Annotated in this window: 50 protein-coding genes and 4 tRNA genes (2 of these 54 only partly in view); 32 read left to right on the forward strand and 22 right to left on the reverse strand. The window is 71.8% G+C overall.

Translation table 11 applies throughout. The features are described from left to right. From IF67_RS0124950 to IF67_RS0125005, 12 genes are all read left to right on the forward strand, one after another. Positions 1-811, forward strand: the 3' portion of a protein-coding gene (locus tag IF67_RS0124950) for a polyamine aminopropyltransferase (protein WP_030989225.1). Its footprint begins 911 nt before the window's first position; 811 of the gene's 1,722 nt are visible here — the last part of the coding sequence; its start codon lies beyond the left edge, outside the window; the stop codon is at positions 809-811. A gap of 157 nt (positions 812-968) precedes the next feature. Beyond that, positions 969-1,904 (forward strand): SRPBCC domain-containing protein, encoded by a 936-nt coding sequence (locus IF67_RS0124955; protein WP_030989227.1) that lies wholly within the window; start codon positions 969-971, stop codon positions 1,902-1,904. 99 nt (positions 1,905-2,003) lie between these two features. After that, positions 2,004-2,867 (forward strand): aldose epimerase, encoded by an 864-nt coding sequence (locus IF67_RS0124960; protein WP_030989229.1) that lies wholly within the window; start codon positions 2,004-2,006, stop codon positions 2,865-2,867. 10 nt (positions 2,868-2,877) lie between these two features. Beyond that, a complete protein-coding gene (pyrE, locus tag IF67_RS0124965; RefSeq protein ID WP_030989231.1) occupies positions 2,878-3,420 on the forward strand; it encodes an orotate phosphoribosyltransferase in 543 nt (180 codons plus the stop codon). Between the two features lie 238 nt (positions 3,421-3,658). Further along, on the forward strand, positions 3,659-4,681 hold the full coding sequence (fbaA, locus tag IF67_RS0124970; protein WP_030989237.1) for a class II fructose-bisphosphate aldolase: 1,023 nt from the start codon (positions 3,659-3,661) through the stop codon (positions 4,679-4,681). Between the two features lie 204 nt (positions 4,682-4,885). Then, positions 4,886-6,451 carry an MFS transporter gene (locus IF67_RS0124975; protein ID WP_037839813.1) on the forward strand — a complete coding sequence of 522 codons (1,566 nt, stop codon included), beginning with the start codon at positions 4,886-4,888 and terminating at the stop codon, positions 6,449-6,451. A gap of 171 nt (positions 6,452-6,622) precedes the next feature. After that, positions 6,623-7,036 carry a DUF3151 domain-containing protein gene (locus IF67_RS0124980; protein ID WP_030989242.1) on the forward strand — a complete coding sequence of 138 codons (414 nt, stop codon included), beginning with the start codon at positions 6,623-6,625 and terminating at the stop codon, positions 7,034-7,036. 231 nt (positions 7,037-7,267) lie between these two features. Then, positions 7,268-8,176, forward strand: a complete 909-nt coding sequence (locus IF67_RS0124985) for a tryptophan 2,3-dioxygenase family protein (protein ID WP_030989243.1) — start codon at positions 7,268-7,270, stop codon at positions 8,174-8,176. Next, the gene (gene kynU, locus IF67_RS0124990) at positions 8,169-9,515 is read left to right on the forward strand and encodes a kynureninase (protein WP_030989245.1); all 1,347 of its coding nucleotides are present in this window, start codon (positions 8,169-8,171) and stop codon (positions 9,513-9,515) included. Before IF67_RS0124985 ends, kynU begins: the two co-directional genes overlap by 8 nt. After that, the gene (locus IF67_RS0124995; protein ID WP_030989246.1) at positions 9,512-10,285 is read left to right on the forward strand and encodes an alpha/beta hydrolase; all 774 of its coding nucleotides are present in this window, start codon (positions 9,512-9,514) and stop codon (positions 10,283-10,285) included. Before kynU ends, IF67_RS0124995 begins: the two co-directional genes overlap by 4 nt. 122 nt (positions 10,286-10,407) lie before the next feature. Continuing rightward, entirely contained in the window at positions 10,408-11,730 is a 1,323-nt protein-coding gene (locus IF67_RS0125000) for a sensor histidine kinase (RefSeq protein ID WP_078889623.1), read from the forward strand. Further along, positions 11,727-12,383, forward strand: a complete 657-nt coding sequence (locus IF67_RS0125005) for a response regulator (protein WP_030989251.1) — start codon at positions 11,727-11,729, stop codon at positions 12,381-12,383. The genes IF67_RS0125000 and IF67_RS0125005 overlap by 4 nt, the downstream gene beginning before the upstream one ends. 66 nt (positions 12,384-12,449) lie before the next feature. Here the strand turns inward: IF67_RS0125005 and IF67_RS0125010 are convergent, their stop codons facing one another. From IF67_RS0125010 to IF67_RS0125020, 3 genes are all read right to left on the reverse strand, one after another. Continuing rightward, positions 12,450-12,914 (reverse strand): hypothetical protein, encoded by a 465-nt coding sequence (locus tag IF67_RS0125010; protein WP_030989253.1) that lies wholly within the window; start codon positions 12,912-12,914, stop codon positions 12,450-12,452. 280 nt (positions 12,915-13,194) lie between these two features. Further along, positions 13,195-14,835 carry an ABC transporter permease gene (locus tag IF67_RS0125015; RefSeq protein ID WP_030989259.1) on the reverse strand — a complete coding sequence of 547 codons (1,641 nt, stop codon included), beginning with the start codon at positions 14,833-14,835 and terminating at the stop codon, positions 13,195-13,197. After that, positions 14,832-15,779, reverse strand: coding sequence for an ABC transporter ATP-binding protein (locus IF67_RS0125020; RefSeq protein ID WP_030989261.1), 948 nt, complete (start codon positions 15,777-15,779; stop codon positions 14,832-14,834). The genes IF67_RS0125015 and IF67_RS0125020 overlap by 4 nt, the downstream gene beginning before the upstream one ends. 94 nt (positions 15,780-15,873) lie before the next feature. Between IF67_RS0125020 and IF67_RS0125025 the strand changes: the two genes are divergently transcribed. Then, complete coding sequence (locus IF67_RS0125025; protein WP_030989262.1) at positions 15,874-16,452, forward strand: GbsR/MarR family transcriptional regulator; 579 nt, start codon at positions 15,874-15,876, stop codon at positions 16,450-16,452. A gap of 15 nt (positions 16,453-16,467) precedes the next feature. Here the strand turns inward: IF67_RS0125025 and IF67_RS0125030 are convergent, their stop codons facing one another. Continuing rightward, positions 16,468-17,442, reverse strand: coding sequence for an acylglycerol kinase family protein (locus IF67_RS0125030; RefSeq protein ID WP_234341314.1), 975 nt, complete (start codon positions 17,440-17,442; stop codon positions 16,468-16,470). A gap of 206 nt (positions 17,443-17,648) precedes the next feature. On the opposite strand from IF67_RS0125030, the gene IF67_RS0125035 reads away from it, so the two are divergent. After that, positions 17,649-18,935: an adenylosuccinate synthase gene (locus tag IF67_RS0125035; RefSeq protein WP_030989269.1), complete on the forward strand. Its 1,287-nt coding sequence runs from the start codon at positions 17,649-17,651 to the stop codon at positions 18,933-18,935. A gap of 60 nt (positions 18,936-18,995) precedes the next feature. Here IF67_RS0125035 and IF67_RS44365 read toward each other — a convergent pair whose 3' ends face one another. The 4 genes from IF67_RS44365 to IF67_RS0125055 form a co-directional block, all read right to left on the reverse strand. Further along, a complete protein-coding gene (locus tag IF67_RS44365; RefSeq protein WP_030989270.1) occupies positions 18,996-20,810 on the reverse strand; it encodes a serine/threonine-protein kinase in 1,815 nt (604 codons plus the stop codon). A gap of 300 nt (positions 20,811-21,110) precedes the next feature. Continuing rightward, positions 21,111-22,733 (reverse strand): serine/threonine-protein kinase, encoded by a 1,623-nt coding sequence (locus IF67_RS0125045; RefSeq protein WP_030989271.1) that lies wholly within the window; start codon positions 22,731-22,733, stop codon positions 21,111-21,113. Positions 22,734-22,935: 202 nt separating this feature from the next. Next, complete coding sequence (locus tag IF67_RS0125050; protein ID WP_030989272.1) at positions 22,936-23,439, reverse strand: MarR family winged helix-turn-helix transcriptional regulator; 504 nt, start codon at positions 23,437-23,439, stop codon at positions 22,936-22,938. Continuing rightward, on the reverse strand, positions 23,436-24,104 hold the full coding sequence (locus IF67_RS0125055; RefSeq protein WP_030989274.1) for a DJ-1/PfpI family protein: 669 nt from the start codon (positions 24,102-24,104) through the stop codon (positions 23,436-23,438). The genes IF67_RS0125050 and IF67_RS0125055 overlap by 4 nt, the downstream gene beginning before the upstream one ends. A 385-nt stretch (positions 24,105-24,489) precedes the next feature. Here IF67_RS0125055 and IF67_RS0125060 point away from each other — a divergent pair, with 385 nt between their 5' ends. The 4 genes from IF67_RS0125060 to IF67_RS0125075 all read left to right on the forward strand — a co-directional run bounded on the left by IF67_RS0125060 (position 24,490) and on the right by IF67_RS0125075 (position 28,508). Then, entirely contained in the window at positions 24,490-25,284 is a 795-nt protein-coding gene (locus tag IF67_RS0125060; RefSeq protein ID WP_030989275.1) for a VTC domain-containing protein, read from the forward strand. Between the two features lie 257 nt (positions 25,285-25,541). Then, on the forward strand, positions 25,542-26,921 hold the full coding sequence (locus IF67_RS0125065) for an aspartate aminotransferase family protein (RefSeq protein ID WP_420708714.1): 1,380 nt from the start codon (positions 25,542-25,544) through the stop codon (positions 26,919-26,921). A 163-nt stretch (positions 26,922-27,084) separates the two neighbouring features. Next, positions 27,085-27,762 (forward strand): GntR family transcriptional regulator, encoded by a 678-nt coding sequence (locus IF67_RS0125070; protein WP_030989281.1) that lies wholly within the window; start codon positions 27,085-27,087, stop codon positions 27,760-27,762. A gap of 95 nt (positions 27,763-27,857) precedes the next feature. Continuing rightward, the gene (locus IF67_RS0125075) at positions 27,858-28,508 is read left to right on the forward strand and encodes a hypothetical protein (RefSeq protein ID WP_030989283.1); all 651 of its coding nucleotides are present in this window, start codon (positions 27,858-27,860) and stop codon (positions 28,506-28,508) included. A 234-nt stretch (positions 28,509-28,742) separates the two neighbouring features. Here IF67_RS0125075 and IF67_RS0125080 read toward each other — a convergent pair whose 3' ends face one another. Then, positions 28,743-29,507, reverse strand: coding sequence for an SLATT domain-containing protein (locus IF67_RS0125080; protein ID WP_030989284.1), 765 nt, complete (start codon positions 29,505-29,507; stop codon positions 28,743-28,745). A 294-nt stretch (positions 29,508-29,801) separates the two neighbouring features. Between IF67_RS0125080 and purD the strand changes: the two genes are divergently transcribed. The 4 genes from purD to IF67_RS0125100 all read left to right on the forward strand — a co-directional run bounded on the left by purD (position 29,802) and on the right by IF67_RS0125100 (position 36,358). Further along, entirely contained in the window at positions 29,802-31,076 is a 1,275-nt protein-coding gene (purD, locus tag IF67_RS0125085) for a phosphoribosylamine--glycine ligase (protein ID WP_030989286.1), read from the forward strand. Between the two features lie 480 nt (positions 31,077-31,556). After that, entirely contained in the window at positions 31,557-33,425 is a 1,869-nt protein-coding gene (locus IF67_RS0125090; protein ID WP_234341316.1) for a hypothetical protein, read from the forward strand. A 246-nt stretch (positions 33,426-33,671) separates the two neighbouring features. Then, the gene (locus IF67_RS0125095) at positions 33,672-35,153 is read left to right on the forward strand and encodes a N,N-dimethylformamidase beta subunit family domain-containing protein (protein WP_030989292.1); all 1,482 of its coding nucleotides are present in this window, start codon (positions 33,672-33,674) and stop codon (positions 35,151-35,153) included. Between the two features lie 305 nt (positions 35,154-35,458). After that, positions 35,459-36,358 carry a phosphoribosylaminoimidazolesuccinocarboxamide synthase gene (locus tag IF67_RS0125100; protein WP_030989294.1) on the forward strand — a complete coding sequence of 300 codons (900 nt, stop codon included), beginning with the start codon at positions 35,459-35,461 and terminating at the stop codon, positions 36,356-36,358. Positions 36,359-36,487: 129 nt separating this feature from the next. On the opposite strand, the gene IF67_RS0125105 is transcribed toward IF67_RS0125100, so the two are convergent. The 8 genes from IF67_RS0125105 to IF67_RS0125140 form a co-directional block, all read right to left on the reverse strand. Then, positions 36,488-36,560, reverse strand: a tRNA-Gly gene (locus IF67_RS0125105). 53 nt (positions 36,561-36,613) lie between these two features. Then, the gene (locus tag IF67_RS0125110) at positions 36,614-37,219 is read right to left on the reverse strand and encodes a response regulator transcription factor (RefSeq protein WP_030989295.1); all 606 of its coding nucleotides are present in this window, start codon (positions 37,217-37,219) and stop codon (positions 36,614-36,616) included. An 84-nt stretch (positions 37,220-37,303) separates the two neighbouring features. Beyond that, complete coding sequence (locus tag IF67_RS0125115) at positions 37,304-38,641, reverse strand: sensor histidine kinase (protein ID WP_234341318.1); 1,338 nt, start codon at positions 38,639-38,641, stop codon at positions 37,304-37,306. Continuing rightward, a complete protein-coding gene (locus tag IF67_RS0125120; protein ID WP_324608895.1) occupies positions 38,614-39,381 on the reverse strand; it encodes an ABC transporter permease in 768 nt (255 codons plus the stop codon). Before IF67_RS0125120 ends, IF67_RS0125115 begins: the two co-directional genes overlap by 28 nt. 47 nt (positions 39,382-39,428) lie before the next feature. Next, on the reverse strand, positions 39,429-40,505 hold the full coding sequence (locus IF67_RS0125125; RefSeq protein WP_030989300.1) for an ABC transporter ATP-binding protein: 1,077 nt from the start codon (positions 40,503-40,505) through the stop codon (positions 39,429-39,431). Between the two features lie 177 nt (positions 40,506-40,682). Then, positions 40,683-40,755: transfer RNA gene (locus IF67_RS0125130), tRNA-Gly, on the reverse strand. A 73-nt stretch (positions 40,756-40,828) separates the two neighbouring features. Further along, positions 40,829-40,900, reverse strand: a tRNA-Gly gene (locus tag IF67_RS0125135). Between the two features lie 119 nt (positions 40,901-41,019). Beyond that, on the reverse strand, positions 41,020-41,340 hold the full coding sequence (locus IF67_RS0125140) for a histone-like nucleoid-structuring protein Lsr2 (RefSeq protein ID WP_030086195.1): 321 nt from the start codon (positions 41,338-41,340) through the stop codon (positions 41,020-41,022). 300 nt (positions 41,341-41,640) lie between these two features. Here IF67_RS0125140 and purS point away from each other — a divergent pair, with 300 nt between their 5' ends. The 8 genes from purS to purM all read left to right on the forward strand — a co-directional run bounded on the left by purS (position 41,641) and on the right by purM (position 50,684). Then, on the forward strand, positions 41,641-41,886 hold the full coding sequence (purS, locus tag IF67_RS0125145; RefSeq protein WP_030086196.1) for a phosphoribosylformylglycinamidine synthase subunit PurS: 246 nt from the start codon (positions 41,641-41,643) through the stop codon (positions 41,884-41,886). Next, positions 41,883-42,563, forward strand: coding sequence for a phosphoribosylformylglycinamidine synthase subunit PurQ (gene purQ, locus IF67_RS0125150; RefSeq protein WP_030086197.1), 681 nt, complete (start codon positions 41,883-41,885; stop codon positions 42,561-42,563). Before purS ends, purQ begins: the two co-directional genes overlap by 4 nt. Positions 42,564-42,654: 91 nt before the next feature. Continuing rightward, positions 42,655-44,904 (forward strand): phosphoribosylformylglycinamidine synthase subunit PurL, encoded by a 2,250-nt coding sequence (gene purL / locus IF67_RS0125155; RefSeq protein WP_030989301.1) that lies wholly within the window; start codon positions 42,655-42,657, stop codon positions 44,902-44,904. Positions 44,905-45,059: 155 nt separating this feature from the next. After that, positions 45,060-45,572 carry a helix-turn-helix domain-containing protein gene (locus IF67_RS0125160; RefSeq protein WP_030989303.1) on the forward strand — a complete coding sequence of 171 codons (513 nt, stop codon included), beginning with the start codon at positions 45,060-45,062 and terminating at the stop codon, positions 45,570-45,572. 36 nt (positions 45,573-45,608) lie between these two features. After that, the gene (locus IF67_RS0125165) at positions 45,609-46,445 is read left to right on the forward strand and encodes a M23 family metallopeptidase (protein ID WP_030989304.1); all 837 of its coding nucleotides are present in this window, start codon (positions 45,609-45,611) and stop codon (positions 46,443-46,445) included. 205 nt (positions 46,446-46,650) lie between these two features. Then, positions 46,651-47,448: a maleylpyruvate isomerase family mycothiol-dependent enzyme gene (locus IF67_RS0125170; protein WP_030989306.1), complete on the forward strand. Its 798-nt coding sequence runs from the start codon at positions 46,651-46,653 to the stop codon at positions 47,446-47,448. Between the two features lie 573 nt (positions 47,449-48,021). Then, positions 48,022-49,581, forward strand: coding sequence for an amidophosphoribosyltransferase (purF, locus tag IF67_RS0125175; RefSeq protein ID WP_030989308.1), 1,560 nt, complete (start codon positions 48,022-48,024; stop codon positions 49,579-49,581). A 35-nt stretch (positions 49,582-49,616) separates the two neighbouring features. After that, a complete protein-coding gene (gene purM / locus IF67_RS0125180) occupies positions 49,617-50,684 on the forward strand; it encodes a phosphoribosylformylglycinamidine cyclo-ligase (RefSeq protein WP_030989310.1) in 1,068 nt (355 codons plus the stop codon). A gap of 234 nt (positions 50,685-50,918) precedes the next feature. Here the strand turns inward: purM and IF67_RS0125185 are convergent, their stop codons facing one another. Together IF67_RS0125185 and IF67_RS0125190 are read right to left on the reverse strand one after the other, a co-directional pair. Continuing rightward, positions 50,919-51,170, reverse strand: a complete 252-nt coding sequence (locus IF67_RS0125185) for a DUF3073 domain-containing protein (protein WP_030989312.1) — start codon at positions 51,168-51,170, stop codon at positions 50,919-50,921. Between the two features lie 318 nt (positions 51,171-51,488). Beyond that, positions 51,489-52,607: a Leu/Phe/Val dehydrogenase gene (locus IF67_RS0125190; protein ID WP_030989313.1), complete on the reverse strand. Its 1,119-nt coding sequence runs from the start codon at positions 52,605-52,607 to the stop codon at positions 51,489-51,491. A gap of 196 nt (positions 52,608-52,803) precedes the next feature. On the opposite strand from IF67_RS0125190, the gene IF67_RS0125195 reads away from it, so the two are divergent. Next, positions 52,804-53,640 carry a hypothetical protein gene (locus IF67_RS0125195; protein ID WP_030989314.1) on the forward strand — a complete coding sequence of 279 codons (837 nt, stop codon included), beginning with the start codon at positions 52,804-52,806 and terminating at the stop codon, positions 53,638-53,640. A 513-nt stretch (positions 53,641-54,153) separates the two neighbouring features. Next, complete coding sequence (bldC, locus tag IF67_RS0125200) at positions 54,154-54,360, forward strand: developmental transcriptional regulator BldC (protein WP_003949541.1); 207 nt, start codon at positions 54,154-54,156, stop codon at positions 54,358-54,360. Between the two features lie 530 nt (positions 54,361-54,890). Here the strand turns inward: bldC and IF67_RS42005 are convergent. The 3 genes from IF67_RS42005 to hrpA all read right to left on the reverse strand — a co-directional run. Continuing rightward, positions 54,891-55,124, reverse strand: coding sequence for a DUF6274 family protein (locus IF67_RS42005; RefSeq protein WP_078889617.1), 234 nt, complete (start codon positions 55,122-55,124; stop codon positions 54,891-54,893). Positions 55,125-55,455: 331 nt separating this feature from the next. After that, positions 55,456-55,530 (reverse strand) — tRNA-Asp (locus tag IF67_RS0125205). Positions 55,531-55,624: 94 nt separating this feature from the next. After that, positions 55,625-57,671, reverse strand: the 3' portion of a protein-coding gene (gene hrpA / locus IF67_RS0125210) for an ATP-dependent RNA helicase HrpA (RefSeq protein WP_051818570.1). Its footprint extends 2,078 nt past the window's final position; only the last 2,047 of its 4,125 coding nucleotides appear in the window; the start codon falls outside the window, past its right edge; its stop codon occupies positions 55,625-55,627.

The raw sequence follows: 57,671 nt of genomic DNA on the forward strand, positions 1-57,671 counted from the left end.
CAGCGCGGAGAACGAGTTCCGCTATCACGAAGCGCTGGTGCATCCGGCGATGGCGGGCGGTCCGCATCGCCGGGTGCTGGTCCTCGGCGGCGGCGACGGCCTCGCGGTGCGCGAGATCCTCCACCACCGCTCGGTCCGCTCGGTGACCGTCGTCGAACTCGACCCCGGTGTCCTGCGGCTGGCGCGCACCGATCCCGGTCTCTCCCGTCTGAACCACCGCTCGCTCGGCGATCCGCGGGTGCATGTGGTGACGGCGGATGCCTTCGACTGGCTGCGGCAGCAGGGCCTGCGCGGGCGGCGGCCGGCGCCGTACGACGTCATCGTCTCCGACCTCCCCGACCCCGGGATCGCCGCGTGCACCAAGCTCTACTCACAGGAGTTCTACGGCCTCGCGGCGCGGCTGCTGGCCCCTGACGGGCGGCTGGTGGTGCATGCCGGGCCGCCGGTCGAGCGGGCACGCCTGTACTGGACGGTGGAGTCGACCCTCCGGTCGGTGGGCCTGGCGACCGTGCCGTACCGCCTGTCCGGCCGGTCCGCGGGGTTCTCGGGCGGCCCGGACCGCACGGTGGACGCCGCCCCGCCGGTGGACGCGGAGGTGCCCGCCGCCGCCAGGCCGGCGGCGGGCCGGGACCGGTACTGGGGGTTTGTGCTGGCCGCGCGGCATCCGCCGCGGTTCGGTCTGGCGCCCGATGCGCCGCCGCCGGCGGGCCTGAGCCGCGAGGAGTTGCAGGCGGGCCGGCGCGGGGAGGCCCGGGACCGGATGCCCGGCCTGCCGGCGTCGACGCTGATGCGTCCGCGGTATCTCGACTGAGCGAACGGGGCGGCCCCGGGCAGGTCCGGGTCCGGTCGGGCGGACGCCGAGTGGGGTGCGCGGCGGGGCGGAGGGTGTGCGGGGACCGGTGCGGCCGCGCAGAAATATCTGTGTGGGCAGGCACGGGGTGCGGGGGCGCTGGGTAGGCTCCCATGTCATGGAGCATGAGGTGTACGTTCCGTTTCCCGTCGGGACCGTGCGGCAGGCGCTCAGTGAGCCGGAGCGGGTGGCGCGCTGTGTCCCAGGAGTCCAGCTCGACGCCGACGCGGCCCCGCGATCCCCGGTGGGCCGGCTGCGGCTGCGTATCGGAAGCTCCACCATCACCTATCGCGGCACGCTGACGGTCGGCGGCGCCGCGGACGACAGACCCGGCGACGCCGACGCCGCTGACGGCGGGGCCGCCACGGTGACCGTGGAGGCGAAGGGCACCGAGACACGGGGCGACGGGTCGGTCGCGCTGACCCTGGCCGTACGGCTCTCCCCGGCCGCCGAGCCCGGCCCCGGTACGACGCTGACCTGCTCGGGCACGGTCCACGGCGACGGCCGGCTCGCCGAGGCCACCGCTCACTCCGCCGAAACCGCGGGCCGCCGGCTGCTGGACCGCTTCGCGGAGAACCTGGCGGCCGACCTGCGGCAGCGGCCCGTGGAAGGGCAGGCCGGCGAGGACGGTCCGGACCGGGGCGCCGCCGAGGCGACCGCCCCGGGGGTGGGCGACACCGAGGTGCCGCCGTCGCCGGCTTCGCTCAGTGACGAGGACCCCGTCGGAGCGGCGGACACCGGTGACGCGGCCGATGCCGGCGAGGACCTCGACGCGGCGGACGCGGTCCACGCCGCGCACGATGCGCACCCCGAGCACGCCTACGGTCACGATGCGGACGACCTCGCCCCCGCCGAGGCCGCGCACGCCCGCCGGACGATGATCGGGCGCAGCGCGGAGGAGGTCGACCACGCCCCGCCGCGCGGGCGGTACGCACCGGTGCCCGCGCCCGAGCAGAACGGCACCTCCGCCACCCTGCGCTGGGCGGCGCCCGCCGCCGCGGTGGTGCTGGCGTCCGCCGTGGTCGTCGGCAGGATGCTGCGCCGGCGCCGCTGACCGGCCTCCGCCGGCCCCGGCGTTGACGGGTGTGGCGGGCGACGGCGGACGGTCATGGCGTTCCGCGCCGGGCCCGGCGCAGCCCGTAGGGTCGGTCCCGTGAGTACCGACAACACCCCGCAGAGCGCAGCGCCCACGCCGGCGCCGAAAGGCGTACGGCTGGCCGCGGGCGACACCGAACTGACCGTCCACCCGGACAACGGCTGCCGGATCGCCAGTCTCCGTGTCGGCGGTACGGAGCTGCTGCGGCAGGGCGCCAAGTACGGCTGTTTCCCGATGGTTCCGTGGTGCGGACGGATCGAGCACGGGCAGTTCCGCAACGGCGGCGAAGTGCATCGGATGCCGCTCAACGCCGCGCCGCACGCCATCCACGGCACCGGCCGCAACCTCCGCTGGCGGACGGCACGTTCGAGCGCCACGGAGGCGGTCTTCACCTACGACCTCGCCGATCCGGCGGCGCCCTGGCCGTACCCGGGGCGGGTGACCCAGCTCGTCGAGCTCGCCGCGGACGGTGGCTCGCTCACCCTCACCATGGGCGTCGAGACGACCGGCGACTCGTTCCCCGCGCAGGCCGGGTGGCACCCCTGGTTCCTGCGGAACCTCGGTGAGGGAGGCGAGGACGTACGCCTCGACTTCGCGCCCGAGTGGCAGGAGGAGCGGGGGGACGACCATCTCCCGACCGGCCGGCGGACCGTGCCGCAGCCGGGCCCCTGGGACGACTGTTTCGGCATGCCGCAAGGGGTCGAGGCCACGCTCACCTGGCCGGGCCGGCTGGAGCTGAAGGTCGCCAGCCGCGCCGAGTGGGTGGTGGTCTACGACGAGCAGGAGGCCGCGGTCTGCGTGGAGCCGCAGTCCGGACCGCCCAACGGCCTCAACACCCTGCCCCGCCTGGTCACGCCCATCGAGCCGCTGGAGATCTCCACGACCTGGAGCTGGCGGGGCCTCGCGCAGGACACCGCCTAAGCTCGTGCGCATGAGTGACGACGTGCGCGGCGAGCTGCTGCAACAGATCAAGGACAAGGCCGTGGTGCACGGCAAGGTGACGCTTTCCTCCGGCAAGGAGGCCGACTACTACATCGACCTGCGCCGGATCACCCTGGACGGCGAGGCCGCACCGCTGGTCGGTCAGCTGATGCTGGAGATCACCGCTGATCTGGATTACGAGGCGGTCGGCGGTCTGACGCTCGGTGCCGACCCGGTCGCGACGTCGATGCTGCATGCCTCCGCCGCGCGCGGCGGCCGGCTGGACGCGTTCGTCGTCCGCAAGGCGCAGAAGGCCCACGGTATGCAGCGCCGTATCGAGGGCCCGGACATCAAGGGCCGCCGGGTCCTGATCGTCGAGGACACCTCCACCACCGGCGGCTCCCCGCTGACCGCCGTCGAGGCGGCGCGTGAGGCGGGCGCCGAGGTCGTTGCGGTGGCAACGATCGTCGACCGGGGCGCCGCGTCGGCCATTGCCGAGGCCGGGCTCCCCTACATCACCGGCTACGAGCTCGGCGACCTCGGCCTGAGCTGAGTCCACCCCGGCCTGAGCCGAGTCCGCCCGACGGGCCGCTTCGGACCGGGAAAACCGCGCTGAGCTGCTGCTTTGCCGAGGGGCGGCTGGTTTCACGTGAAACCGGCCGCCCACACTGCGGGACAGTCGGCCGCGGGATGTGGAGCAAATCGCCGAGTCTGGGAAGATGTGCCTCGGCGAAGTCCTCGCCCCCTGGTCAGGGCCAAGAACGCAACCCGCACACACAAGGAGCGGACAGATGCCCATCGCAACTCCCGAGGTCTACAACGAGATGCTGGACCGGGCGAAGGCAGGAAAGTTCGCCTACCCGGCCATCAACGTCACGTCGACGCAGACGCTGCACGCCGCGCTGCGCGGGTTCGCCGAGGCCGAGAGCGACGGCATCATCCAGATCTCCACCGGTGGTGCGGAGTTCCTGGGCGGCCAGTACAACAAGGACATGGTGACCGGCGCGGTCGCGCTCGCCGAGTTCGCACACATCGTGGCCGAGAAGTACGACGTCACCGTCGCGCTGCACACCGACCACTGCCCCAAGGACAAGCTCGACGGGTATGTACGCCCGCTGCTGGACATCTCCGCGGAGCGCGTGGCCAAGGGCCAGAACCCGCTGTTCCAGTCCCACATGTGGGACGGCTCGGCCGAGAACCTGGCCGACAACCTGGCCATCGGCCAGGAGCTGCTCGCCAAGGCCGCCGCCGCCAAGATCATCCTTGAGGTCGAGATCACCCCGACCGGTGGCGAGGAGGACGGCGTCACCCACGAGATCAACGACGAGCTCTACACCACGGTCGACGACGCGCTGCGCACCGCCGAGGCGCTGGGCCTGGGCGAGAAGGGCCGCTACCTGCTCGCCGCCTCCTTCGGCAATGTCCACGGCGTCTACAAGCCGGGCAATGTCGTGCTCCGCCCCGAGCTGCTGAAGGACCTCCAGGAGGGCGTCGGCGCCAAGTACGGCCAGACCGCCCCGTTCGACTTCGTCTTCCACGGCGGCTCCGGCTCCACCCCGGAGGAGATCGCCACCGCGCTGGAGAACGGCGTGGTCAAGATGAACCTGGACACCGACACCCAGTACGCCTTCACCCGCCCGGTCGCGGACCACATGTTCCGCAACTACGACGCGGTGCTGAAGGTCGACGGCGAGGTCGGCAACAAGAAGCACTACGACCCGCGCAGCTGGGGCAAGCTGGCCGAGGCCGGCATGGCCAAGCGCGTCACCGAGGCCTGCGCCAACCTGCGCTCCACCGGCACCAAGATCAAGTAAGCGCGGGACGGCCGTTCACCGGCCGGCCTCGCTGCGCACAAGGGCTCCGCATCCGCCGGGATGCGGAGCCTTTTGTGTGCCGTGTGCCGTGCGCAGTCCGCTCGTGTCCCGGCTGTGCGCCCCGCCCGGCTGCGTGCCGTGCCGCGGTCCCTGCCGTACTGCGCAGGGCGGGCGAGCGGACGCGGATACGGGCATGCTCGCGGTATGAGCGAACCGAGTGCGCCCGGCGCGGTCCGGCTGGCCTCGGCACAGGGCCGATGGGTGCTGGCGACGGCCGTGCTGGGGTCCGGCATGGCCATGCTCGACAGCACCGTCGTCAATGTCGCACTGCCCAGGATCGGCGAGGACCTCGACGCGGATCTGGCGGTCCTCCAGTGGACCGTCACCGCCTACATGCTCACCCTCTCGTCGCTGATCCTGCTGGGCGGTGCCCTCGGCGACCGCTTCGGCCGGCGGCGGGTCTTCGTGATCGGCGTGGTGTGGTTCGCCGCGGCCTCGCTGCTGTGCGGGCTCGCGCCGAACGCCGGGGTGCTGATCGCGGCCCGCGCGCTCCAGGGCGTCGGCGGGGCGCTGCTCACCCCCGGCTCGCTGGCGCTGATCCAGGCCGTCTTCCACCCCGTCGACCGGGCGCGGGCGGTCGGCTCCTGGTCGGGGCTGGGCGGGGTGGCCGCGGCGGTCGGCCCGTTCATCGGCGGCTGGCTGGTGGACGGCGCCGGCTGGCGGTGGGTGTTCTTCCTGAACGTGCCGCTGGCGGCGGTGTGTGTGCCGGTGGCGCTGCGGCATGTCCCCGAGACCCGGGAGCGGGACGCGCGCGAGCGCCGCGGCTTCGATGTGCAGGGTGCGGTGCTGGGGGCGCTGGCGCTGGCCGGGGTGACCTATGGGCTGATCGCCGCGCCGGTCGGGGGCGCCGGGCCCGGCGTGATCATTCCGGCGGTGGCCGGAGTGCTGCTCGGGGTGCTCTTCGTCCATGTCGAGCGGCGGCGGAAGGACCCGATGCTGCCGCCTGCCATCTTCGGCATCCGGCTGTTCTCGGCCGTCAACGCGGTGACGGTGTGCGTCTACGCCGCGTTCGGCGGCTTCTTCTTCCTGGCCGTGCTCCAGCTCCAGGTCGTGGTGGGGTACTCGGCGCTGGCGGCCGGTACCGCGCTGCTGCCCACCACCGTGCTGATGCTGCTGCTGTCCGCCCGCTCCGGACAGCTGGGGCAGCGCATCGGGCCGCGGATCCCGCTCACCGTCGGGCCGCTGCTGTGTGCCGTGGGGATGCTGCTGATGACACGGGTGGGCCGGGGCGCCTCGTACTTCGCCGATGTGCTGCCCGCGCTGCTGGTGCTGGGCGCGGGGATGGTGACGCTGGTCGCGCCGCTCACCTCGACCGTGCTGGCGTCGGTGGACGTGGACCGGGCGGGCCTGGCCAGCGGTATCAACAATGCGGCGGCGCGGGCCGCGAGCCTGGTGGCGGTGGCCGCACTGCCGCTGCTGGCGGGCATCGGACCGGAGGCCTACCGCTCGGCCGACGCATTCGGCGCGGCCTTCCGGCGGGCCATGCCGCTGTGCGCGGGCATCCTGGTGATCGGCGCGCTGATCGCCCTGCTGACCGTACGCAGCAATGTCCTGCGCGCCGAACCGGGTGCCGAGCAGCCGTGCCGGGCGGAGACGACCTACCACTGCGGGGTGAGCGCACCACCGCTGGATCCGGGCGAGACGAAGACCCGGGAGCCGGAGCGGCTGCCGGGCGCCGGGGGGCCGGGACGGCCTGCCGAGGGGGCGTAGAGCACGCGGTGGCGGCCGGCCGAGGGGTTGTAGAACACGCCATGGCCGCCGGCCACCGGCCACCGGCCCGTATTCGTCATACGTCATCCGTCATCCGCCCGCCGTACCACCCGGGGCGGATGATCCCGGCCGCTCCCCACCCCGCCCCGACGACCAGGCAGACTGGGGACCATGGCCATTCACGAGAATCTGCTCGGGGGACCGCCCCCGACCCATCTGCCCGACGACCCGGAGCCCCGCGAGCTGCTCGCCGGGGGCGCGGCACCTTCCGACGTCGCCGCGAAGTACCCGACCTCCTCCCTGGCCTGGGCGCAGCTCGCCGACGACGCGTTCGAGCAGGGCCGCGTCATCGAGTCGTACGCCTACGCCCGCACCGGCTACCACCGCGGCCTGGACTCGCTGCGCCGGGCCGGCTGGAAGGGCCACGGCCCGGTGCCGTTCGAGCACGAGCCCAACCGCGGCTTCCTGCGGGCGCTGCACGCCCTCGCCCGCGCCGCCCAGACGATCGGCGAGCAGGACGAGTACGAGCGCTGCTCGACCTTCCTGCGGGACTCCTCGCCGACCGCGGCCGACACTCTCACCTGAGAGATCCGCCGCCGGTTCTCCCGCCGGGGAGCCGTCAGCTCTCCCGCCGGGGAGCGCCGGGCATGATCAACGGGCCGGCCGCGTGATCGCGGTCGGCCCTTGCGCGGTCGCAGTCCAGCACGGATGATTTCCAGTGGGCCGGGTCATCCCGCGCCCGAGGGGACCGGGGCTCCCGAGCCGACGAGGAAGGGGCGGACCGCTACCCGGTAGTTCGCACTTGAGGAGTCCCTCATGTCGCAGCCGTCTCCCATCGACCCCGTGGAGAGCGCGTCCACCGCACCCGCAGCGGGTTCGGTACCGGCCGACGCCGTCGAGCCCGACCCGCCGTTCGCCCCGGATCTCAGCATCGGCAGCAGCAGCACGACCCCGTACGAGGACTATGTCCAGGCGGGTGTCCTCACCCACCTCCAGCACCCGCTCTCCGACGACCCCGGCGAGATGGTCTTCCTGGTCACCACCCAGGTCATGGAGCTGTGGTTCACGGTCATCGTCCATGAGTGGAGCACCGCCGCCGAGGCGCTGCGCCGCGACGACCTGACGGTGGCGAGGGAGGCGCTGCGCCGCTCCACCTACGAGCTGGAGGCGCTGAACGCCGCCTGGAAGCCGCTCGCCCGGCTGACCCCGGCCCAGTTCAACGCCTACCGCAGCGCGCTCGGCGAGGGCTCCGGCTTCCAGTCCGCCATGTACCGGCGGATGGAGTTCCTGCTCGGCGAGAAGTCCGCTTCGATGCTGGTGCCGCACCGCGGCGCGTCGCGGGAGCACGCCGAGCTGGAGAAGGCCCTCCAGGAGCCGAGCCTGTGGGACGAGGTGCTGCGGCTGCTCGCGCGCCGTGGCCATGCCGTCCCGGAGGCCGTGCTCCAGCGGGATCCTGCGCTGCGCTACGAAGCGGACCCGGCCGTCGAGGCGGTCTGGGCTGGCATCTATGCGGGCTCGCAGGAGTGCGAACTCGTCGGGCTGGGCGAGGCGCTGACCGATGTCGCCGAGCTGGTCTGGCGCTGGCGCAACGACCACCTGGTGGCGACCCGGCGGGCGATGGGAGCGAAGATGGGCACCGGTGGCTCCGCGGGGGTGGCCTGGCTGGAGAAGCGGGCCCGCAAGAACGTCTTCCCCGAGCTGTGGACGGCGCGCAGCCATGTCTGAGACCCCGGATTTCCCCGACGTCGCCGGCCGCCACGAGCCCGCGCGGTCCCGTGAACTGACCGCGCGCGCCGCGGAGCGGGACGCCGCCGACCCGCTCGCCGCGATCCGCGACCGCTTCGTCCTCGATGCCGCGCCCGACCATGCCTCCGGCGATGCCGGTGTCTATCTCGACGGCAACTCCCTCGGCGCACTGCCCCGCACGGTGTCCGGCCGCATCGCCGATGTCATCGCCCGCGAGTGGGGCGAGCTGCGTATCCGGTCCTGGACCGAATCCGGCTGGTGGACCGCTCCCGAGCGGATCGGCGACAAGATCGCGCCGCTGATCGGGGCCGGGCCGGGCCGGGTGGTGGTCGGCGACTCGACCAGCGTCAACCTCTTCAAGGCCCTGGTCGGCGGCGTCCGGATGGCCGGCAAGGGCTGTACGGAGATCCTCGTCGACGCCACGACCTTCCCGACCGACGGCTATATAGCCCGGTCCGCGGCCCGGATGACCGGCCTCGCGGTGCGTCCGGTCGAGCCCGCGCGGATCGCCGACGAGGTCACCGAACGGACCGCGCTGGCGCTGGTCAACCACGTCGACTACCGCACGGGCCGGCTCAACGACCTGCCTGGCATCACCCACGCGCTGCACTCCGCGGGCGCGCTCGCCGTCTGGGACCTGTGCCACAGCGCCGGCGCGCTGCCGGTCGGCCTCGATGCGCACCACGTCGACCTCGCCGTTGGCTGTACGTACAAGTACCTCAACGGCGGCCCGGGTTCGCCTGCCTACCTCTACATCCGCGAAAGCCTTCAGGAGCGGTTCGAATCGCCGCTGCCGGGCTGGAACTCGCACGCGGATCCGTTCGCCATGGACCCCTCCTACACCCCTGCCGAGGGCATTGCGCGCGGCCGGGTCGGCACCCCCGACATCCTGTCGCTGCTCGCGCTGGAGGCGGCGCTGGAGGTCTGGGACGGGGTGTCCATCGAGGCCGTACGCACCAAGAGCCTCGCCCTGACCGACTTCTTCCTGGAGTGCGTGAACGCCTACGTACCGGCGGGCCGGGTCCGCTCCGTCACCCCGCACGACCATCAGCGGCGCGGCAGTCAGGTGTCGCTGGAGTGCTCCGCCCAGCTCTCCACTCCGGTCGAGCAGGGAGGTACCTCCACGGCCGCAGAGGTGATGGACGAGCTGATCCGCCGGGGGGTGGTCGGCGACTTCCGCCGACCCGACGTACTGCGCTTCGGGTTCACCCCGCTCTACACCTCCTTCGCGGACGCGGAGCGGGCGGCGTGGGTGCTCGGCGAGGTGCTGGGGGCGCTGCCCGACGTCGAGCCCGGGGCGGCCGGGACCGCCGGGTGAGCGTGGTGGACGAGGAGTCGGCGCTGCTGGGGCTCGCCCCAGTGGCGCCGGACCGGACGGTGGCCTACGGGCCGCATCCGGACCAGATCGTCGACCTGTACGTGCCGCGGGCGGCCGACGGCGCGCGGGCGGAGGCGTCGGGCGGCCCACTGGTCGTCCTCCTGCACGGCGGCTTCTGGCGCGCGGCCTACGACCGCCGCCATCTGTCGCCGCTCGCCGCCGACCTGGCCCGCCGGGGGCTGCCGGTCGCGCTCGCCGAATACCGCAGGGTCGGTGCGGGCGGCGGGGCGCCGCAGACGTTCGAGGACGTCACGGCGGGCCTCGCGGCCGCGGTGCGCGAGGTTCCCGGGGGCGGGGAAGTGGTCCTGGTCGGCCACTCCGCGGGCGGCCATCTCGCGCTGCTCGCCGCCGCCCGCCCCGGCACGCCCGTATCCCGCGTCCTCGCCGTCTCACCGGTCGCGGACCTCGCGCGCGCCCATGCGCTGGGCCTGAGCGACGGCGCGGTGGCCGGGCTGATCGGGCCCGGGCCCGGCCTCGCGGACCGTATTGCCGCGGCCGACCCGGCGTGCCGTCCGCCCGCCGGCGTCCCGGTCACGATCCTGCACGGCACCGACGACCCGGACGTCCCGCTCGACCTCTCCCGCCGCTACGCCGCCCGCAGCCCGGCCACCACGGACCTGCGCGAGCTGCCCGGCGTCGGCCACTACGCCCCCGTCACCCCCGGCAGCCCCAGCTGTCACACACTCATCGCATTCCTGCACACCACGTAGTACTTGAGGCGGACTCCGGTAGATCCCCACTGGTGGGGACGCCCAGGGGTCTGTCGTTGCTTACCGTTGTCAGCGTGAACGACACGACCCAGACGCAGAGCCACCTGCGCTCAGAGGCCCGGATAGCCCATGGCGCGCTGCACCGGCTGCGCCAGGACCTGTTCGTCGACGCCTTCGCCTTCCGTCCGATGCCGCCGCTGGAGGACGCCAAGGTGTCCCGGTGGCTGCCGTTCCTGCCGAAGCGGCTGCGGCACTGGGCGCGCTGGCTGCCGCACTTCGTCGTCGGTTTCTTCTCAGTGTGTGTCTTCCTGGGGAACATCACCGACAGCTCCGGGACCGGCACGCTGCGCGGCATCCTGGTCACCGGCTTCAGTGCGCTGGTCGCCGCCGGGCCGATGCTCACGCTCTTCCGCCCGGTGGGCGCCTACTGGCTGTCGGTGGGCGCGTTCATCGTGTCGGCAGTCACCTACGCGGCCCTCTCGTCTCCGTTCGCCAGCGTCGTCGGGGAGGTGGCCTTCCCGACCCACCTCGCCGTGATGGTCCTGGTGGTGCTGCGCACCCAGCCCCGGATGGCCATCGAGATGTGGCTGGTCACCTTCGCCACGGCGGTCGTGCTGACTGCGCTCCTCGGCAAGGACACCGGCGATCTGCCGCCGGTGGCCGTCTTCTGCGGTGTGGTGCTGGTCTCCGCCGCCGCGGTGCGTGCCTGGCGCGAGGAGCGCCGGCAGGTCGTCGAGACGCTGACCGCCACCGCGGAGGAGCGCTCCCGGCGCACGCTCCTGGAGGAGCGCGCTCTGATCGCCCGTGAGCTGCATGATGTCGTCGCCCACCACATGTCCGTGATCGCCATTCAGGCCGAGGCGGCGCCCTACCGCGTCAAGGACACCCCGCCCGAGCTCGCCACGTCCTTCGCGACGATCCGGGAGAACGCCGTCGCCGCGCTCGCCGAGCTGCGCCGCATCCTCGGCGTGGTCCGCTCCGCTGACCCGGACGCCTTCGCCGACGGCGATCCGGAGGCGCCGCAGCCGACGCTCGCCAGCCTCGACGCGCTGCTCGACAGCGTCCGCAGCGCCGGGCTGACCGTCGAGGTGGTGACCACCGGTGCGCCCCGGCCGCTGCCGCAGGGCGTGGAGCTGTCCGCGTACCGGATCGTGCAGGAGGCGCTGAGCAATGCGCTGCGGCACTCGCCGGGCGCCGATGCCCGGGTGGAGATCTCCTATGTGCTGGGCGGGCTGGGCGTACGGATCGTCAACGGTGCGCCGAGCCGCCTCGCCAAGCCCTCGCCCGGCGCGGGCCACGGGGTGCTGGGGATGCGGGAGCGGGTGCAGATGCTGGGCGGCGAGATAACGGCCGACAACACCGAGGACGGCGGCTTCGAGGTCGCGGCCTTCCTCCCGGTGACGAACACGACAGCGAAGAACACGTCCAGGGGGATGCGGCCATGATCCGGGTACTGATCGTCGACGACCAGGTGATGGTCCGTGAGGGCTTCTCGGTCCTGCTCAACGCCATGCCCGACATCGAGGTCGTCGGGGAGGCGGTCGACGGCCGCCAGGCGGTGCACAAGGTCGCGGTGCTCAAGCCCGATGTCGTGCTGATGGACATCCGGATGCCGGAGATGAACGGCCTTGAGGCGACCCGCGAGATCGTGGCCGCCGACGCGGACGCCAAGGTGCTGGTGCTGACCACCTTCGACCTGGACGAGTACGTCTACCAAGCGCTGCGCTCCGGGGCCAGCGGCTTCCTCCTCAAGGACGCCTCGGCCGGCCAGCTCGCCGAGGGCGTCCGCATCGTCGCCTCCGGCGAGGCCCTGCTCGCCCCCACCGTCACCAAGCGGCTGATCTCGGAGTTCTCCCGGCTGGGCACCCCGCGCGCCCCCGCCCAGGAACGCATCGCCGATCTCACGGAGCGCGAGACCGAGGTGCTGGTGCTGGTCGCCCAGGGCCTGTCGAACGGCGAGATCGCCGAGCATCTCGTCGTCGCCGAATCCACCGTGAAGACGCATGTCAGCCGCATCCTGGTGAAGCTGGGGCTGCGCGACCGCACGCAGGCGGCGGTCTTTGCGTACGAGGCGCGGTTGGTGACGCCCGGGGGCTGAGGCCGCCGCACCCCGAGGCCCCCCGGGGGCCGCCGGCAGGCGGGACCGGCGGCCCGGACCGGGGCCTTACGGCTGGAGAACCTCCCGCACCAGCTTCGAGGTCCAGGGGCACCAGATCAGCCCGGGGAGGAAGGGGCCGCCGGCCTCGTCCAGATGCTCCTCGACATAGGGCGTGGTGGCGTCACAGACCTCGATGGCGAAGTCGAAGAAGTCGATCGTGTCCGGGCGCAGATGGAAGCTCCAGCGCCAGTTGTACGGGGCGGGGCGCTTGTCGATCCGGCCGATGACATGCGGCTCCGAGCTGGACGCGCCGCTCAGCAGGTCCCGTGCATGCTGGATTTTCCGGGGATCGGTGAGCTTGATGACGAATTCCTCGCGGGTGATGTCCGTCATCACGAAGTAGGCCGCCGGCTCGGCCTGGGTGCGGTGTGCGGCGTCGCTCGCCTGCTTGCCCTGGGCGGGCCCGGCCGTCGCGACGGCGAGCAGTGCCGCCGCCGCGAGCATGCCGATCCTGGTGGTGATACGTCGCATGAACCCCTCCGGTGCCGCGGGTCGTGGTCACGACCGTGCGTACGGAAAGTAACGGGTCTGTCACCGAATGCTCCAGAGTTACTACGGGTTATCGCGCGGCCAGGTGAAATGGCGAAGGGTGACTGGCGCCCGGGAAATTTCTGTGCTGTATCCACAGCCTGTGGATACAGCGGGGTCGGTGCGGCGTCCCGCGCAGAAGTGCGCCGCCGGAGTCCGCTACAGCTCCGACGGCGCACGTATACGGGGGCGGCCGGCCGCAGGAGGGCCGGCCGCCGGGGGGTCAGCCGATGTCGCGCCGGCGCAGGCCCGCCAGGCCCACGAGGGCGAGCAGGGCGGAGAGGGCCAGCAGCCAGGCGAACGGGGCGGCGGTGGCGTCGGCGCCGGGGAGCTTGGGGAGGTGGCTGTACGGCGAGAGGTTCATGGCCCACCGGGGGAACTTGAGGGAGGGGCCGATCCAGCCGATGGCCAGACAGCCGCCGACCAGGGCCCAGACGGCGCCGGTGGCCTTCGGGAGCAGGCCGAAGACGAGGACCGCCAGCCCGGTGAGCGTCCAGACGGCCGGGACCTGGGAGAGGGCGGCGGCCAGGACCGGGCCGAGTTTGCCGCCGAGGTCGTCGGCCGAGAGGCCGTAGGCGACTCCCAGGCCCAAGCCGCCGGAGGCCAGGATGACGGCGGTGCCCGCGTACGCGAGGACCAGATGGCTGGCCGCCCAGCGCAGCCGCCCCACCGCGCCGGCCAGCACCGGCTCCGCGCGTTCGCCGGTCTCCTCACCGCGCAGCCGGAGCACCGCACCGGCCGCATGGAGCGCCGCGACCATGCCGAGCATTCCGGTCATCGTGGCCAGGAAGGCATCGGTCAGGCCCTGCTGACCGCCCATCCGCTCGACGATCTCGCGGGTCTGCCGATTGCCGCCTACCAGGTCGGAGGCGCCCTCGGCGATACCGCCGAAGACCCCGCCGGCGCACAGGAAGCCGAGCGTCCAGCCCAGCAGAGTGGTGCGCTGAAGCCGCCAGGCCAGCCCGAAGGGGCCGCTCAGCGAGCGGGGCGCGACGGCCGGTCCGGGGCGGGCGGGCAGAAAGCTCATGCCGAGGTCACGGCGGGCGGTCAGGGTGTAGGAGGCGACGACGGCCAGGGCGGTCGCCGCCAGGAAGAGCAGGACGATCCACCAGCGTTCGCCGGCGTACGGCCGGACGTTCTGCGCCCAGCCGATCGGGGAGACCCAGGTGAGAGGGGAGGTCGCCGACGGATCGGCGGCGTCGCCCGCGGCGCGCAGCGCGAAGGCGAGGCCGAGGACCGCGCCGGTCAGTCCCTTGGCCAGCCGTGCGCTCTCGGTCAACTGGGCGGCGACGGCGGCCAGGCCGGCGAAGAGCAGGCCGGTGCAGCCGATGGCGAGGCCGAGCGCGAGGGAGCCGGGGGCCGGCTGACCGGATCCGGCCAGCCCGCCCGCGATCATCAGGGCGAGCGCGGTGTTGGCGGCCAGGGCCGTCAGCAGGGCCGCGGTCAGTGGCGCACGGCGGCCGACCATGGCGGCGGAGAGCAGCTCCTGACGGCCCGTCTCCTCCTCCTCGCGGGTGTGCCGGACGACGATCAGCAGGCTCATCACCGCGGCGAGGACGGCGCCGAGGCCGGCCATCCGCCAGGCGACCAGACCGCCGACGGAGTCGCCGAAGACCGGTCCGTACAGCGCGCGCATGGAGCCGTTGCCGTTCATCGACGCGGCCAGTGCGGCGCGTTGGGCGGCGGTGCCGTAGACCGCCTCGAAGGACGAGCCCATGGCGGCGACGGCCGGCCCGAGGGTCAGCACCCAGGCCGGGATCATCACCCGGTCGCGGCGCAGCGCGAGGCGCAACAGGGCGCCGGTGCCCGCCAGGTGACGGGAGCGCGCGGCGGGTGCGGGGAGGGGTGCGGCCACGGCGGTCATCGTGCGACCGCCTCGTGGCTGCGGGCGTCGTCCTGGTAGTGGCGCAGGAAGAGCTCTTCCAGAGTGGGCGGGGTGCTGGTGAGGCTGCGGACGCCGGTGGTGCCGAGCGAGCGCAGTACGGCGTCGAGCTTGTCGGTGTCGACCTGGAGCCGGACGCGGTGGCCCGCACTCCCCCGGAGCGGCTGCGTGGACAGGCCGTGGACGCCGGGGAGCGTGGCCAGGCCGTTGGGCGGTCCGGCGAGTTCGGCGATGACCGAGGTGCGGGTCAGATGCCGCAGCTCTCCCAGTGAGCCGGACTCGACGGTCCGCCCCTTGCGGATGATGCTGATGCGGTCGCAGAGTGCCTCCACCTCGGACAGCACATGGCTGGAGAGCAGCACCGTACGGCCGCGGTCGCGCTCCTCGGCGACACAGCTCTGGAAGACCTCCTCCATCAGCGGGTCGAGCCCGGAGGTCGGCTCGTCGAGGATGAGCAGATCGACGTCCGAGGCGAACGCGGCGACCAGGGCGACCTTCTGACGGTTGCCCTTGGAGTACGTCCGCCCCTTCTTGGTGGGGTCGAGTTCGAACCGCTCCAGGAGTTCGGCCCGCCGCGCGCCGTCCAGTCCTCCGCGCAGCCGGCCGTAGAGATCGATGACCTCACCGCCGGAGAGATTGCGCCACAGGGTCACATCGCCGGGGACGTAGGCGATGCGGCGATGCAGCTCGACGGCGTCCTGCCAGGGGTCCTTGCCCAGGAGCCGGGCCGTGCCGCCGTCGGCGCGCAGCAGACCGAGCAGGACGCGGATCGTCGTGGACTTCCCGGCACCGTTGGGTCCGAGGAAGCCGTGTACCTCACCCGCCCCGACATGCAGATCGAGGCCGTCCAGCGCGTGGGTGCGGCCGAAGGACTTGTGGAGACCGTCGACCCGGATCGCGGGAGCGGGAGAGATTGCCTTGGTCACGCTTTGGAAGGTACGTTAATTTCACAAATTTGTGAAGTTAAGAAACCGTATAAAGTTGGGGTGGCTGGCTCTGATCAGGGGAGATGATGCGGACATGAGCGAGCAGCAACAGCGGAGCGCGAACCGGACCGAGGGCGCCCCCCAGGATCCCGGCGACGCCCGGCCCGAGGGCAAGCGTGACGACAAGCGCGACGACGAGGCGGTCTCACAGTTCGTCGAGCGGTTCGCCGCACAGCTGGTCGAGGCCGGTATGCAGCGGATGTCCGCCCGTGTCTTCGCCTGTCTGCTGGCCTCCGACTCCGGCGTGCTGACGTCCGCCGAACTCGGCGAGCGCCTCCAGGTCAGCCCCGCCGCCGTCTCCGGCGCGATCCGCTATCTCTCCCAGGTCGACATGGTCAGCCGGGAGCGCGAGCCGGGCTCCCGCCGCGACCGCTACCGCGTGCACAGCGACCAGTGGTACGAGGCCATGGCGCGCCGGAACAACATCCTCACCCGCTGGGAGGGCACCCTGCGCGAGGGGGTCGAGAGCCTGGGAGAGGACTCCCCGGCGGGCCGCAGGATGGGCGAGACGCTCGTCTTCTTCGAGTTCCTCCAGGCCGAACTCGCCGGGCTCTTGCAGCGGTGGCGCGAGCACCGCGACCAGATCCGGGCCGAGTACGACGCCGCCCGCTGAGGCGCGGCCCGGCGCTCACCCCCGCGGCAGCTGAAGCCGCCAGGCCTCCGGCTGGAGGGTCCACGTACGGGTCCTGACCGGTCCGCCGACCACCGCGTCCGCCCGGTAGTGGAAGTCCGCGCCGGACACCGTCACCGCCCGCGCCCGGGCCCGCACCGGCCGGCCCCCGCCCGGCCAGTGCACCACGACCTCGGCCAGCTGCCCGCCGTCACCGGCGCCGGACCACGGCCCGTCCGCCCGGTGCCGTCCGCCGGGCACCACCGACACCCCGCGCACCGGCCGGTCCAGATCCGCCAGCAGCACCCCGTCCGCCTCGATCCGCAGCCGCTGCTGCGGCACCCGGGCACGCCGCCCGCCCAGCCCCGCGGCCGGCGCCGCCAGCAGCGCCAGCGCCGTACGGGCGGTCCGCGCGGCCGGCTTCCACCACGGCCGGTGCCCGTCGAGGCCGCCGGTCAGGCCGTCGCGCCCCTCCATGGCATCCATCGGATCCGTCGGCGCCACCGAGGGGGCCGGCACCACCTCGATCCTGTGACCCGGCCGGGCCGCCTCGCTCCCGCAGGGGATCCGCAGGCCGCCGAGCACAATGCCGTCGCTGTCGTCCGAGAGCAGATCCATCGGCCGCTCCCCGCCGTCCAGGACGGCCCGTGCGGCAGCCACCGTGTCCGTGGGGATGCCCAGGGCGCGGCTCATCGCGACGGCGGCCGGCGCCCCGACCGGGACCATCGACAGCGGCACCCCGGCCAGCTCGCGTTCCTTGTGCAGCAGGCCCACCACCCGCAGCAGCGCCCGGTCGTCACCGATCACCACCGGCCGCCGGTGGCCGCGCCGGGCCAGGATCCGGGCGAATTCCTCCGGCCCGTCCGGGAGGCAGATTTTCGCCCCCGCGCCCGCGCACAGGACATCCTTCGCGATCCGCACGGACTCACCGTCCGTACTGCGGGCGACCGGGTCGATGACCACGAGCAGGGGGTACCCCCGAACGGAGTCCACGGGAGAGTGCCCAGAAGGCTGCGCCGACACCTCGGTCCTTCCTCAGGTAGCATCTCGGTGCAAGAGCCCCTTGCGCTATTGCGCCAGGGGCTTCGTCTATTCCGGGGCACCGGTCCGACGGCTCCAGCGATGACGTCCGCGTGCATACGCACGCCGACGCCATCCACGCACGTTGGACATGCCCCGCCCGGAAGGGGTGTACGCCTGTGCCCGCACTTGTGCTGCTCGGTGCTCAGTGGGGTGATGAGGGCAAGGGAAAGGCCACCGATCTGCTCGGTGGGTCCGTTGACTATGTGGTGCGCTACCAAGGCGGCAACAACGCCGGCCACACGGTCGTCGTCGGCGACCAGAAGTACGCGCTGCACCTTCTCCCTTCCGGAATCCTCTCGCCGGAGTGCACCCCGGTCATCGGCAACGGTGTCGTGGTCGACCCGGCGGTCCTGCTCTCCGAGCTGAGCGGACTCAACGAACGCGGCGTCGACACGTCCAAGCTGCTGCTCAGCGGTAACGCGCATCTGATCACGCCGTACAACATCACCGTCGACAAGGTGACGGAACGGTTCCTCGGCAAGCGGAAGATCGGCACCACCGGGCGTGGCATCGGCCCGACCTACGCCGACAAGATCAACCGTGTCGGCATCCGGGTGCAGGACCTCTACGACGAGTCGATCCTCATCCAGAAGGTCGAGGCGGCCCTCGAGGTCAAGAACCAGCTGCTCACCAAGCTCTACAACCGCCGCGCCATCGAGGCCGACCAGGTCGTCGAGGAGCTGCTGGGCTACGCCGACAAGATCAAGGGCTATGTCGTCGACACCACCCTGATCCTGAACAAGGCGCTCGACGACGACAAGGTCGTCCTCTTCGAGGGCGGCCAGGGCACGCTGCTGGACATCGACCACGGCACGTACCCCTTCGTCACGTCCTCGAACCCGACCGCGGGCGGCGCCTGCACCGGTGCCGGTGTCGGCCCCACGAAGATCAACCGCGTCATCGGCATCCTCAAGGCCTATACGACGCGCGTCGGCGCCGGTCCGTTCCCGACCGAGCTGTTCGACGAGGACGGCGAGGCGCTGCGCCGCATCGGCGGCGAGCGCGGTGTGACCACCGGCCGGGACCGCCGCTGCGGCTGGTTCGACGCGGTCATCGCCCGCTACGCCACCCGCGTCAACGGCCTGACGGACTTCTTCCTCACCAAGCTCGACGTGCTCACCGGCTGGGAGCAGATCCCGGTCTGCGTGGCCTACGAGATCGACGGCAAGCGCGTCGAGGAGCTGCCGTACTCGCAGACCGACTTCCACCACGCCAAGCCGGTCTACGAGATGCTCCCCGGCTGGTCCGAGGACATCACCAAGGCGAAGTCCTTCTCCGACCTGCCCAAGAACGCCCAGGCCTACGTCAAGGCGCTGGAGGAGATGTCCGGCGCCCCGATCTCCGCGATCGGCGTCGGCCCCGGCCGGGACGAGACGATCGAGATCAACTCGTTCCTGTCGTAGGGACACCGCCCAGGGGGGCCTGCGCGGTCCCCCGGCACAGCGCAGCAGGCAGCCGCGCGGCTACTTCACTCTGGAGTAGCCGCGCGGCTGTTTGTCGTCGCCCAGGAACTCGCGGTGCAGGGTGCCGTCGCCGGCCAGACTGAGCACGGAGGTGCTGCTCGGTGTGCAGCCGGGCGCGGCCAGGTCGACGACCGACGGGCCGACGGTCAGCTTGCCGCCCTCCGCCGCGTAGAGGTCGGCGTGTGCCGTGCAGCGGCCGCCGCGGCCCACGACGACGGTGCTGAGGACCTTGCTGCCCGCCGCGGCCTGCCTGACGGTCAGCTGCTGGCTGCCGTAGCCGTCGTCGTTCGGCCGCCGCCAGGTGCCGAGGAAGCCGGCCGGGACGGTGCCGTCGGCCGGGGCGACGCGGTGCAGGGTTGCGGTGCGCCCGGCTGCGGCCCAGGTCAGGGTGCCGGCGCCGCCCTCCTCCAGGGTGTGCTCGCCCAGCGCGGCGCAGCGGCCGGCCGGGACGGACCGGACGACCTTGGTGTCCAGGTGCAGTGCCGGGTGCCCGTCCTGCCGGGTGACGGACACCAGCTTGCCGTCGCTGCGGCATTCGTAGGTCGCCCCGAGGCTGGTGCTGTTGGCGACCACCTCGCCGACCGTGCCGTGGGTGATCACGAACCGCCGCTGCTGCCCGGTGGGCGTCCCGTCCCGCAGCACCGGCCCCGACCAGGTGCCGACATAGCGGGCCGGGATGTCGGACGCGCCGGCGTCGGCGTCCGCCCCGCCGCTCAGCAGCGGGACCGCGGCGGCGGCCGTGGCGGCCGCGACGACGGCCGTGGCGACGAGGGGGAGCCATCGACGGCGGCGGCGCCGCTCCGCCGCCGTGGGCGCCGGGGGCGGCGCGGTACTCGGCAGGGTCCTGGTGGTCAGCACCGTCGGCGGCTGGCCTCCGGGCGGGGTGTCGGTGTCCAGGAGGAGCACGGCGTGCTGCCCCAGGCGGGCGATCAGCTCGGCCGGCAGCCAGGGCGGGGCCGACGGGCCGCCGGGCACCGGCCCGAGACGCTCGGCGAGCTCCCCGGGGGCGGGCCGCGCCGCCGGGTCCTTGGCCAGGCAGTCCCGGATCAGGTCGCGGATGCCATCCGGCGTGCCCGCCAGTTCGGGGTCCTCCTGCGCGATCCTGAACATCACCGCATGGACGCCCGAGCCGAGGCCGCCGAACGGCTGCCGGCCGGTCGCCGCGTACGCCAGCACCGACCCCACACAGAAGACGTCGCTGGCCGGGCCGACGCGGTGCCCCTGGACCTGCTCGGGCGACATGAAGGCGGGCGAGCCGAGGACCGTGCCGGTGCGGGTCTGGGTCTGGTCGCCGACCGCGTCCAGGGCCCGCGCGATACCGAAGTCGATGACCCGGGGGCCGTCGATGGTGAGCAGCACATTGGACGGCTTGAGGTCGCGGTGCACCAGGCCGACGCCGTGGATGTCGAGCAGCGCGCTGGACAGCCCGTACGCCAGCCGCCGCAGCGAGTGCTCGGGCAGCGGGCCGTAGCTGCCGGTACGGCCGTACGAGCCGCCGACGACCTCGCTCAGCGTGGGGCCCGCGATATAGCCGGTGGCGACCCACGGCACCGCGGCCTCGGTGTCGGCGTCCAGCACCGGCGCGGTCCAGCGCCCGCCGACCCGCCGCGCGGCCGCGACCTCGGCACGGAAGCGGTCCCGGAACTCCTCCTCGGCGGCGAGTTCGGCCTTCACCAGCTTCACCGCGACGGTCCTGCCGCCCTCGGAACGGGCGAGGTAGACCCGTCCCATCCCGCCGCTGCCGAGACGGCTGAGCAGCCGGTAGTCCCCGATCCACTGCGGATCGTCGGCCGTCAGCCCCCGCAGGCCGTCCATCCGGGCGCCCTCCCCCGTCTCGTTCCCGTGCCTGAGGCGCGTTCCGGCAGCAGGCGTCCCCTGAGCGTAGGCGGCCGGGGTCGCGCCCTGGCCGACAGATCGTTACGACGGGAGAACGATCGGTCCATGACGGGAGAACGATCGGTCCATGACGGGGGAACGAACGGGGTGTTGACGACGGCCCCGCGGCTGGGGGCGTCTCCCCGAGGGTCTCTCCCCCGAGGGGTCGCTTCCCGACGGGCGTCTCCCTGACAGGCCTCTCACCGAGGGGCGTCTCTCCGAGGGGCCTCTCCCTCTCCCTCAGCCGCTCTTGCGGTACGACAGCGCCTTCCCGTCGGCGAAGGCGCGGCGCAGCTTGCCGTGCACCATCTCCAGAATGCTCGGCGATCCGGGATGGCAGCTGTCGGTCGGTCCGTTGAGGACGGTGGAGGGGCCGAGGCGGACCGGGGGGCCTGCGTGGGCCAGGGGGGCGGAGAACTCGCAGCGGTAGGACTCCCCGCTCGCCGTCATCGTCAGCACGGTGTCACCGGCCTTGCCCTGAGTGAGGGTGAAGCGCCGGACATCGCCGGTGGAGTCGTCGAGCGTCGCCTCCCATGTGCCGAGGTAGTCCGCGGGAATCCGCCCGTTCACGGAGTGCTGCCCCGCCCCCTGGGCCGTGCTGCCGCCTCTGGCACCGCTCTTGGCGTCGACCGACCGTACGCCGCTGTCGTCCCCGTTCAGCAAGGCGTACGCAGTGGCCGCACCGGACCCGGCGAGCACCAGTGCGACCGCGGTGAGCAGGGCGGTTCCGGCACCACGGCGGCGCCGGGGCGCGGCGGGCGGCGGGCCCGCGGAACGGTGGTGTGCGGGGGCGGCGTGGGGCGGATGCGTCGCCGATGTGTGGTCCGGTGCGGGCGCGACGGTGGTGGGCCGCGCATGCAGCCCGGGGTCCTCGGCGGCGGGCGGCGACGATGCCGCGGGCAGTGCGCCGGCCGGGCCCGTGGCGCCCGGGGCGCGCTCCCCGTTCTGTGGGTTCTCCGCCTCCAGCAGTTCCACGGCGTGCCGACCCAGCCGGACGGTCAACGCCCCCGGCAGCCACGGCTCGTCGTCCGCGCCCGGCCCGTCCCCGTCACCGCCGCCCTCCGCCTGCGCCACCAACTGCGCGGGCGTGGGCCGCTGTCCGGGGTCCTTGGCCAGGCAGCCGGCGATCAGCTCGCGCAGCCCCTCGGGCAGCGCGGAAAGGTCGGGCTCCTCATGGGCGATGCGGTACATCAGCGTGTGCGCGATGCTGTCGGCCGTCCCGAACGGCTGCCGTCCGGTCGCCGCGTACGTCAGCACGGACCCGAGGCAGAAGACGTCGCAGGCCGGGGTGAGCGGTGCGCCGCGCACCTGCTCCGGCGACATGAAGCCCGGCGAACCGACCGTCGCGCCGGTATGCGTCACGCCACCGACGAGAGCCCCCAGGGCCCGTGCGATACCGAAGTCGATGACCCGCGGCCCGTCGATGGTGATCAGGACATTGGACGGCTTGAGGTCGCGGTGGATGATCCCGGCGGTGTGGATCGACCCCAGCGCACGGGCCAGTCCGGCGGCCAGGATCCGTACCGTCCGCTCGGGCAGTGGGGTGCCGCCGCCGACGACCTGTTGCAGGGACGCGCCGGCGATATAGCCCGTGGCGACCCAGGGGGTCTCGGCCTCGGTGTCCGCGTCCAGCACGGGCGCGGTCCACTCCCCGCCGACCTGCCGCGCGGCCCGCACCTCCCGCCGGAAGCGCGCCCGGAACTCCTCCTCGCCGGCCAGCTCCGCACGCACCAGCTTGACCGCGACCGTCCGGCCGCGATCCGAACGGGCCAGGAACACCCGCCCCATGCCACCCTCGCCGAGCCGCCCGATCAGGCGGTAGTCCCCGATCCACCGCGGATCCTGCGCACCCAGCGGCCTCAGCCATCCGGGCTGTTCCCCCCGCCCCGGCCACCCCTGCTGCTCCGCCTGTCTCGGCTGTCCTGGCTCTTTCACGATCCGTCGCCCTTCCCCCCGAGTCCGCCCTGCGGGCGAGGAAGCACAGGCGCACACGGGCTGCCCCCGGCCCCTCCCTCCAGGGTGAGGATATCGAGGGCTCCTCGGCGCCCGGCAGACCGTGCCCCTCTCACGCCTCCGTGCCGGACAACTCGTCAAGCGCTGCCGACAGTTCCTCCAGCGCCGCCGTGACCCGGTGGAAATCGCCCGGTCCGCCCAGCTGCTCGCCCAGGCGGGCGGCGAACTCCGCATGGAAGGGGGTGATATGGGCGATGGCGGTCCGGCCTTCGTCGGTGGGGGCCAGAAGTTTGGCGCGACGGTGCGCGGGGTTGGGACGGTATTCGGCCAGACCACGGTCCACCAGAAGGTCGGCGATGCGCTGCACGCTCTGGCGGGTGATGCCCATCGCGCGGGCGATACCGGCGACGGGGAGCGGCTCGGGCAGTACGGCGCCCAGGACCTGCCACCAGGCGGCGGTCAGTCCGGCCGGGCCCGCGAGCCCGTCCGCGACGGAAAGGAACTGGCCATTGAGCCGGAAGACGGCGAGGGCGGTACGGCTGAGGAGTTCGGGGACGCGGGGTTCGCCGGGCCGGGACGCGGAAGGCCCGGGCGCGGCGGGCCGGGGCACGCTCATACGGTTCCGGCCCCCGCCCCGGCCTCGGAGCGGGCCGCCTCCGCCGTCATCAGGAGGGGGAAGGCGGTGGCGTCGGAGTGAGCGAACAGGCGGTACCAGGCGTCCAGCACCGACGGCTCCATGACGTCGAGTTCGGCGAAGATCTCACGGGCGAAGGCCACCGGCTCGGTCGGCCCCGCGGTGATGAGGCCACCGTCGCGCACCGCGGCGGCCTCGCGGTAGTGGCCGCCGCCCCGGTAGTGGGGCTGCACGGCGAGGTACGGGGCGGCGCCGCTGGTGTGCGGACGGTCGTCCAGCAGGCCCTCCCGGGCAAGTCCCGCGGTCGCGCCGCAGATGGCGGCGACCGGCACCCCGGCCGTCAGGAACTCGCGGGCCTTGGCCGCGAACGGCATCAACTCCTCCCCGGCGTCCCACAGTTGGGCGCCGGGGAGGATCAGCAGCGCACTGTCCTCGGGGCGCAGCGCGTCGAGCGCGAGATCGGGGACGATCCGCTGCCCGCCCATGGTGGTCACCGGCCGGCCGGTGGCGGCGGCGACGGTGATCACGCCGTACGCGTCCTGCGACGGGCGGAAGTAGCTGCCGCTGCGGAGGTGGCCGACGGCGTGACCGCACTCCCAGTCCGCGAGCGTGTCGTAGGCGGCGATGTGCACGGTGCGGGGGGTCATGAGCGCTCCTCGGTCGGCGGCGGCGGAAGGCCCGGCTGCTGGTCCCTGGGTCTCTATGACAGCATCCTGTCCCTTCGACAGGATGCTGTCAATGCCTCGGGAGGGGGCGGGGGTGTCCGGGAGGCCTTCCGGGCGGCGCTCCGGTTGCCCCTTCGGGCCGCCGGTGGCCGGGACGCAACGGTGATGGATGTCTGTTTCCGCGTCCCGGAACTTTCCCGGGGCGCGGAACGTCGTACGCGTACCTCGCCACCACGGCAGCCGTACGCACACCGCGAACGCACACCTCGTACGCGCCCCTCGGACAGCACCCCACGACAACGGAAGAGCGCGCCCCCCGGTCCCGCACCCCCCGTCCCGCCCGCTGCCTGCCCGCCAAGGAGACCGTGTGAATCCCGCCGTACGCGCCCTCGCCCGTGCCGCCATGGCCGCGCGCCCCGTGCCGCTCGCCGACGTCCAGGCGCGGGCCGAACTCCTCGCCCGATTCGACCGCCGCTATCTCGTCCCGGTCGAGGTCTTCGCCGCCTTCGCGGCCGAACTCACCGACCGCCGCAGGCCGGGCGGCCCGTTCGCGGCCCTGTGCATCAACGGGCGCCGCTGGTTCCGCTATCGCTCCGTCCACTACGACACCCCCGACCTGCGGTTGTTCCATGACCACCGGCAGGGCCGACGGCTGCGCTACACGATCCGCGAGCGGCTGTACGAGGACACCGGGGAGCGGCAGTTCGAGATCAAGCTGAGGGGGCGGCGCGGCGAGACGGTCAAGCACCGGCAGCCGCTGCTGCCGGGCGACCCGGCCCTCGGCGCGGCCCCGCGCGGCTTCCTCGCCTCCGTACTGGACCGCACCTACGGCATCGCCGCCCCCACCGACCTGGGCCGCGCGCTGGAGACCGACTACACCCGGGCCACCCTCGTCGCGGACGGCCGCCGCATCACCTGTGACGCGGCGCTGCACTGCCGGGACCTGGTGTCGGGCCGCACGGTCCGCGCCGACGGGGGCCTGGTCCTCGTCGAGACCAGGACCACCGGCCGCCTGACCGAGGCGGACCGGCTGCTCAACGGGTACGGCGTGCAGGCCGCCGCGTTCGGCAAGTACTGCGGAGGCTTGTCGGCGCTGCGCCCCGACCTGAGAGCCGGCCACTGGCGCCGAGCCGTACGGACGGCCTTTCCCGCGGCCGTCTGACGGCGGGGCCGCAGTCGCTGTCCGACGGCGGGTGCCGCAGGCGCTGCACGGGCCTCCCGCGCCGCCTGCCGCCGTCACCCGGACACCCCCGGCCCGGCCCCGCCCCCTGGAGCTTCCTACAGCCCGTAGACATTCTGTCCGTGCGCGTGGTGAGCGCCATACACAGTGTCGGTACCGGTCGGCGGACCGTGATCCCTAGGCTGAAGGCGTTCGCCGCGCCCATCCCCCGGCGGACCCGAGCGACCCGATCCGAGGTACTGACCGTGACCCAGACGCATCCCGCTGCCTCTGCCGCCGACCCGGCCGCCGGCGCCGCCGTGAAGGCCGCCGACCGCGCGCACGTCTTCCACTCCTGGTCCGCGCAGGGCCTGATCGACCCGCTGCCGATCGCCGGCGCCGAGGGCTCGTACTTCTGGGACTACGACGGCAACCGCTACCTCGACTTCTCCTCGCAGCTGGTCAACACCAACATCGGCCACCAGCACCCCAAGGTCGTCGCGGCGATCCAGGAGCAGGCCGCGAAGCTGTGCACCATCGCGCCCGGCTTCGCCGTGGACGTCCGGTCCGAGGCCGCACGGCTGGTCGCCGAGCGCACCCCCGGCGACCTCGACAAGATCTTCTTCACCAACGGCGGCGCGGAGGCCGTGGAGAACGCGGTCCGGATGGCCCGGCTGCACACCGGCCGCGCCAAGGTGCTCTCCGCCTACCGCTCGTACCACGGCGCCACCGCCACCGCGATCAACCTGACCGGCGACCCGCGGCGCTGGCCCTCCGACACCGCCTCGGCCGGTGTCGTGCACTTCTGGGGCCCGTTCCTCTACCGCTCCGCCTTCCACGCCGAGAACGAGCAGCAGGAGTGCGAGCGCGCCCTCGCGCACCTGGAGCAGACCATCGCCTTCGAGGGGCCGCAGTCGATCGCGGCGATCATCCTGGAGACCGTCCCCGGCACCGCCGGGATCATGGTCCCGCCGGCCGGCTACCTCGCCGGCGTCCGGGGGATCTGCGACCGCCACGGCATCGTCTTCATCCTCGACGAGGTCATGGCGGGCTTCGGCCGTACCGGCAAGTGGTTCGCCGCCGACCACTTCGGTGTCACCCCCGACCTGCTGACCTTCGCCAAGGGCGTCAACTCCGGCTATGTCCCGCTGGGCGGCGTCGCGATCAGCGCCGAGATCGCCGCGACCTTCGACCAGCGCCCCTACCCGGGCGGTCTGACCTACTCCGGCCACCCGCTGGCCTGCGCCTCCGCCGTCGCCACCATGAACGCGATGGCCGAGGAGCGGATCGTGGAGAACGCCGCCGAGATCGGCGAGCGGGTCATCGGCCCCGCGCTGCACGAGATCGCCGAGCGCCACCCGTCCGTCGGCGAGGTCCGCGGCATGGGCGTCTTCTGGGCGCTGGACCTGGTCAGGAACAAGGAGACCCGCGAGCCGCTGGTCCCCTACAACGCCGCCGGTGCGGCCAACGCCCCGATGGCCGAATTCGCCGCGGCCTGCAAGCGCGGCGGGCTGTGGCCGTTCGTGAACATGAACCGGACGCATGTCGTCCCGGCCTGCACAGTCACCGAGGCCGAGGCCAAGGAAGGCCTCGCCGCCCTCGACGAGGCACTGACGGCAGCCGACGCCCACACCGTCTGAGCCCGCCGGGCGACGCGTCCGGGGGAGCGGAACCGCAGGTCACGGCGGTGGTACGGGACGGACCAACGGTAACCTCGGGCAGCAGCCCGGAGCGGCCCTCGCCTATCGTGGGCGGGGGCCGCTCCCATCTGCGCGGTCAGCGACGTCGAAGGAGACGCACACGATGGCCGCCGGCGGAGAAAGCTCAGTCATACGACGCAGCACCCTGCGCCAGCAGATCGCCGATGCCCTGCGCGACGAGGTCCTGGCAGGCCGGCTGCCGTCCGGCCACCCCTTCACCGTCAAGGAGATCGCCGAGCAGTACGGCGTCTCCGCCACCCCGGTGCGCGAGGCGCTGCTCGACCTGTGCGCGCAGGGCCTGCTCGACGTCGAACAGCACCGCGGCTTCAAGGTGCACGCCTTCACCGCCGACGACTTCCGCGCCATGGTCGAGGCCCGCACCCTGATCATCGAGGGCATCTTCCGCAGCGGCGCCGACCGGGCGCTGCGCGAGACCCCCGCCGAGGTGCTGATCTCCATCCGGCGCCGCGCCGACGAGGCCGAACGGGCCGCGCGGGGCGGCGACCTGGACGTCCTGATCGGCTACGACCTGCGGTTCTGGCGCGAGTTGAGCAGCATCGTGAACAACGCCTACATCAGTGACTTCCTGGACCGGATCCGCGTCCAGACCTGGATGTTCGCGGTGCCGCTGCTGCGCCGGGAGGGCGACCTCAGGGGTCATCTGTGGCAGGGCCACAGCGCGCTGGCCGACGCCCTGCTCCAGCACGACCTGGCCGCGGCCCAGCGGTTGATCGCCGAGTACAACGAGCACTCCCTCGCTCTCGTCGGAACGCGCGGCTAGCACTACGCTGTCCCGACCATCGGCCGTAATGGGCCGTACCCGTAGCTGTACGTGCGCCGGTGTCCCTGTTCCCGACCGGAAGCGAGACCGCACTCGTGGCATGTGACCTGTGGCTGGTACCCCTCGTCGATGTGCTGTGCCACAGCCCCGACAACCCGTTCTCCGAAGAGATCGCCGCCTACGACGAGGCCCTGACGGAAGCGGGCCTGCCACCGGTCCCGGTCTTCAGCTACATGCCCGGCCTGTCCGGTGACGTCGCCCCGGTCGCCGGCTTCGACTACGACGCCCTGCACTTCCTGCGCCGCGCCTACCTGCTGCGGCTGTGCAACCTGGAAGTGACGCCCGTCGACGAACTGGGCGGCGACTACGAGCAGTTGCTGGAGATGTTCGAGGCCACCGCGCAGCAGTCCCATCTGGTGTGGCACTACGACCACGCGGGCGCGTACGTCCCGGTCGACTTCCCGCATCCGCTCGCCAACGAGCAACTGCTGGAGGGCGGCGGCCCGCTGGGCTCCTCGCACGGCCTGCTGCGCGATCTCGAACTGGTTGCGCCATCCCTCGGTATCGATCCGGCCAATCCGCCGGCCGCCCCCGCGCCGCCGGCCGGCCCCACCTCTCTGGAGGAGCGGGCGGGCGCGGTGCCCCTGGACGACAGCCCGTTCGCCAGGGAGCGGCACGTGTGGCTCGGCCTGCATGCGGCCGCCACCCGAAGCCTGGGCCAGGGCTCCATGATCGTCTTCAGCTGACCCTGGATCCCACCACGCACCGTTTCCACCCACTGCCCACATCCCACCCACCACGGGAGGTGACGGGCCGGTGGGGCCGGTGTGGGGGACTGCTTCGCTTGAGGTCACCCACACCGGCCCTACCGGCCCGTCACCGCACCCACAGCCCCGCGCAGCGGACCCGGCCCGCCGCAGGCGCAACGGCGAGAAACCACCACGGCGCCGCAGCCGAAAACGTGGGAAGCACCCCAAGCATCAGCGCGGGGACTCCGGCGGCCGCTGCCGCGGCATGTTCGGGCGGGCACCGGGCGGCGGCAGCGCGAACCGTCCCGGCTGCCCCGCACCCTCCTGCCGCGCCGCCGCCCACGGCACCACCGACTGCGTGCCCTGCGGCACCGGACCGGACCGGAACTCCGCCATCCAGTCCGCCGTCTCGGCCCGCACCAGCTCCCCGAGGTCCTCGTTGAACCGCCGCAGCACCCCCAGACAGCGCTCCGCGGCCTCGCCCGCCGTGCCCTCGGCAGGCCCGAGCACCTCGCGCACGCTCTCCACCGCCCAGTCGAACTGAAGCGCCTCCAGCCGCCGGTGAATCGCCTGGGCGGTCGCCAGGTCCCGCATCCAGCCGGCGGTCACCCCGAAATACCGGTCGCAGCCCACGCACACCGCCGCCAGCAGCAGCGACAGAGCGCCCCAGGGCGCCCCGCCCTCCCAGACCCCGGCCAGATCCAGCAGCGGAAGCACCCCGCCCACCGTCACCCCGGCCGCGACTCCCAGCCGCAGCGCCCGCGCGCCGCGGCGCTTGGCCAGCCGCCCGCGCAGATACCAGTCGGCGGCGCGCAGTGCGCCCTGCTCGGTCCAGAGATAGAGCGCGTCCAGGCGGTCGGCCGGTTCCCCCCAGTCACCGAGCGGAAAGACCCGCCCCGCGAGATCCCTCCGGCCGCGGCCCCGGCTGCCGCTCTCCCGAGTGGGGCTGCCGCCCTCCCGAGGGGGCCCCTCGGGCTGCATCTCCGGATGACTCACCCGTGCACTCCCTCTCTGTGCTCTCCACGGATACGTGCGGTGCATGCGTGACGTGTGACGTACGAGACGGCCGTTGCGCACCGCTCCCTTCCTACCGCCGAACGGCTGGCGTCGGCCCCACGATCACGCCCTTTCCGCCCGGAAGTGGTGCGGGATCGGATATAAGGCCACCCGGGATCTCACCCGAAAGAGTTGCCACCGCGGCGACGCGCGGTTTCCAGCCGCCCCGGGCCCGTCCGCCGCCCGGACCCGGCCGACGTCCGGCCGCCCGGCGCTCTCGTCTAGGCTGCCACCGTGAAGGTCCTCGTCATCGGCGGCGGCGCCCGCGAACACGCCCTGTGCCGCTCTCTGTCCCTCGACCCCGACGTCACCGCGCTGCACTGCGCTCCCGGCAACGCCGGCATCGCCGAGGTGGCCGAATTGCACGGGGTCAATGCCCTCGACGGCACGGCCGTCGCCGAACTCGCCGCCGGCCTGGCGGCCGATCTGGTCATCGTCGGACCCGAGGCCCCGCTGGTGGCGGGCGTCGCGGACGCCGTGCGCGACCGCGGCATCCCGGTCTTCGGCCCCTCGGCCCAGGCCGCCCAGCTGGAGGGGTCCAAGGCCTTCGCCAAGGACGTGATGGCCGCCGCGGCCGTCCCCACCGCCCGCAGCTACGTCTGCACCACCCCGGCCGAGGTCGACGTGGCCCTCGACGCCTTCGGCCCGCCGTACGTCGTCAAGGACGACGGCCTGGCGGCCGGCAAGGGCGTCGTGGTCACCGAGGACGTCGACGAGGCCCGTGCGCACGCGCTGGCCTGCGACCGCGTGGTCATCGAGGAGTTCCTCGACGGACCCGAGGTCTCCCTCTTCGCGATCACCGACGGCGAGACCGTCGTCCCGCTCCAGCCCGCCCAGGACTTCAAGCGCGCCTACGACGGCGACCAGGGCCCCAACACGGGCGGCATGGGTGCGTACAGCCCGCTGCCCTGGGCCGACCCCAAGCTGGTCGACGAGGTGATGGACACCGTCCTCCAGCCCACCGTCGACGAGCTGCGCCGCCGCGGCACCCCCTTCTCCGGGCTGCTCTACGCGGGCCTGGCGATCACCTCCCGCGGGGTGCGCGTGATCGAGTTCAACGCGCGCTTCGGCGACCCGGAGACCCAGGTCGTGCTGGCCCGCCTCAAGACCCCGCTCGCCGGACTGCTGCTCGCCGCGGCCACCGGCACGCTCGCCGCCCTCCCGCCGCTGCGCTGGAGCGACGGCGCGGCGGTCACCGTCGTCATCGCCTCCCACAACTACCCGGACACCCCGCGCACCGGTGACCCGATCGACGGGCTCGCCGACGTCGCGGAGGAGGACGGCCCCAAGGCGTACGTCCTGCACGCCGGTACCCAGCGCGACGCGGCCGGCGCGGTGCTCAGCGCGGGCGGCCGGGTGCTGTCCGTCACCGCCACCGGCTCCGACCTCACCACCGCCCGGCAGCGCGCCTACCGCGCCGTCGGCCGGATCTCGCTGGACGGCTCGCAGCACCGCACCGACATCGCCGCCAAGGTCGCGGACGCGGCGGCGGAGGAGCAGGGCGCGTAGGACCTGTCGGGCCCTGCTCCTCCGCCGGACAGGGCCCGTCGCGCGCAGCACGTGCGGACGCGCACGGCGCGACCGCTCCGGTCTGTGACATCTCTCCAGGGGCATATGCCACATACGGTGACATATTCCCCTGTCCTTCCGGTGCAGACCGGGCCGAGGCGTCCACCGCCCACGCCTGCCCGCCACAAGTTCCCGGCTTTCCCCAAAGCCATTCCATCGAGTGACCGCACCAGGTATACGGCTGACGAGGCCCGCACCCCCAACTAGGGTGCCGCGCAAGCGTCCTGTGGCCGCCGGGCCGGAACCCGGCACGGTTGCCACGGCGGCGTCCGGCAAGTGGCTCACCGGCATTGCGATGTCAGTGGCCGGTGCCACAGTGGTGGTGGAGCGCCCTCGCTCCGCACACCGCGCACTTCTCGTACGTCCGTCCCGTGTTCTCTCCGTCCGGCTCCATCAGGACAGCAGGGGGTGTACAGGCTCGTGGCAAGTCCGGAAACAGGCGTCCTGGCGGCGCGTGCCCGCGCCCTCGCCGTGCTGCGTATCCGCAGCACCGCACTGGCCGTCGCACTGCTGCCGGCGGCCGTGGCCGTGGTGCTGTTCGCCGGCCGGGCGAGCGGCCATCTCGGCGCGGGTACCGGCTGGGACCTCGCCCGCTGGATCGCCGGCTCTCTCGCGGTGCTCAGCTTGCTCCTGGCCGCGCTGGTCGCCCTCGTCGTCGCGCGCGCCAGACCCGCGCTCAGCCCGTCCGTGCCGATCTCCGAGAAGTCGGCCCCCGATCTCTACCGCCTCGTCCGCGATCTCGCCGACCGCCTCGATGTCCCCGCGCCCTCGGCCATAGCGCTCACCCCGGACTGCGACAGCTGGCTGGAGGACCGCACGCACCGCGCCCACGGCCCGCCGCGCCGCGGCACGGCAGCGGCCCGCGGTGCAGCACGCCGCACGCCCGAGGCGCCGGTCCTGGTCATCGGCTCCCCCTTCCTGTGGTGGATGCGGGTCGCCGAGCTGCGCGCCCTGCTGGCCCCCGTCGTCGCCGGCACCGGCCCGTCCGCCCACCCCGACATAGCCGCCGCCCGCCGCTTCATCCGCGGCCTGGATGCCGCCGTCGCCGTCGCGGCCCGCGCCCGGGGCCCGTTGCGCGCACTCCCGCTCCGCTTCGTCGGCCGGGTCGCCCGACTGCTGCTGCGGGCCGGCCGCGAACACGCCACGATCATGGAACGTGCCGTGGCGGCCGCCGCCTCCGAGCGTGCCCAGACCGTCGACTACGGCCTGCGGATCGTCGCCCAGGAGCAGGTCGGCCTCGCCTACGCGGGCTGGGACCGGCTGCTGACCCGGGTCGCGCTGCCCGCCTGGCGGATGGGCCGCTGGCCGTCCCGGCTGGACGCCGGAGTGGTCTCCGCGCTCACCGAACTCTCCCGCCGCGACCGCCTCGCCAACGGCTTCGCCTCCCGCCTCGGCGAGCGCCCCGCCTGTGACCTCCTGGAGGAGCCCGGCGCCATCGACCGCGCCGCCTCCCTGCTGGCCGCCCGCCTCTTCCACGGCGGCCCGGCCGAGCCGGGCCCCGACTGGTCGCCGGTCGCCTGGGGCCAGTACCCGGAAGAGGTCGTGGACCGGAAATGGCGCCTGGAGGCCGCCCGCCTCCACCGCGTCCTCGACAACCTCCCGGCGACCGCGCTCCCGGCGACCGCGCTCCCGGCGGCCCCGCCGACGCCGGCGGCCCCCGCCCCGGACCCCGCCTCCGCCCCGCACCTCTCGTACGCCCGCTCCTCCCCCCGTACACCCGCAGACCGGTCGCCTGTGGACCACCACCACCCCGCCGGCGGCCGGCCCGGTGGCGCGCCCTCGGCCGGCCGGCCCGACGACCGGCCGGCCGCACCGGCCCCGGGCCCGACGCTGGCCCGCGTCATCGACCGGCTCGCCCAGGACGAGCGGGCGGGCGATCTGGTCGCCGCCCGGCTGGGCGCGGAGGTCGAGCGCGAGGAACGCGAGGAGGCCGCCCGGCAGGCCGCCCGCGGCGGCTCGGCGCAGGACGCCACCGTCGGCGTGGCCTGGGGCGACGGCATGGTGGCCGAGGGCGGTCTGCCGCTGTTCCCGCTGCAACCGCCCCGTACGGGCCGTGAACTCCTCGCCGACCACGTCACCGCCATGGTCTGCTGTGCCGCCGTCGACACCGCCGGTGCCGCCCCCGGCCTGGACTGGCTCGACGGCCCGGCGTTGCTGGTCGACGGCGCCCGCCGGGCCGACCTCGGCCGTCCGGTGCTCAGCCTGGTCGACGACGGCGACGCGGAGCCGCTCCGCGGATGGCTGACAACGGTGGGCGTACGCCCCGAGAAGCCGGTCCGGCTGGTATGACCGGTAAGCCGCACTTATCCGCCGAGCGGGGGCCGGGGCGGACGCCCCGGACCTCCCGCACCACCGGCTGAATGTTCCCTTCCAGTTCGCATTTCGGGGGTGGCGCCCTCTAAATTCACGACGAAGGGTGACGAAGTGAGTGCGTAATGTGATGTGCTGGGGAATGGCCGGCCGGGTTAGCCCGACCGGGCGCAGCACCGGCCCGATCGGCCGCGGCCGAACGGGGATGCGGGAGGGGAGTGGAAGGTGGCGACGGATCAGATCAGGCGCTGGGAGTCGGGCGCGCTCGCCCACGCGGTCACGGACCCGTTCGGGCAGGGCCCGCTGCCCTGGCTGCGCGGCAGCGAGAACTACTTCGACTCCGGCCGCATCATTCCCTGGTACGTCGACCCCGCCGTCGCCCAGGGCGATCTGCGGGTGCCCGCCCCCAGCAAGCACAACGGCCCGCGTACCGCCGATGACGTGCACCGCCAGATCAAGGGCTTCGCCGGCCCGGGCGCGGTGGCGCCCGGCGAGGCCATCGACTTCCGTGTCTCGGTCGATCCGCCCCAGCCGTTCAACATCGACATCTACCGCATCGGCCATTACGCGGGCGCCGGCGCCTCCAAGATCACCAACAGCCCCCGGCTGGCCGGCATCGTCCAGCCGCCCCCGCTGACGGCCGACCGCACGGCCTCCTGCCACCACTGGTGGCTGTCCTGGCGCCTCCAGGTCCCCACGTACTGGCAGCTCGGGGCGTATGTCGCCGTGCTCACCACCGCCGACGGCCGCTACCGCTCCCACATCCCCTTCACGGTCCGCGACAACCAGCCCGCCGACCTCCTCCTGCTGCTGCCGGACATCACCTGGCAGGCCTACAACCTCTACCCGGAGGACGGCCGGACCGGCGCCAGCCTCTACCACGCCTGGGACGAAAAGGGCGCCCTGCTCGGCGAAGGGGACGCCGCCACCACCGTCTCCTTCGACCGCCCCTACGCCGGCGCGGGACTGCCCCTCCATGTCGGCCATGCCTACGACTTCATCCGCTGGGCCGAGCGCTACGGCTACGACCTCGCCTATGCCGACGCCCGCGATCTGCACGCCGGCCGCGTCGACCCGTCCCGCTACCGCGGCCTGGTCTTCCCCGGCCACGACGAGTACTGGTCGGTGCCCATGCGCCGTACGGTCGAGCACGCCCGCGACAACGGCACTTCCCTCGTCTTCCTCTCCGCCAACACCATGTACTGGCAGGTCGAACTCTCCCCGACCCCCTCGGGCGCGGAGTCCCTGCTGCACTGCCGTAAGCGCCAGGGCCCTGGGCGCCCCGCGCTCTGGCGGGAGCTGGGCAACCCCGAACAACGGCTGATGGGCATCCAGTACGCCGGCCGGGTCCCCGAACCGGCCCCCTTGGTCGTCCGCAACGGCGAGCACTGGCTGTGGGACGCCACCGGTGCCCACGAAGGCGACGAGCTCCCCGGCCTGGTCGCCGGCGAGGCCGACCGCTACTTCCCGCGCACCAACCTCCCCGAGCACACCGAACGCATCCTGCTCGCCCACTCCCCCTACCGCGACAGCGAAGGCGCCCGCCGCCATCAGGAGACCTCCCTCTACCGCGCCCCCAGCGGCGCCTGGGTCTTCGCCTCCGGCACCTTCGCCTGGTCCCCCGCCCTCGACCGCCCCGGCCATGTCGACGAACGCGTCCAACGCGCCACCGCCAACCTCCTCGACCGCATCTGCAAACGCGACTGAGGCCGGCCGTCTGCTCTTGGTCGCCCCGCCCGTCTGTACGTAACCGGTGCGCGGCGCCCGTCCGCCCGTAACCGCCGCGTCGCACTCGCCGGTCCGTTCCGTAACCGCCGCGCCGCTCGTCAGCCAGACGTGCGGGGTCAGCGCGTAGTTGGGGCCGCGGCCACCCTCGTGCTGATCGCCCTCCGGGGCACCCGGCCCACCGCCTGACGCACGCCTCCAGCGGTGCACCCGGCCCCCGTCCGTCACCACCGGCCCGCGTAAGGGAGAATCGAGACGACTCCTGGATCAACCTACGCGGAGGAAGCGTGCCCGGTTTTGTAGAAATGCCTGAGCCGGTGGAGGTTCCCGGGCTCACCCACCTGCACACCGGCAAGGTGCGCGACCTCTACCAGAACGCCGCCGGCGATCTGATCATGGTCGCCAGCGACCGCACCTCCGTCTACGACTGGGTGCTGCCCACCGAGATTCCCGAAAAGGGCCGCATCCTCACCCAGCTGTCCCTGTGGTGGTTCGAGCAGCTCACCGACCTGGTCCCGCACCACGTCATCTCCACGGATGTCCCGGCCGGCGCCCCCGCCGACTGGGCGGGCCGCACCCTGGTCTGCAAGTCGCTGCGGATGGTCCCCGTCGAGTGTGTGGCCCGCGGTTACCTCACCGGCTCCGGCCTCGCCGAATACCGGCAGACCCGTACGGTCTGCGGGCTGGCCCTCCCCGAAGGCCTGGTCGACGGCTCCGAGCTCCCCGCGCCGATCTTCACCCCGGCCACCAAGGCCGCCGTCGGCGACCACGACGAGAACGTCTCCTACGAGGAGGTTGCCCACCAGGTCGGCCCCGAGGTCGCCGCCCAACTGCGGCAGACGACCCTCGCCGTCTACGGCCGGGCCCGCGACATCGCCCGCGAGCGCGGCGTCATCCTGGCGGACACCAAGTTCGAGTTCGGCTTCGACGGTGAGCAGCTGACCCTGGCCGACGAGGTCCTGACGCCCGACTCCTCGCGCTTCTGGCCCGCCGACCTGTGGCAGCCGGGCCGCGCCCAGCCGTCCTTCGACAAGCAATTCGTCCGCGACTGGCTGACCTCCCCGGCCGCGGACTGGGACCGTACGGGCGAGCTGCCGCCGCCCGCCCTCCCGCACGAGATCGTCGAGAGCACTCGCGCCAAGTACGTCGAGGCCTACGAGCGCCTCACGGGCCTGCGCTGGTCGTGACCCCTCCTCCGGCCCGGGTGCGCACCCGGGCCGGAGCACCGGCCTCCGGGCCGGGCGCCCCGGCGCGGCGCCCCCGCACACGAAAAGGCCCCGGTCGGCATCACTCCCGACCGGGGCCTTCTCTTTCTGAGCGGACGACGAGGCTCGAACTCGCGACCTCAACCTTGGCAAGGTTGCGCTCTACCAACTGAGCTACGTCCGCATGCTCCGTGCACAGCTTCTGAAATCAGTCGCCGCGGCGCGGTGCGGGCACCACTATAGCCAACCTCGCTCGCGGGCGAGGCGCGCCGCGGCGTGACGGTTCTCCGCGCCCAGCTTCGCGGTCGCCGACGAGAGGTAGTTCCGTACCGTCCCCGGCGACAGTGACGCCCGCTCCGCGATCTCCGTGACCGGCGCCCCGTCCTCGGCGCATTCCAGCACCTCCGCCTCCCGGACCGTCAGCGGCGACTCCCCGGCGCTGATGGCGTCCGCCGCCAACTCCGTGTCCACATAACGGTTTCCGGCATGGACCGTACGTATGATCTCCGCCAGCCGCTGCGCCGACACCGTCTTCGGCACAAACCCCCGTACCCCGGCCTCCAGCGCCCGCTTCAGATGCCCCGGCCGCCCATGACTCGTCACGATCATGGACTGGCACCCCGGCACCTCGCCCCGCAACGATGTGGCCACCGCCACACCGTCCGCCCCCGGCATCTGTAGATCCAGCACCGCCACATCCGGTCCGTGCGCCCGGGCCATCGCCCGCGCCTCCGGCCCCGATGCCGCCTCGGCCACCACCAGCAGATCGTCCTCCAGCGACAACAACGCCGCCAGCGCTCCCCGGATCAGATGCTCGTCATCCGCGAGCAACACCCGGATCATGCCGCCCTGCACCCCGTCGCTCACCCGCCACCCACCTCTCCAGCCACCGCGAACCCCTGCACCGAGCCGATTACCCCCTCGCCCCTACTCACTCCCTGGCCCCGACCCCGTCGCCGCTCCCATGGGGAGTTCGACGGTCAGACGGTAGGAACCGTTCAGGACCGGGCCCGAGGACAGGGTGCCGCCCAGGGGGTGGAGCCGTTCCCGCAGTCCCTTGAGGCCGCTTCCGGGGAGCGAGCCGGTGCCGGCGGCGGGCGACGGGTGGGTGACGCCGTCGTTCTCCATGGTCATCACGAGCACCGAGCGGTGCCCATCGATCCGTGTCCGCACCGCACAGCGCCGCACCTCGGCGGCATGCCGCAGGACGTTCGTGGTGCCTTCGCGTACGACCCAGCCGAGCGCCGACTCCACCTCGGGCGGCAGCTGCGTCTCCTCCTCGCCCTCGATACGGCAGTCCACCCCGGCCGCCCGCAGGATGGAGCGGGCCCCGGCCAACTCCGCCTGTAGGTCGGCCCTCCGGTAACCACGCACCACCTCCCGTACCTCCCGCTGGGACTCCTGGGCGATCCGCTGCACCTCCACCATCTGCTCCGCGGCCTCCGGCCGCTCCCGCCGGGCCAGCTGGACCGCCAGCTCGCTCTTCAGGGCGATCACCGCCAGATTCCGGCCCATGACATCGTGCAGATCGCGGCCGAACCGCAGCCGTTCCTCGGCCACCGCGAGCCGTGTCTCGATGCTGCGCGCCGCATCCAGCTTCCGGATCACACCGAGCAGCCAGCCCGTGGGCCGCGCTATCCCGAGGCTCCACACACCGGCGAAGACCACCATGGTCGCCAGCACCAGCGAACCCAGCCAGAAACCCGTGAGCAGGGCGAGCAGCAGGAGCCCCGCCACGGCGCCGGCCAGCGTCCCCAGAAAACTCCGTTTGGACACCACCAGGCTGTGCGCCATGAAGAACGGTGTGAGGGCCGCGGCTATCGCCAAGGCCAGCGCGCCCAGGCTCTCCTTGTCGGCCATCCCCTTGACCACGACCAGCGCGAACAGCGCGGTTTCGGCGGCGAGGGTCAGCACACCCGAGACGACCAGCAGGCCACGCGGTGTCGCCCCCAGCTTCAGATAATGGTCCAGAGCCCGGTTCAACAGCGGTACGGCCAGTACGCCCTGCACCACATTCAGAACAACGGCGACAGTGGCCAGAGCGACCGGCAACGGCCTCCCCCCTGTGTTGCCCATAACGGGCGCCACCCCACCGAACACGGGAAGCCAGGGGAGGACGTACAGAGTCCAGCGGAAGTACGCGTCGACCATGCCCACCTGGCCCCGCCGCTGCCAGGCCGCCCGTAGCCGTCCGATCATGCGCTGCTCGCCCCCGTCGTGCCGATAGCCCTGCGTTGCTAGCGCCGCGGCTCCCACCGGAACCATCGCTGCACAGCAAACAGCGCGAGCCCGCTCCAGGCCAAGCCGGTAATCAGCTGCCCCAGCGTCTGCTTGACGCCCCCGCCTCCGGTCCAGCCGGCCCGTATCAGCTCCATCGCGGGCGACAGCGGGAGGATTTCGAGGAACGCGGCGACGTTCTTCGGAAGGACGTCCAGCGGAACCATCATCCCGGACCCGGCCAGCGACACCAGCATGAAGGGCAGCACGGTCAGCTGAGCGGACTCGGCCGACTTCGCGAAGGCCGAGGATGCCGCGGCGAGCCCGATCACCACGACCATGCCCAGCAGCATTCCGGGGATCAGGAGATGCGGCGCGGTGGGCAGACCGGTGCCCAGCGCCGGACTGCCGACGACGACGAGGAGCGCGCACTGGGCCAGCCCCAGCAGTACCGAGGGGAGCGCGGTGCCGGTCAGTATTTCCAGATCCCGCAGCTCTCCGGTGCGCAGCCGTTTGAGCACGAGTTCCTCGCGCCGGGCGACATAGGCGGCGGTGAGGTTGGAGTAGACGGAAAAGACCAGAACGCAGCCGAGAGTGCCGGGCAACAGCACCGTTCCGAGCGACAGTCCCCTGCCGGCCAGGTTCATCGAGCTGACCGCCCGCTGCATGGCGAACGCCATGACAATCGGGATGATCAGCGACGTGTACAGCGCGGTCTTGTTGCGGCCGAGAAGCGTCAACTCGGCTCGCCCCAGGGAGAGTAGACGGCCCACAGTGCGCGTTTCCACGGGAATTTTCGGCCGCTCATTGCTGACAGCTTGGCTCGTACTTGCACTCATGTGTTCTCCAGCCCCTTTGCGATGTGCAGAAATGCCTCTTCCAGGGACGCGGATCTGACGTCCAGGCCGCGCAGCGTTATCCCCTTGTCCTGCGCCCAGAGCAGCACTCCGGTCGCGGTCCGCTGTAGTTCGTCCGTCCGCAGCCGGATCGTGCGCCCGCGCGTCTCATGGCCGATGACGCCCAGTTCCCCCAGCGGCGGAAGATCGCCGAGATGGAATCCGTCGGGCAGCTCGAAGGAGAGGTGCGAGGGATGCGCGGCGACCACATCCGCGACATGTCCCGCTGCTGCTATCCGCCCGTTGTGCAAGATCGCCAGCCGGTCCGCCAGCTCCTCTGCTTCTTCGAGGTAGTGCGTGGTCAGCACGATCGTGGTCCCGGAGTCCCGCAGCTCGCGGACCAACTCCCAGGTGGCCCGGCGCGCTTCGGTGTCCAGCCCCGTCGTCGGCTCGTCCAGGAACAGCACCTCGGGCCGCCCCAGCAGCGCGAGGGCGAGGTCCAGCCGCCGACGCTCACCCCCGGACAGCTGCTTGACCCGGACATCCCTGCGCCGGTCCAGCCTCACGAGGGCGAGGGCTTCATCGACCGGGCGCGCCCCGGTGGTGCACCCCGCCCACATCCGCAGGGTCTCCGCGGGCGTCAGCTCGGAGGGAAAGCCGCCCTCCTGGAGCATGACTCCGATACGGGGCCGCACCCTGCCCCGCTCACGGAATGGATCATGGCCGAGGACCCGGACCCGCCCGGCGGTGGGCGCGGCCAGACCCTCCAGCAGTTCGAGAGTGGAGGTCTTGCCCGCGCCATTGGTCCCCAGCAGCGCGAACAGCTCGCCCCGGTCGACGGAGAAGTCGATACCGCGCACGGCCTCATAGCTCTCCCGCGCGCCGGGCCGGCTCCGCGCTCCGCGCTCACCGCGCCTGCCCCCGCGCCCGCCTCGCTCCTGCCCCTCTTCGGCGCGTCGCCCGGCGGCGCCGTAGCGCCTGCGGAGTTCGGTGACTTCGATCACACCGATGCCGGAGCCGCTGCTCCCGGCGACGCCGCGGCCGGCATCCGCGATGGTTTTCTCCCCGATGTTCATGAGTCCAGCGTTTCGGCGGATCAAGGTTCCGGGCAGTGCGGACTGTCATCGCAGCCGATGACAAATGTCAGTTGCCAACGCCGGAAGGGAAGGGAGGGGAGAGGCAGGAGGATCCGGAGTGGCGTCGCGGAAAATGAAGAAGGCCCCGGTCGCAATGACCGGGGCCTTCTCTTTCTGAGCGGACGACGAGGCTCGAACTCGCGACCTCAACCTTGGCAAGGTTGCGCTCTACCAACTGAGCTACGTCCGCAGGCATCCACTCGGCTTTCACCGAGCGGCGCGACAGCTACTGTACCTGATCCAATGACCGGTCGAGCTGTCAGAGCGGGTGACAGGGATTGCACACTGCGCCTCCCTCTTGGAAAGAGGGCGCTCTACTACTGAGCTACACCCGCGTGACTCCGTGAGGTCCGGCCTTTCGGCCTCGCCCCTCGGCGTGCTCCAGACTCTAGCTGATCAGTAGGGGTGCTGTGCAAGTCGGCTGTGCCCGGGCCGGGGGACGCCGGTAAGTCGGTTAGTGATTGGCGGCGTTGAAGGCTTCGTAGACCTTCTTGGGGATCCGGCCGCGCGGGGGGACGTCCATCTGGTTGGAGCGGGCCCAGGCACGGACGGCCGCGGGGTCGGGGTTCACCGCGGTCCGGTGGTAGGCCTTGCCGGACTTGGCCCGCTTGCGGCCGGCCTCGACGAACGGAGCGAGGGCGCCGCGCAGTTTCTTCGCATTGGCTGGATTGAGGTCGATCTCGTACGACTTCCCGTCCAATCCGAAGGTGACCGTCTCTGCGGCTTCTCCTCCGTCGATGTCATCGGAGAGCGTTACTACTACGCGCTGCGCCACGGATATCGGTCCTTTCGGGGAGCAACCCCTTGTTGACATGGGGTGATGCTCCGGATCCGGCTGATTGGGATCAATGCTTTTTCATTTGTACAGCGATGGGCATTGCATTGTGAAGCCCAGTTAATTTCGTCAGCGTGTCTTCCCGCAATCCGGACCCCGGATCTTTTCGAGAATTTTTCCTGAGCTGCACTCCTGCCGATACCGTCCCGTGATCGGCCCCCCTGGATATCTATGCGCGTAGATTTTCGAACACGGTACTGTGTTGACACCGCCTTACGCACCACACCACCGGGAGTGCCAGTGGCACGCGTCGTAGTCGACGTCATGCTCAAGCCGGAGATCCTCGACCCGCAGGGGCAGGCGGTGCAGCGCGCACTGCCACGCCTGGGCTTCGAGGGGATCGCCGACGTCCGTCAGGGCAAGCGTTTCGAACTTGAGGTGGAGGGTCCGGTCGACGACGCCGCCCTCGCTCGCATCCAAGAGATGGCCGAGACCTTCCTCGCCAATACCGTCATCGAAGACTTCACCGTGCGGGTCGACTCATGACCTCGCGGATCGGAGTTGTGACCTTCCCCGGCACGCTCGACGACCGCGACACCCAGCGCGCGGTCCGGGTCGCCGGAGCCGAAGCGGTGCCGCTGTGGCACCGCGACAAGGACCTCAAGCAGGTCGACGCCGTGGTGCTGCCCGGCGGTTTCTCCTACGGCGACTATCTGCGGGCCGGGGCCATTTCCCGGTTCTCGCCGGTGATGGAGACCGTGATCGAGCAGGCCAGGGCCGGTATGCCGGTCCTCGGCATCTGCAACGGCTTTCAGGTGCTCACCGAGTCCCACCTGCTGCCCGGCGCGATGCTGCGCAACAACCATCTGCACTTCATCTGCCGCGACCAGAAGCTGCGGGTGGAGAACGCGGAGACCTCCTGGACGTCGGACTATGCGTCCGGTCAGGAGATCAGCATCCCGCTGAAGAACATCGACGGCCGGTATGTCGCCGACGAGCGCACGCTCGACATGCTGGAGGCCGAGGGCCGGGTCGCCTTCCGCTACCTGGACGGCAACCCCAACGGCTCGCTCCGCGATATCGCCGGCATCACCAATGAGGCGGGCAATGTCGTCGGCCTCATGCCGCATCCCGAGCACGCCGTGGAGCCGCTGATCGGTACGGGCCGTACCGACGGCCTCGGATTCTTCACCTCGATCCTGAAGAAGCTGGTCAACGCATGAGCGACGCACGCGCGGCCGCCGGGCCGCAGCCGAAGACGAATGCCGCACCTCTGCGCCGCGCGGGCGGAGAAGCGAGTGAAAGGTGCGCGGCATGACTCTCGACACCGTCAAGCACGCAGCCGAGACGCCGGACACCGACCAGCCGTGGGCCGAACTCGGCCTGAAGCAGGACGAGTACCAGCGCATCCGTGAGATTCTCGGCCGCCGTCCCACCGGCGCCGAACTCGCCATGTATTCGGTCATGTGGTCCGAGCACTGCTCCTACAAGAGCAGCAAGGTCCATCTGAAGCAGTTCGGCGAGAAGGCCCCCGAGAACGACGCGCTGCTCGTCGGCATCGGCGAGAACGCCGGTGTCGTCGACGTCGGCCAGGGCTACGCCGTCACCTTCAAGGTGGAGTCCCACAACCACCCCTCGTACATCGAGCCCTACCAGGGCGCGGCCACCGGCGTCGGCGGCATCGTCCGCGACATCCTCGCCATGGGTGCCCGCCCCGTCGCCGTCGTCGACCCGCTGCGCTTCGGCGCCGCCGACCACCCCGACACCAAGCGCGTCCTGCCGGGCGTGGTGGCCGGAATCGGCGGCTACGGCAACTGCCTGGGCCTGCCCAACATCGGTGGCGAGGTCGTCTTCGACGCCTGCTACCAGGGCAACCCGCTGGTCAACGCCGGCTGCATCGGCGTCATGAAGCACGAGGACATCCACCTCGCCAAGGCGTCCGGCGCCGGCAACAAGGTCATCCTCTACGGCGCCCGCACCGGCGGCGACGGCATCGGCGGCGTCTCCGTGCTGGCCTCGGAGACCTTCGACGACTCCAAGCCCACCAAGCGCCCCGCCGTCCAGGTCGGTGACCCCTTCCAGGAGAAGCTCCTCATCGAGTGCACCCTGGAGATCTTCAGGGAAGACCTGGTCGACGGCATCCAGGACCTCGGCGGCGCCGGGCTGTCCTGCGCCACCAGCGAGCTGGCCTCGGCCGGTTCCGGCGGTATGCGCGTCGAGCTGGACACCGTGCCGCTGCGCGACTCCTCCCTCTCGCCCGAGGAAATCCTCATGAGCGAGTCGCAGGAGCGCATGTGCGCGATCGTCGAGCCCGGGAAGGTCGACCGCTTCCTGGAGATCTGCGAGAAGTGGGACGTCATCGCCACCGTCATCGGTGAGGTGACGGACGGCTCGCAGCTGGAGATCTTCTGGCACGGCGAGCAGATCGTGGACGTGCCGCCGCGCACCGTCGCCCACGAGGGCCCGGTCTACGAGCGCCCGTACGCCCGCCCCGACTGGCAGGACGCCCTCCAGGCCGACGACGCGGCCAAGCTGGCCCGCCCGGCGAACGCGGACGAGCTGCGTGCGCAGGTCCTGAAGCTGGTGGCCTCGCCCAACCAGGCCTCCAAGGCGTGGATCACCGACCAGTACGACCGGTTCGTGCAGGGCAACACCGTCCTCGCGCAGCCGGAGGACGCCGGCATGGTCCGGATCGACGCGGACAGCAACCTCGGTGTCGCGCTCGCCACGGACGGCAACGGGCGCTACGCCAAGCTCGACCCGTACACGGGCGCGCAGCTGGCGCTGGCCGAGGCGTACCGCAATGTCGCCGCGTCCGGTGCCAAGCCACTGGCGGTCTCCGACTGCCTGAACTTCGGTTCGCCCGAGGACCCGGCGGTCATGTGGCAGTTCGCCGAGGCCACCCGTGGTCTCGCCGACGCCTGCCAGACCCTTGGTACGCCCGTGACCGGCGGCAATGTCTCGCTCTACAACCAGACGGGCGAGACGGCGATCCACCCGACGCCGGTCGTCGCGGTGCTCGGCGTCATCGACGATGTGAACCGCCGCACCCCGATCGCGTTCGCGGACGAGGGCCAGCTGATCTACCTCCTGGGTGACACCCGCGAGGAGCTGGGCGGCTCGGCGTGGTCGCAGGTCGTGCACGATCACCTCGGTGGTCTGCCGCCGAAGGTGGACCTGGAGCGCGAGCGGCTGCTGGCCGATGTGCTGATCTCCGCCTCCCGTGACGGCATGATCGACGCCGCGCACGACCTCTCCGACGGTGGTCTGATCCAGGCCCTGGTGGAGTCCTGCCTGCGTGGCGGCAAGGGTGCCCGCGTCGTCGTTCCCGACGGTCTCGACCCCTTCGTGCTGCTCTTCTCCGAGTCGGCGGGCCGGGCGGTCGTCGCCGTTCCGCGCAGCGAGGAGCTCCGCTTCACCGACATGTGCGGTGCGCGAGGGCTGCCGGCCACCCGGATCGGTGTGATCGACGGCGACGAGATCGACGTTCAGGGGCAGTTCAGCCTCCCGCTGAGCGAGCTGAAGGACGCGCACGAGGCGACGATCCCGCACCTGATCGCGTAGTCACCCCTCCGGGCAGCGGCCCGGGAAGCCTGAGCCGAAACGGCCCGCCAGTACATCCGGCGGGCCGTTTCGGCTGTCCGTCCGTTTCCGGGAGATCCGCACCCGCCTCCTGGTAAGCCGTTGCGAGGAATTACGTAATTACGTAATCTCTCACCATGGATCTCGAACAGCGGGTGGCCGAGCTGGAACGACGGCTCGGCGCCCTGGAGCGGTCCGCCGGCCTGGCCGCCCACTCGCCGGAGCGCGAGCCCGACGACGACCTGTGGGCCCTGCACGGTCTCCAGGCTCAGCTCGCCGAGCTGGGCGCCCACAACGGCGGAGTGCTCTTCACCGGCGCCGTACGGATCCCGGCCGGACAGCGCTACGAGTGGCAGTACGGCCTGGACACCGACACCGTGCTGGACGCCGACTGGGCGGACGCCGCCGAGTCGTTCGCGGCGCTCGGCCAGCCCGTACGGCTGCGGCTGCTGCGCGAGATCCTCCGCGGCCGCTGCACCGCCGCCGAACTCACCGAGCTGGACGGCACGGGCACGACCGGCCAGATCTACCACCATCTCCGGCAGCTCACCGCCGCCGGCTGGCTGCACACGGCCGCCCGTGGCCGCTACGAGGTACCGGCCCAGTGCGTCGTACCGCTGCTCGTGATGCTGACCGCCGCCGGGCGCTGACGCCCGGCCGATTTCAGGGGGACAGGAATGAAGTCCATATCCATGCGGAATCTCTCCGAACAGGCCGCTCGCCTCTGCTTGTTCGCCTTCTTCGCGGTGGTCGTGGCGAGCTTCTTCGTCGACCTTCCGTACTGGTGTGGCTGGGTCCCGTTGGGCCTCTGGGTGGTGCTCGCCTTCGGCGTGAACCACCGGGCGGCCCGCGCGGCGGCAAAGAGGTCGGCAGGCGCCGCCCGCGAGGCGGTGGAGGTCGCCGCGCCGGTCACCGGCCGCTGGAAGGCCCTCAACAGCCCCGCCGACAAGGTCCCCAGCCACGGCACCCGGGCATACGGGCAGGCCTACGCCATCGACATCGTGGCGGAACCCGAGCCCGGCGCCCGCCCCGGTTTCGGCTGGTGGCCCCTGGTCCGCCGCAACGAAGACTTCCCGGCGTTCGGCGCGCCCCTGCTCGCCGTCGCCGATGCCACCGTCGTACGGACCGACGACCGTCAGCGCGACCACCTCAGCCGCACCTCGTGGCCCGCGGCGGTCTACATGCTCGCCGTCGAGGGGCCGGTCCGTGTGCTGGGGGGCGCCCGCCGGGTCGTCGGCAACCACGTGATCCTCGACCTGGGCGACGGCACGTACGCGCTCTACGCCCATGTCCGGCGCGGCTCGCTCACCGTCCGCACCGGCGACCGGGTACGGGCCGGGCAGCCGCTCGGCCAGTGCGGCGACTCCGGCAACAGCTCGGAGCCGCACGTCCACTTCCAGCTCATGGACGGCGAGGACCCGGAGACCGCCACGGGTGTTCCCTTCACCTGGCGGGGGATCGGCGTGCCGGCCAACGGCGAGCTCTTCGACGCCGCGGCGCCGGCGGAGACGCCCGCGGGCTGAGGGGCCCCGCCGCTTGAGCGAGAACTGCGGAGGCCGGGCGCTTGCGCGAGAACGGCCGGGGCCGGGCGGGGACCGTGCGGGGCGGTCCCCGCACCGGAACCCCGGTCTGGTCTCTGCGTCGGAATCCCGGTCCCTGCACCCGAACCCCGGCCTGTTGTCCCCAATCCCCGGCCCGTTGTCAGACGTGCCGCCTAAGCTGATCGTCATGCCTCCTGCCGCCCGGAAGCCGCGCGCCCGCCAGTACGACGCCCAGAAGACCCGTGCCGCCGTCGCGGCCCAGCTCGATCATCTCCGGAACGCCGTACGCGGTCTTGCGCCCGAGCAGTTGGCGCTGCCGACCCGGCTCGGCGACTGGACGGTGCGGGAGCTGGTGGCGCATCTGTCCATGGCGGTCGGCAGCGTGGCGCGCAGTCTTGAGCAGCCGGCCCCGCCGCGGACGGAGGCCGCCCTCGTGGACTGGCCGTTCGCCGGCGGCCCCCTCGCCGCCTCCGTGGACGACCGCACCCGCGCCCTCGCCGACGCCCATGACCCCGTGGAACTGCTGGAGCGCACCGCCGACGAACTGGCCCGTGTCCTCCCGCCGGAACGGGACGACCGGGTGGTGGCCGCCCGGCCCGGTGCGATGCGGCTGTCCGACTTTCTCGTCACCCGCTGTGTCGAACTCGTCGTGCACAGCGACGATTTGTCGGCGGCGACCGGCCTGCGGATCCCGTACGACCGCCAGGCCCTGGCCGCCGCCACCCGGCTGCTGGCCGATGCACTGGCCGCCAAGGTGCCCGGCAACTCGGTCGAGGTCCGGGTGCCGCCGTTCGCGGTGGTGCAGTGCGTCGCGGGCCCCCGGCACACCCGCGGCACCCCGCCGAACGTCGTCGAGACCGACCCGATGACGTGGCTCCGGCTGGCCACCGGCCGTACGACCTGGGCCGAGGCACTGGACGCGGCGGCGGTCAGCGCCAGCGGCGAGCGGGCCGACATCGGGGGATACCTGCCCCTGCTGAGCTGAGGCGGCTGAGGTGGGCTGGGCTGAGGCGACGGACCGGTGCGGCGCCGACCGCGTTCCACGGCGGTGAGCTCGGACGGTCCGCGGTCGGCCGGACAGCGCGTCGCGTATCTCACACCGACCGGAGGGGGGCCCGCTAGTGACAAACGCCACAAGTGGGACGAATTGCCCACGTGGGGCCGCCCGTCAAGAGCCGGGAAGCGGAACGCGAAAATCCGGTGACGTGCGAGGAAAGCGCAGCTCAGCGAGGTCGCCGCAAGATCGACTGAAGCGCGGAATGCGGCCACCGCACCTCATGGTCCGTCCCGCGCAGCTTCCGCGCCCCTCCGCCGCGACGGGAGGTGCCGGCGGGGTGACCGGGATCGGCGTGACGGCCGCGCCTCAGAGCCCCGCCCGCGACGGGGCACTCGGTGAAAGCCCAGGTGCGCCAAGGGTTCCGGGGCTTCCGGAGGCGGAAATCCCGAGGAGGTGGCCGTGGCCACGTCAACCGCACTCCACTCCCCGTTTATGCACTCATCCAGGTCCGCGGCCTTCCCCGGTTCGGATGAATGCGCGACCTGCCCTAGACTCGGTGCCGTGCCACGTGGTGACGGACGACTCAGCCACGACCTGCTCCCCGGTGAGAAGGGCCCCCAGGACGCTTGCGGCGTCTTCGGTGTCTGGGCTCCGGGTGAAGAGGTCGCCAAACTCGCCTATTTCGGGCTGTATGCGCTGCAGCACCGTGGACAGGAGTCCGCGGGCATCGCGGTGAGCAACGGCTCCCAGATCCTCGTTTTCAAGGACATGGGCCTGGTTTCCCAGGTCTTCGACGAGACTTCGCTCGGTTCCCTCCAGGGCCATATCGCCGTGGGCCATGCCCGCTACTCCACCACCGGTGCCTCGGTGTGGGAGAACGCCCAGCCGACGTTCCGTGCGACCGCGCACGGCTCGATCGCGCTCGGCCACAACGGCAACCTGGTCAACACCGCGGAGCTGGCGGATCTGGTCGCCGCGCTGCCCCGCGAGGGCGGCCGGGCGACCCAGGTCGCGGCCACCAATGACACCGACCTGGTGACGGCGCTGCTGGCCGGCCAGGTCGACGAGGACGGCAAGCCGCTGACCGTCGAGGAGGCCGCACCCCGCGTCCTGCCGAAGGTCAAGGGCGCCTTCTCGCTCTGCTTCATGGACGAGCACACGCTCTACGCCGCCCGCGACCCGCAGGGCATCCGCCCGCTGGTCCTGGGCCGGCTGGAGCGCGGCTGGGTGGTGGCCTCCGAGTCCGCCGCCCTGGACATCTGCGGCGCCAGCTTCATCCGGGAGATCGAGCCCGGCGAGATGGTCGCCATCGACGAGGACGGTCTGCGCAGCAGCCGCTTCGCCGAGGCCCGCCCCAAGGGCTGTGTCTTCGAGTACGTCTACCTCGCCCGCCCGGACACCGACATCGCCGGCCGCAATGTGTACCTCTCCCGTGTGGAGATGGGCCGCAAGCTGGCCGCCGAGGCGCCGGCCGACGCCGACCTGGTGATAGCGACGCCGGAGTCCGGCACCCCCGCCGCCGTCGGATACGCCGAGGCCAGTGGCATCCCCTACGGCTCCGGCCTGGTCAAGAACTCCTACGTCGGCCGGACCTTCATCCAGCCCTCGCAGACCATCCGCCAGCTCGGTATCCGCCTCAAGCTCAACCCGCTCAAGGAAGTCATCCGCGGCAAGCGCCTGGTGGTCGTCGACGACTCGATCGTCCGCGGCAACACCCAGCGCGCCCTGGTCCGGATGCTGCGCGAGGCCGGCGCTGCCGAGGTCCACATCCGGATCTCGTCCCCGCCGATCAAGTGGCCGTGCTTCTTCGGCATCGACTTCGCCACCCGCGCCGAGCTGATCGCCAACGGGCTGAGCGTGGAGGAGATCGGCAAGTCGCTGGGCGCCGATTCACTCGCGTACATCTCCATCGACGGCATGATCGAGGCGACCACGATCGCCAAGCCGAATCTGTGCCGCGCCTGCTTCGACGGCGAATACCCGATGGATCTGCCCGACCCGGAGCTGCTGGGCAAGCACCTCCTGGAGTCGGAGACCGCGAGCCAGGCGAAGTCCGATGTGGACGGCGTCCAGACGCTCACCGCCGGGGTCGGCGGGGCCGACGCGCTGCGTCGCCCGTAGAGCTCGTCACCCACCCGACACGAAAGTTCTCCGTCATGTCAGAGACCACTGGTGCCAGCTACGCGAGCGCGGGCGTCGACATCGAAGCCGGCGACCGCGCCGTGGACCTGATGAAGGAGTGGGTGAAGAAGGCCACCCGCCCCGAGGTCGTCGGCGGCCTGGGCGGTTTCGCCGGCCTCTTCGACGCCTCCGCCCTCAAGCGGTACGAGCGCCCGCTGCTCGCCTCCGCGACCGACGGCGTCGGCACGAAGGTCGACATCGCCCGCAAGATGGGCGTCTACGACAGCATCGGCCACGACCTCGTCGGCATGGTCGTCGACGACCTGGTCGTCTGCGGCGCCGAGCCGCTGTTCATGACCGACTACATCTGCGTCGGCAAGGTCTACCCGGAGCGGGTCGCCGCGATCGTCAAGGGCATCGCCGAGGGCTGTGTGCTGGCCGGCTGCGCGCTGGTCGGCGGCGAGACCGCGGAGCACCCGGGGCTGCTGGGCGCGGACGAGTTCGATGTCGCCGGTGCCGGCACCGGCGTCGTCGAGGCGGACCGGGTACTGGGCGCGGATCGTATCCGTACGGGCGACGCGGTGATCGCCATGGCGTCCTCCGGGCTTCACTCGAACGGGTACTCGCTGGTCCGCCATGTGCTGTTCGACCGCGCGGGATTCGCCCTGGACCGGGACATCCCGGAGTTCGGCCGCTCGCTCGGCGAGGAGCTCCTGGAGCCCACCAAGATCTACTCGCTGGACTGCCTGGCGCTGACCCGTACGACCGAGGTGCACGCCTTCTCGCACATCACCGGCGGCGGCCTGGCCAACAACCTCGCCCGGGTGATCCCGGACGGCCTGCACGCCACCGTCGACCGCGCCACCTGGACGCCGGGCCCGGTCTTCGACCTGGTCGGTTCGGCCGGCTCGGTCGAGCGCCGGGAGCTGGAGAAGACCCTCAACATGGGCGTCGGCATGATCGCCGTCGTCCCGCAGGAGTCGGTGGAGGTCGCCCTGACCACGCTGGCCGACCGGGGTGTGGACGCCTGGGTCAGCGGCGAGATCGTCGGGCGCGGTGACCACGCAGAGGCAGTGACCCTGACCGGTGACTACGCGAGCTGAGCGGACGGGCGCCTTCCATCGCCCCGCGCGGGACATGGGTGGGGGGCGCCCCCGGCGTCGGCTGGGGGCGTGCCCCACTCTCCGGCAGCCCCCGAGGCGGCCATCGCACGGGCGCAGTCGCCGGTGCGCCCATCGCCCGCCCCATGGTCATCTGGGCAGCACAGAACCCGGTCCGGGCGATGCCCAGGACCGGGTCCGTGATGCTGTTATGGGTGCCGCGAGCGCACAGAGCGGTCAAGCGCGACGACGCTGCTGGGACGAGTCGCCCTCGTCCTCTTCTTCGTCGTCGCTGTTGTACAGATCTGCGTACCGTGCGTACGGGTCGTCGTCCTCGTCCTCCTCGAACGGCTCTGCGTTCGGAGGCTGCTGGTTCGACGGTGATGCACCCAGCTCGTCGGCCAGTCGTGAGAGATCCGTCCCACCGCTGCTGTACTTCAGCTGGCGGGCGACCTTCGTCTGCTTGGCCTTGGCCCGGCCGCGCCCCATGGGTCGACCCCCTCAATGACGGGGCTCGATGGCCCCAGAGTCTTGACACGCGTTCATGGATCAGAGCGGGCTCTCGACAGAGAGACCGGCCCGTAGGGCTTTAACGGTACCTGCTTCCGCGGCCATACGGTACGTCGCCCGCATCACCCGCCGCTCGGCACGACCTGCAAGGTGCCCCGTCCCCGCTGGTCAACTGCGATTTTAACCTGTCCCGCACGGCGACCCGCCGACGGGTGGTGAGGGATGTCTCCCTGACCACCCGTGGCGGGCCGCGCAAGGCTGTGTTTCCGGCCGACGAGACCGGTTTTCGGGCCCGGGTCAGGCGTGCCGCGCCTCCGCCATACGCTGCTCGGCAAGGCGGTCGGCGGCCGCGGCGGGCGGAATGCCGTCGGCCTTCGCACGAGCGAATATCGCCAGTGTGGTGTCGAAGATCTTCGTCGCCTTGGTCTTGCAGCGGTCGAAGTCAAAGCCGTGCAGCTCATCGGCCACCTGGATGACACCGCCGGCGTTCACGACATAGTCGGGGGCGTAGAGGATGCCGCGGTCGGACAGCTCCTTCTCGACGCCGGGGTGGTCGAGCTGGTTGTTGGCCGCACCGCACACCACCTTCGCGGTCAGCACCGGCAACGACTCGTCACTCAGCGCACCGCCCAGCGCGCACGGCGCATAGACGTCCAGGCCTTTGGTGCGGATCAGCGCTTCGGTATCTGCGACGGCCGTGACCTGCGGGTACTTGGTGCGGACCCGCGCCACCGAGTCGGCCCGGACATCCGTGATCACGACCTCGGCGCCGTCCTGGAGGAGGTGCTCGACGAGGAGGTGGCCGACCTTGCCGACGCCCGCGATGCCCACCTTGCGGCCCCGCAGCGTCGGATCACCCCAGGCGTGCTGGGCCGAGGCGCGCATGCCCTGGAAGACGCCGTAGGCGGTCAGGACGGAGGAGTCGCCGGCGCCGCCGTTCTCGGGGGAGCGGCCGGTGGTCCACTTGTTCGTACGGGAGACCACATCCATGTCGGCGACGTACGTACCGACATCGCAGGCGGTGACGTAGCGGCCGCCCAGGGAGGACACGAACCGGCCGTAGGCGAGCAGGAGTTCCTCGGTCTTGATCAGATCCGGGTCACCGATGATCACGGCCTTGCCGCCACCGTGGTCCAGCCCGGCGAGGGCGTTCTTGTAGGACATGCCGCGCGCCAGATTCAGGGCGTCCAGCACGGCCTCCTCCTCGGAGGCGTAGGCGTGGAAGCGGGTGCCGCCGAGGGCGGGGCCCAGGGCGGTGCTGTGGATGGCGATCACGGCCTTGAGGCCGCTGGCGCGGTCCTGGCAGAGAACGACCTGCTCATGCCCCCCCTGCTCCGATCGGAACAGGGTGTGCAGAACGCCGCCGTCGGTGCCGGCGTGGGCCGGACGTACGTCAGTCACTGTGGTGACTCCCATAAGTCGCGAAGGACGCCCTCCTACGGGTGGGGAGGGCCGGTTGAAAAGAGCGTAAGACCTGCGGGGCCGGTTGATCGGCCGGGTGCCCGGGATCACCCTCTCCCGGGGGACGGGCATGGGACGATCTGGTCGTATCGCAGGCCGGCGGGGCCCTCGGGGCCACTCGGCGGTGGACTTCCCCTTTGAAGGAGCGGGCGTGGCCCTGGCGTCGTCGGTGAAGGTCCCGTACATGGCATATCTACGGGTCTACGAGCCGCTGGCTGCGTTCCCCGAGCCGGAACGCTCCCATTGGGCGCGCTATGCCAAACGGGAGGACACCCCCACCGCCCAGGACGAGCAGCGCCGGGCGCTGGCCGATCTGCTGGCGACCCCGCCGGTCCCGGTGCCGGTCCACGAGAGCGCGGACGCCTTCATCGCCGTCGTGAACGAGGTGACCTGCGTCTGTCCGTGGCGCACCCGGCTGCGCGGCTGGCAGGCCCTGGAGGCGCTGGACGAACTGCTGCCGGCGTCGGTGCTGGATGCGGCGCTGCCCCCGGTGGTGCGCCTCCAGGCGGCCGGCGACTACGAGCAGTGGCGGGAGCGCAACCCGGACGCCCGGCCCTGGATCCGCGGGGCGGCCTGGCATGTCCCGGTCCGCTGGTTCGTGCTGTTCGACGACGACGAGCGGGAGTACACGAAGAGTGACCAGGAGCCGGTGCTGCGTTACCGGACGCCCATGGTGCAGGCGCGACGGCGGGTCGCGCGGGGGCTGCGCACGCTGCGGGACGCCCTGGAAGAGGGGCCGCTGATCGACGGCCTGGTAGATGTGGGGCGCTGGCTCGAGGAATTCCATCCGCGTTCGCTCGTGGAGCTGGATTACGGAGGGCTGGTGCACGCGGTGCCCGAGGGGCAGCTCGCCGAGGACCGCTCCGCCGCCGAGGTGGCGGAGGGACTGGCGGCGCTGCGCGACGGGGACGGCGAGCGGGCCGGCGTCGCGTACGAGAAACTTTCCGAGCGGTGGCGTGCGGTGCGTGAGCGGCAGTTCTCCAGCTGAACGGCGGCGCGTGCCAGGGGTTCGCGGCGCGGAAGTGCCGTGTCCGCTTTTCGCTGGTCGGGCGGCAAGGGACGTAGGTCCTGATCCGGGCGAATGCCTCGAGCGTGACCTAAAGCACTGACTTCGGGTCTTGCTCTCAAGCCATACCCTCGTGCCAAAATAGGACAAGGAGCCCGACGTGGGCTCCTTCCGTCCAACTAAGGGCGGATAGATCGGTATTGCGCTCCTTGAGGGGTCTCGTGGCGGCTGATCACGTTGTGACTGATCGTCACGGACGGGTGACTGTCCGCTATGGCACGGTCCATCGGCTTCCGCCGAGGTTGAACACCTGAGAGGGCAATTCCATCGGTTTGGCCGACGAGGCTGGACGGATGGTGTAGTTGTAGTGCCGAGGACAAGCCGTTCGTCCTATAACCGACTCGGCCCGCGTCCGCCATTTCGGGCAACGTGGGTCAAGGTGCAGAATTTAGAGGAAAGAACCGTGATGGTTCGGTTCTCCCGAGGAGGCCGCTCATGACCGCTCGCACCCCTGACGCCGAGCCGCTGCTTACCCCTGCCGAGGTCGCCACGATGTTCCGCGTGGACCCGAAGACGGTGACCCGCTGGGCCAAGGCAGGCAAGCTCACGTCCATCCGCACGCTCGGAGGACACCGGCGTTACCGCGAGGCTGAGGTCCGCGCACTGCTCGCGGGTATCCCGCAGCAGCGCAGCGAGGCCTGAATAACCGCATAACCAGGTCGTTTTCGGGGCCCCCAACCCGAAAATGCCTGCTTTGTACCCCTAGCTCGACCTGCTCCACCACGCTTGACACAGCTTCATACGACGCGGCGTCTGCCCCAACAGGCCCCACACCCGCTCCATCTGGGTACGTCATCGATCGCGCTGGACTCCGCCGGGTCCAGCGCGATTTTTTTGTGTGCGCCCGCTTCAGGGCCCTTCCGGGCGGCCGGGTCGGCACGGGCGCCGACGCCACCCCGGACGCCGGTCAGGGTGCCTTCACGGCTCCTGTGAGGGTGTTTGTGCGCGGACCCTGCGGGCTCGTTACTGAGCCGTTCACAGGTGGTGCAATTGCACATATTAAATTGACCGGTTGTATGGGGGGTGTAAGTTCCACATCTCGCCGAACTTGTTCGGTGACACCCGTCACACTACGCGGCGCTTGAAGACGATACGTCCGCTGCGGTAGAGAACTTCCCTCCGCCACGCCCAACAGCCTGCCACCGGACGGCGGGTGGCATATGCGTCCAAGGTCACCGGGTCACGGGACTTTCGTCCTCGGCCGCCGACGGCTCGGAGACGCCCGAAGGCGGGGTCGGGGCGGACGTGGCCGCCGGAGGCCCGGAGCGGGCTGTGTGCGGCTCCATGGCGAGCCGCAGCAGTCGATGGCAGACAGGGCAGTGCCGTGTCAGATGGCGATAGCCCGTGGCTGCCGACAGATGGGCCCGCAGCAGCGCCCTGGTCTCGTGCCGTACCGCAGTCGTCATTCCGCATACCTCCCCGGCCCCACATCGTCCTCAGTGAGTACCGGCGGTGCGTGCCGCCGTCAATACAGCGGGGCGCAAACCGGCTACGCACCGCATTCGGAGGGGGCGGATGTGGACAGGGGTGCGACCCGCGTCTGTCGGGGCCGCGGACGGAGGGCAGCGGCGCGGCGGACGGAGGGCAGCGGCGCGGCCCGCACCGTTTCGCGATACGGGCCGTACGGGCGGGGCCTGACGGGATGTGCGGTGCCCGAGGGGCGGCCGCGCGGTCGGTGCGGCCCGTTGCGGACAGCAGTACGGCCCGCATCCGGAGAGGATGCGGGCCGTAGAAATGCGGTCCTGACGGGATTTGAACCCGCGGCCTCCACCTTGACAGGGTGGCGAGCACTCCAAACTGCTCCACAGGACCTTGCGTTTCGCTTTCCGCTTGCGGCGGGCTGCGAAGCAAGACTCTACAGCAGGTCAGGGGGTGCGGTCGAACTCGGTACCGGCGGCCCTGATTCCTACGGCGCGGCGGCGTCCACGGCCTTCACGATGCGCTTGTCCGAGACCGGGTACGCGGTCCCCAGAGCGTGCGCGAAGTAGCTCACCCGGAGCTCCTCGATCATCCAGCGGACCTCCAGCGCCGCGGCCGGCACCGGGCGGCCCTGCGGGAACTGCTCCAGCAGCCAGGCGTATTCGTCCTGCATCTCCTTCACCTTCGCCATACGGGTGCGGTCCCGCTCGGCGTGGGTGGGCAGCTGCTGGAGCCGGCGGTCGGCGGCCACCAGATAGCGCATCAGGTCCGGTAGCCGCTTGGCGCCGTGCGCCGTCACGAAGCCCGGCTTGATCAACGCCGCCAGCTGCTCCTTGATGTCCGTGAGGGACGGCAGCAGCGAGGGGAACGTCGTCTCCTTCAGCCGGCGCTCGCACGCCTGCCAGGCGGCCAGCACCTCCTGGACCTGCTGGATGGTCTTGAGCGTGACGTCCACCAGATCGGCGCGGACCGCGTCGAACAGCTTCCGGAAGGACTCCTCGTCCCAGGCCGGGCCGCCCCGGGCCGCGATCAGGCGGTCGGCGGCGGCGGTCACACAGTCCTCGAAGAGCGCCGTGATGGAGCCGTGCGGATTACGGGACAGCGCCAGCTTGTGCTGGTTGCTCAGCTTGCCCTGCGCGAACTTGGCCGGATTGGACGGGATGTTGAGCAGGATGAGCCGGCGGGTGCCCGCCCACATCGCCGTGAGCTGCTCGGCCTCGGTGTCGAACAGGCGCACGGCGACGCTGCTGCCCTCGTCGACCAGCGCCGGGTACGCCTTCAGCGGCTGGCCGGCACGCCGGGTCTCGAAGGTGCGCGGCAGCGTGCCGATCGTCCAGGACGTCAGCCCGGTCCGCTGCTCCGGGCCGGCCGGCGCCGGTCCGGAGCCCGCGCCGCCCTTGCGGTCCCCGGCGGGCCGCTCGGCGGCCTGCTCGAAGGCCTTGGAGATGGCCGCCCTGGTCTTCGGCTTGAGCTCCAGCTGGAGCGCCTCCAGGTCCTTGTCCTCGGCGAGCTTGCGGCGGCGCTCGTCGACGACCCGGAAGGTGATCTTGAGGTGGTCCGGGATCTTGCCCGGCTCAAAGTCCGCTGCGTCGACCGGTACGCCCACCATCCGCTGCAATCCCGCGGCCAGAGACGTCGTCAGGGTGCCCTGGAGAGGGGCCGTGGAGTCCAGGAAGCGGGCGGCGAAGTTCGGTGCCGGGACGTAGTTGCGCCGGATCGGCTTGGGAAGCGACCGGATCAGCTCCGTCACCAGCTGCTCGCGCAGGCCCGGGATCTGCCAGTCGAAGCCCTCGGAGGAGACCTGGTTGAGGACCTGGAGGGGGATGTGGACGGTCACGCCGTCCGCGTCCGCGCCCGGCTCGAACTGGTAGGTGACCTTGAACTTCAGCTTTCCCTGCCGCCAGGAATCCGGGTAGTCGTCCTTCGTGACGGCCTCGGCGGATTCGTTGATGAGCATCGAGTGCTCGAAGTTCAGCAGCTCCGGCTCTTCCCGGTGCTGCTTCTTCCACCAGGCGTCGAAGTGCGCGCCGGAGACCACATCGGCCGGAATGCGCTGGTCGTAGAAGTCGAAGAGCGTCTCGTCGTCCACGAGAATGTCGCGGCGCCGGGCGCGGTGCTCCAACTCCTCGACCTCGCCGAGGAGTTTGCGGTTGTCATGGAAGAACTGGTGGTGGGTGCGCCAGTCGCCCTCGACCAGGGCGTTGCGGATGAACAGATCCCGCGAGGTCTCCGGGTCGATACGGCCGTAGGCGATCTTGCGCTGGGCGACGATCGGGACGCCGTAGAGCGTCACCCGCTCGTACGCCATCACCGCGGCCATCTTCTGTTCCCAGTGCGGCTCGCTGTATGTCCGCTTGACCAGGTGCTGGGCGAGCGGCTCGATCCACTCCGGCTCGATCTTCGCATTCACCCGCGCCCACAGCCGGGACGTCTCGACCAGCTCGGCGGACATCACCCAGCGCGGCGGCTTCTTGAAGAGCGCGGAGCCGGGGAACACCGCGAACTTGGCGCTGCGGGCGCCGAGATATTCGTTC

Source organism: Streptomyces sp. NRRL S-1813 (assembly GCF_000719605.1).
Classification (GTDB): Bacteria; Actinomycetota; Actinomycetes; order Streptomycetales; family Streptomycetaceae; genus Streptomyces; species Streptomyces decoyicus.

Excerpts from the sequence above, each read along its gene's own strand:
- pyrE (WP_030989231.1), top strand. The coding sequence starts at position 2,878 with ATGAGTGACGACGTGCGCGGCGAGCTGCTGCAACAGATCAAGGACAAG.
- IF67_RS0125185 (WP_030989312.1), bottom strand. The coding sequence starts at position 51,170 with ATGGGGCGCGGCCGGGCCAAGGCCAAGCAGACGAAGGTCGCCCGCCAG.
- IF67_RS42005 (WP_078889617.1), bottom strand. The coding sequence starts at position 55,124 with ATGACGACTGCGGTACGGCACGAGACCAGGGCGCTGCTGCGGGCCCAT.
- IF67_RS0125125 (WP_030989300.1), bottom strand. The coding sequence starts at position 40,505 with ATGAACATCGGGGAGAAAACCATCGCGGATGCCGGCCGCGGCGTCGCC.
- IF67_RS0125070 (WP_030989281.1), top strand. The coding sequence starts at position 27,085 with ATGGCCGCCGGCGGAGAAAGCTCAGTCATACGACGCAGCACCCTGCGC.
- IF67_RS0125055 (WP_030989274.1), bottom strand. The coding sequence starts at position 24,104 with ATGACCCCCCGCACCGTGCACATCGCCGCCTACGACACGCTCGCGGAC.
- IF67_RS0124985 (WP_030989243.1), top strand. The coding sequence starts at position 7,268 with ATGTCGCAGCCGTCTCCCATCGACCCCGTGGAGAGCGCGTCCACCGCA.
- IF67_RS0125115 (WP_234341318.1), bottom strand. The coding sequence starts at position 38,641 with ATGGTTCCGGTGGGAGCCGCGGCGCTAGCAACGCAGGGCTATCGGCAC.
- purQ (WP_030086197.1), top strand. The coding sequence starts at position 41,883 with ATGACCTCGCGGATCGGAGTTGTGACCTTCCCCGGCACGCTCGACGAC.
- IF67_RS0125110 (WP_030989295.1), bottom strand. The coding sequence starts at position 37,219 with ATGATCCGGGTGTTGCTCGCGGATGACGAGCATCTGATCCGGGGAGCG.
- kynU (WP_030989245.1), top strand. The coding sequence starts at position 8,169 with ATGTCTGAGACCCCGGATTTCCCCGACGTCGCCGGCCGCCACGAGCCC.
- bldC (WP_003949541.1), top strand. The coding sequence starts at position 54,154 with ATGACCGCTCGCACCCCTGACGCCGAGCCGCTGCTTACCCCTGCCGAG.
- IF67_RS0125010 (WP_030989253.1), bottom strand. The coding sequence starts at position 12,914 with ATGCGACGTATCACCACCAGGATCGGCATGCTCGCGGCGGCGGCACTG.
- IF67_RS0124975 (WP_037839813.1), top strand. The coding sequence starts at position 4,886 with ATGAGCGAACCGAGTGCGCCCGGCGCGGTCCGGCTGGCCTCGGCACAG.
- purL (WP_030989301.1), top strand. The coding sequence starts at position 42,655 with ATGACTCTCGACACCGTCAAGCACGCAGCCGAGACGCCGGACACCGAC.
- IF67_RS0125050 (WP_030989272.1), bottom strand. The coding sequence starts at position 23,439 with ATGAGCGTGCCCCGGCCCGCCGCGCCCGGGCCTTCCGCGTCCCGGCCC.
- IF67_RS0125025 (WP_030989262.1), top strand. The coding sequence starts at position 15,874 with ATGAGCGAGCAGCAACAGCGGAGCGCGAACCGGACCGAGGGCGCCCCC.
- IF67_RS0125015 (WP_030989259.1), bottom strand. The coding sequence starts at position 14,835 with ATGACCGCCGTGGCCGCACCCCTCCCCGCACCCGCCGCGCGCTCCCGT.
- IF67_RS0124980 (WP_030989242.1), top strand. The coding sequence starts at position 6,623 with ATGGCCATTCACGAGAATCTGCTCGGGGGACCGCCCCCGACCCATCTG.
- IF67_RS0125005 (WP_030989251.1), top strand. The coding sequence starts at position 11,727 with ATGATCCGGGTACTGATCGTCGACGACCAGGTGATGGTCCGTGAGGGC.
- IF67_RS0125160 (WP_030989303.1), top strand. The coding sequence starts at position 45,060 with ATGGATCTCGAACAGCGGGTGGCCGAGCTGGAACGACGGCTCGGCGCC.
- IF67_RS0124955 (WP_030989227.1), top strand. The coding sequence starts at position 969 with ATGGAGCATGAGGTGTACGTTCCGTTTCCCGTCGGGACCGTGCGGCAG.
- fbaA (WP_030989237.1), top strand. The coding sequence starts at position 3,659 with ATGCCCATCGCAACTCCCGAGGTCTACAACGAGATGCTGGACCGGGCG.
- IF67_RS0125170 (WP_030989306.1), top strand. The coding sequence starts at position 46,651 with ATGCCTCCTGCCGCCCGGAAGCCGCGCGCCCGCCAGTACGACGCCCAG.
- purM (WP_030989310.1), top strand. The coding sequence starts at position 49,617 with ATGTCAGAGACCACTGGTGCCAGCTACGCGAGCGCGGGCGTCGACATC.
- IF67_RS44365 (WP_030989270.1), bottom strand. The coding sequence starts at position 20,810 with ATGGACGGCCTGCGGGGGCTGACGGCCGACGATCCGCAGTGGATCGGG.
- IF67_RS0125190 (WP_030989313.1), bottom strand. The coding sequence starts at position 52,607 with ATGGGAGTCACCACAGTGACTGACGTACGTCCGGCCCACGCCGGCACC.